The organism is Streptomyces crystallinus (assembly GCF_039521265.1).
Classification (GTDB): domain Bacteria; phylum Actinomycetota; class Actinomycetes; order Streptomycetales; family Streptomycetaceae; genus Streptomyces; species Streptomyces crystallinus.
The window spans coordinates 1-56,005 of the sequence record NZ_BAAACA010000007.1; the positions used below are offsets into that span (position 1 = coordinate 1).

Here is a 56,005-nt window from a genome sequence, read left to right on the forward strand (position 1 = left end):
GAGCCGGGCCCGGGCCGGTCCGTACCGCCGCGGGGCCCGGCCCGCGACGGGCTCGGCCGGGGTGGCGAGGGCGGGGGCACCGGCGGGCGGCGCAGACTGGTGATGTTCGCGGTCGGCGTCGTGGGCGCCCTGCTCGTCATCGCCGCGGCCGTGCTGCTCACCGATCTGGGGGGCGGCGGGGACGACAAGGCGGCCCCGGCCCTCTCCGCCACGCCCACCTCCGCGGCGCCCTCGCTGCCCGCGGGTGTCAAGTGCGCCCGCGACAGCTGCACCGGGCAGGACCCGGAAGTGATGGGGTGCGGCGGCGCGTTCGCCAGGACGGTCGCGTCCGCGAAGGTCGGCGCCGCCCTGGTCCAGGTCCGCTACAGCCAGACCTGCCAGGCCGCCTGGGCCCGCATCCAGCAGGCCGCGCCCGGTGACAAGGTGCAGATCAGCACGGGCAGCACGGCGGGCGGCACCGGGACGGTGGACGCGGACAAGGACGCGTACACCCAGATGCTCGCGGTCGACGGCCCGGCCTCGGCGAAGGCGTGCGCGACCCTCGTCAGCGGGAAGACGGGCTGCACGGTACGGCGGTGATGGCCCGGACGGGCCACCGGGTGAGGCGTCCCACAGGGGGGCGGGGGTTCGGGACGGCCGGGGTCGGATAGCCTGACCGCTGGATATCTCTTCACGTCAAGATTCAGTTCGGGACGCATCGGGACGGATCGGCCCCGAACCGGACCTTGACGTGAAGAGATAGCCGGAACTAGGGGCACAACCCCCACCACCTGCTGTTCTAAACGGAGATCGCCATGACCCGCACTCCCGTGAATGTCACCGTCACCGGCGCGGCCGGACAGATCGGCTACGCGCTGCTCTTCCGTATCGCCTCCGGTCACCTGCTCGGCGCGGATGTGCCGGTCAACCTCCGTCTCCTGGAGATCCCGCAGGGCCTGAAGGCCGCCGAGGGCACCGCCATGGAGCTCGACGACTGCGCCTTCCCGCTGCTGCGCGGCATCGAGATCACCGACGACCCGAACGTCGCGTTCGACGGTGCCAACGTGGCGCTGCTCGTCGGTGCCCGCCCGCGTACCAAGGGCATGGAGCGCGGCGACCTGCTCTCCGCCAACGGCGGCATCTTCAAGCCGCAGGGCAAGGCCATCAACGACAACGCGGCGGACGACATCAAGGTCCTCGTCGTCGGCAACCCGGCCAACACCAACGCCCTGATCGCCCAGGCGGCGGCCCCGGACGTACCGGCCGAGCGCTTCACCGCGATGACCCGGCTGGACCACAACCGGGCCATCTCGCAGCTCGCGAAGAAGACCGGCGCGGCCGTCTCGGACATCAAGCGCCTGACCATCTGGGGCAACCACTCGGCCACCCAGTACCCGGACATCTTCCACGCCGAGGTCGCCGGCAAGAACGCCGCCGAGCTGGTGAACGACGAGGCGTGGCTGGCCGACACCTTCATCCCGACCGTCGCCAAGCGCGGCGCCGCGATCATCGAGGCCCGTGGCGCCTCGTCGGCCGCCTCCGCCGCCAACGCCGCCATCGACCACGTGTACACCTGGGTCAACGGCACCGCCGAGGGCGACTGGACCTCCATGGGCATCCCGTCGGACGGCTCCTACGGCGTCCCCGAGGGCCTCATCTCGTCCTTCCCGGTCACCGTCAAGAACGGCACGTACGAGATCGTCCAGGGCCTGGAGATCAACGACTTCTCCCGCGCCCGCATCGACGCCTCGGTCCAGGAGCTCAAGGAAGAGCGCGACGCGGTACGCGAGCTCGGCCTCATCTGAGCCCCGCGCTCGCCGGTCGGAGGCCGGCCGGCTCCACGAAGCCTGTGAGGCCCCCCGGGGCCGAGCAGTGCGAGCGGAGCCATCGAGGACCGGCGCGCGACGCGGTCCGCGAGCTCGGCCTCATCTAGTACCACCTGAGCCCCGGCTCACCCGCCACCCCCGGCAGCCTCACCAGGCTGTCGGGGGTGGTCTTTTTGGCGTACGACACGGACGGCGCGCCTCCTCTACGCTGTGGCCTCCGTCACAGGCAACTCGTCTGTGGGTGTGGGGAGTTCGCTCATCGGGGGGACCGTTGACGCAGACCTACCTGCCGCAGCAGCCGGGGCGTCCCGGGCCGGGCGGTCCGGTGGGCCCCAGGGTGCCCGGCGCGAGCGAGGCCACCCGGCTGCTGTGCGCCGGCGCGTATCTGGACGGGGCCTTCCGCGACGCCGTCATCGACGAGCTGTACGTCCACGAGGAGCGCATCGCCGCCCCCTCGCTGGGCATCGACGCGGCGCGTGTGCTCGCGCACGCCCTGCGCGCCCGGCGCATGGAGCTCGGCTGGTCCGCCGCCATCGTGCTGCTGTGGATCGTGGCCGTCCCGCTCACCCAGTGGCTGATCCTGCTCTACCTCCCGGCGTTCGCGCTGTTCACCCTGGCCGGGCTGATCCGGGGGCCGCTGGAGCGGCCGCCGCTGGCCCGCCGGGTCATCGGCTGGTACGTGCGCTGGGCCGGATGGGGACTCTATCTGTGGGCCCTGGCCTTCCTGCTGGAGCCCGCCCTGCGCGGCGGCGCGGTGGAGCTGCCCGGGAGGTTCGGACACACCTCCGGCGACGCCCGCATCCAGGCCTGGTGCGCGCTGGTGCTGCCGCTGCTGCTGGCGTGGGCGGTCGCCGCGCAGCGCGGCCAGTTCGCCAAGTCGCTCACCGAGGAGCTCTCCAGACCCCGGTTCCCGGCCCTCCCCGAGGACCCGGCCGAGGCCGCCGACGGCCTCCGCTTCCAGCGCCTGTCCCGCCGCATCCGCGCCGAGCAGCACGCGCCGCTGGTGCTCTACCGGGTCGCCAACCCGTTCTGCGGGGCCGGTCGGCCGTACGAGCCGTGGTCCCTCTCGGTCGAGCTGCGCCCCGGCAAGGACCACGAGCCCGACCCGCTCGACAACAGCGCGATCCTGCGCCGGATCGTGCCGCTCCTGGAATCCCTGCGCGTCCCGTCCCCGCACGGCTCGCCGCAGCGCGCCGACGCGGTCCGCGACCGGCTGCGCGAGCTGGAGCTCGACGAGATCGTGTTCCTGCCGGTGGTCGGACTGCCGACCCGCGCGGACGCCCCGTACACCGCCCGCGCCTTCGAGGAGCACCGCGCGCACTCGATCGAGGAGGGCGGCGAGACCCGGCGGCACTTCCTGCGGATCCGGGTCGGCGGCTGGGACGAGGAGATCGTCACCACGGTCTTCGTTCGGGTGCACACCCAGGGCGGGATGCTGATGCTGGAGGTCGCCCCGCATGTGCTGCGGCCGGTGAAGCAGCTGTACCAGGACGCCGACCGGGCCGCCCACCGCTACCGGCACAACAACCGCTTCGGCAAGGCCGCCTGGGCGATGGGGAACACCCCGGCCGCCGCCGGGCGCGCGGTGGTCACGCTGTGGCGCGGGCTCGTCTCACTGTGGCGGCTCGCCACCGGCGGGCACGGCCGGGCGCTGCCGGAGGGGCCGGTGCGGGCGGTGCGCGAGCTCGGCTCCGACGACGACGCCTCGCTCTTCCAGGAGATGGACGTCAGCCGCTATCTGAAGTCGATCCAGGACCGGGTGGCCAACGGAGTGCGGCTCGCGCTCCAGGAGGCGGGATACGAGACGGACGAGTTCGTCCAGAAGATCGTCAACGTCGCCGAGGGGGCGACGTTCATCGAGACCGCCAAGGGAGCCATCGCGATCGGCGACCGCAACACGGTGATCAACCGAACGGGCAGAGGAAGAACGGGAGACGGGCGTGGCGAGGGATGACGGGCAGGGCAAGCAGCGCGGCGGCATCAGCATCGGCAGTGTGGTGGGCGCGATGGCCATCGGTGACCACAACACCGTGACCAACCAGCAGGGCGGGGCGCCGGCCGACCCGGCGCAGGCGGAACTGCTGCAAGCGATCAGGGAGTTGCGCGCCGACCTCGCGCGGGCGGTCGCGGGCGAGCGCATCCGGGCGCTGGACGGCGCGGCGGCCGACGCGGAGGACGAGATCGCCTCGGCGGGCGCCGCGAGCCCGGGGCGCCTCGCCCGACTGCGCCGGGCGCTCGCCGACGCGGAGGGCCTCACCGGCGTCCTCGCCTCGGCCGCCGCCGTCGGCAGGACGCTCACCACGCTCCTGGGCGGCTGAGGCCATGAGCGCACGACGCGGTGGCGGGGGCGCCCGCTGGAACGACGAGACGCAGAGCTGGGAGCAGGGCGAACCGCCGCCGCGCGGAGCCCCCTGGCCACCGGCCCCGCCCGCCGCCCCGCCCGCCGCCCCGCCCTCGTACGGGCCCTCGTCGGGGGCGCTGTTCGGGCAGCCGCCGCCCTTGCCGCCGGAGCCGCCACCGGTCGCGCCGCGTCGGCCCGTCCCGGAGCCGGGCGTGTATCACGACGCGGAGACTCAAGGGGCGTACGAGCTGCCGCGCGATCCGGCGTACCCGCCCCCGTACGCGCCGGTGGAGCCGGGGAAGCGGCGACAGCGGGCGGTCGTGGCCGGGGTCGTGGCGGCGGTCCTCGCGGGCGGTCTGGTGGGCGGTTGGCTGCTGTGGGGCAGGGACGACGGCTCCGGGAGCGGGGGAGTGGCCACAACCTCCTCCTCGGCCTCGGTGAGCACGCCGAGCGACAGCCCGGGCGAGAGCGCCACGGACACCCCCACGGACACCCCCACCGGCGAGGCGACCACCGCCACGCCGACGCAGGGGGCCACGGACACCGCCACGCCCGACACCGGGGGCGCGCCCGTGCCGGACGGCTACCGCCGGGTGGAGGACCCGCTCGGCTGGAGCGTGGCCGTGCCGGCCGCCTGGAGCCGCACCGAGGAGCGCAGCAGCGCCCTCTACCGCTCGCCCGACCAGCGGTACCTGCTCCAGATGTTCCGGCTGACCGAACCCGGCATCACCCCGTACGAGGCGCTGCGCATCACCTCGAAGAACCTCGCCTACAACCGCGGTTACGAGGAGATCTCGCTGCGCCGGATGACCGAGGTGACCACCACCGACGCGGCCGAGCTGGTGTACGCGTACAACCGCACCTTCCAGACCGACCGCATCCAGGGGATCGCCCGCGCCTTCGTCGCGGGGAACGGGGTGCCGTACACGGTCCTCGTGTACGGCCCGGACGAGGACTGGCCCGCGCAGCGCGGGATTCTCAGCCAGGTGCTGGGCACCTTCTCACCCAAGTGAGAAGGGGCCCGGGGCTCACCCCGCGCGCAGGTGCTCCGCGGCCTCCCGTACGGACTTCATCGCGCGGCGCTGGAGGAGCGGGCCGAACGTGACGCGGGAGGCGCCGAGTTCGCCGAGGCGGCGCGGGGTGGGGCCGTCCGCGAGCGCGACCTGGTTGACCGGGGCCGGCACGGCGGCGGCGATCTTCGGCAGGTGCTCGGCGGGGGCGCCGTACGGGTAGACGCAGTCGGCGCCCGCCGCCACGTACGCGCGCGCCCGCGCGATCGTGGCGTCCAGGTCGTTCACGCCCTCGATGTAGGTGTCCACGCGCGCGTTGACGAAGAGCTGGTCCCCGGCCTCCGCGCGGATCTCCGCCAGCCAGTCGGCGTGGCGGGCCGGGTCCTTGAGGGCGCCGTCGGCGGAGTCCTCCAGGTTGCAGCCGACCGCGCCGGTCTCCAGGAGCCGGGCCACCAGCTCCTTGGGGGAGAGGCCGTAGCCGCCCTCGACGTCCGCCGAGACGGGCACGGAGACGGCCCGCACGATCCTCGCGACCGCCGCGAACATCTCGTCCCCGGGCGTCTCGCCGTCCGCGTAGCCGAGCGAGGCGGCGACCCCCGCGCTCGGCGTGGCGAGTGCCGGGAAGCCCGCCTCCTCGTAGACCCGTGCGCTGGCCGCGTCCCACGGGCCGGGCAGGATCAGGGGGTCGCCGGGGCCGCGCCCGTGGTGCAGGGCGCGGAAGGCGGCGACGGGGGTCAGCTGTGCCATTCGGTCTCTCCGGGTGCGGTGCGCCGGGCCACCATCAGCCGGTTCCAGCTGTTGATGGCGATGATCGCGGCGATGAGATGGGCGAGTTCGGTCTCGTCGAAGTGCTTGCCCGCGAGCGCGTACAGCTCGTCGGGAACGAATCCGTCGGTCAGGACCGTTATCCCTTCGGTGAGGGCGAGGGCCGCACGCTCGCGCTCACTGAAGCGGTCGCCCGCTTCGTGCCAGGCCGCGACGAGATCGAGCCGTCCCTCGGTCTCGCCGTGCTCGCGCGCGAGGTCGAGATGCATGTCCAGGCAGAAAGCGCAGTGGTTGAGCTGCGAGGCGCGGACCATGACCAGCTCCGTCAGGGTCGGGTCGAGCGCCTTCTTGGCCGCCGCGCTCACGCCCGCCAGGGCCCGGTAGACCTCCTGGGGGACCTGCCAGGCCCGGGCGGTCACTTGTACATCCCCGGGGTGTAGTGGCCCGGGACCATCCGGGTGCTGACACCGAAGCGGTTCCAGGCGTTGATCACCGTGATCGCCGCGATCAGATGGCCCAGCTCGGTCGCGTCGAACTGCGCGGCCGCCTTGGCGTACACCTCGTCCGGCACGAACCCGTCGGTCAGGACGGTGATCGCCTCGGTCAGCTCGATCGCGGCCAGCTCCCGCTCGGTGTAGAAGTGCTGGGACTCCTCCCAGGCGCTGAGCTGCACGATCCGCTCCACCGACTCGCCCGCCGCGAGGGCGTCCTTGGTGTGCATGTCGAGGCAGAAGGCGCAGTGGTTGAGCTGCGAGGCACGGATCTTGACCAGCTCGTGGATCACCGGATCCACCCCGCGCCCGGCCGCCGCCTCCAGCTTGACCATGGCCTTGTAGACGTCCGGGGCGGCCTTGGCCCAGTGCAGCCGGGGGGTGTGCTCGGCCACGTAGGGAGCGGCTCCCTTCTCGCCGTTCGCAGTCACTGCGCCCCCAGTGGTCCCTGTCTTCTCTGTGTTCCCGTGCGGCGTCGTCATGGAAGTGACGGTACGCGGCACATGGCACACGGGTATGGTCCATTTTCATGGTGGAATCCTGGGCCACTTCCGCGGGAACCCTGGCCGAAGTCTTCGGTGTCGACTTCCATGTGGAGGTGGGCGCCGGCGGGCTGCGCGCCGGCCTCATGGACGCGCTGCGCGAGGCCGTACGCAGCGGCAGGCTCGCGCCGGGCGCCCGGCTGCCCTCGTCGCGCTCGCTCGCCGCCGACCTGGGCGTCGCGCGCAACACGGTGGCCGACGCGTACGCCGAACTCGTCGCCGAGGGTTGGCTCACCGCCCGTCAGGGCTCCGGGACCCGGGTGGCCCAGCGGACCGCGCCGCGCCGCCCCCAGCCGTCCGGCCCCCGCCATGCGGCGCGCCGCACCCCCGCGTACAGCCTGATCGCGGGCAGCCCCGACCTGGCGTCCTTTCCGCGCGCCGAGTGGCTGAAGGCGTCCCGGCGGGCGCTGACGGCCGCGCCCCACGAGGCCTTCGGCTACGGCGACCCGCGCGGCCGCGTGGAGCTGCGCACGGTCCTGGCCGAGTATCTGGCGCGGGCGCGCGGGGTCCACGCGGACCCCGAACGCATCGTCGTCTGCGCGGGTTTCGTACACGGGCTGATGCTGCTCGGGCGCGTGCTGCGGGCGCGCCGGGTGCGCGAGATCGGCGTCGAGTCGTACGGCCTCGACGTCCACCGGGACCTGCTGGTACGGGCCGGGCTGCGCACCCCGCCGCTGCCCTTCGACGAACACGGCTCGCTGACGGGCGAGTTGGGCGCGCTGAAGGGGCTGGGGGCGGTGCTGCTGACGCCCGCGCACCAGTTCCCGGTCGGGGTCGCGCTGCCGTCGGACCGGCGCGCGGCGGTGGTGGACTGGGCGCGGGCCACGGACGGGCTGATCCTGGAGGACGACTACGACGGCGAGTTCCGCTACGACCGCCAGCCGGTGGGGGCGTTGCAGGGCCTCGACCCCGAGCACGTCGTCTACCTCGGCACGGCCAGCAAGTCGCTGGCGCCCGGGCTGCGGCTGGCCTGGATGGTGCTGCCGGAGCGGCTGGCGGGGGAGGTGGCCGAGGCGAAGGGCGACGTCGACTGGTCCTGCGGCGCGCTCGACCAGCTGACGCTGGCGGAGTTCATCGCGTCCGGCGCGTACGACCGCCATGTGCGGGGGATGCGGCTGCGCTACCGGCGTCGGCGCGACCAGCTGGTGGCGGCGCTGGCGGCGCGGGCGCCGGAGGTCAGGGTGAGCGGGATCGCGGCGGGCCTGCACGCGGTCCTGGAGCTTCCGGCGGGCACGGAGCGCGCGGTGATCCAGGCCGCGGCCTGGCAGGGCCTGGCCCTCCAGGGCCTCTCGGCCTTCCGCCACCCGGCGACACGGTCTGCGCGGGACGCGCTGGTGGTGGGGTACGGCGCGCCACCGGATTCGGGGTGGGCGGGGGCCCTGGACGCGCTGTGCAGGGTGCTGCCGTAGGAGACGCCCGGACTTTGTCTGCGGGCCGGTGGCGGGTTGCTCGCGCAGTTCCCCGCGCCCCTGTTTGGGCCCGGTCTTTGTCTGCGGGTGGTGGTGGGTTGCTCGCGCCGTTCCCCGCGCCCCTGAAGGGCCGCGTTCGTCTGCGGGTCGTGGCCGCTTCTCGCGCCGTTCCCCGCGCCCCTAGGGGGTCGGGATGCTCCGGGGTTGCGGGGAGCGGTGGGGACAGGGGCCGCAGGCCCCGTGTCTTCAGGGGCGCGGGGAACTGCGCGAGCAACCGGCCACGGTCTGCGGACGAAGGCGGGGTCAGGGGCGCGGGGAACGGCGCGAGCAACCGGCCACGGTCTGCGGACGAAGGCGGGGTCAGGGAGCCGCCCACCCACCCCCGGAGGGTTCAGGGAAGGGGCGGGGTGGGGGATTCCGGCGCCTCACCGAACCGCGCCAACGCCAACGCCCCCAAAACCCCCACCCCGAACCCCAAAACCGCCAACCACCCCAACCCCTCCCGCGTACGGTCCCCCAACCACCCCACCCCCACCAGCGCCGGCCCCACCGTCTCCCCCAGCACCATCCCCGCCGTAGCCGTCGTCACCGACCCCCGCTGGAGCGCCGACGTGAGCAGCAGGAACGCCGCACCCCCACCCACCAGCAGCGCGTACACCGCCGGGTTCGTCAGGTCGACGGAGTCGATGAGCCGCACCGCGACCTCGACCACCCCGAACCCGCACCCCGCCCCGAGGCCCAGCACGAGCGCCCGCGCCCGCCCGGGCAACCGTCCGGCGACCGCCCCGGCCAGCAGGATCGCCACCGCGACCCCGAGCAGCGCCCAGGGCAGCGCGGCGGGCCCGTGCTCGTGGCCCTCCGAGCCGGACGCCAGCCCCAGCATCGCCAGCCCGGCGCAGACGACCCCGACCGCCGCCCACTCCGTACCGGAGAGCCGCACCGCGAGCACCCGCGCCGCGACCACCGCCGTCACGGCGAGCGACGCGGCCAGCGCCGCCCCGACCGCGTAGATCGGCACGGCTCGCAGCGCCACGATCTGGAGCACGAACCCGAGCCCGTCGAGCCCGAGCCCGGCGATATAGCGCCACTGCCGCACCGCCCGCAGCAACAGCGCGGGATCGACCCCGGCCTCCGCCGCCCCGGACCCGGCCCCGGCCTCGGCCCCCGGCTCGGACCCCGCCGCCGACGCGGACGCGGCCCGCGCCGCCACCGCCTGAAGAACCGTCGCGGTGCCGTAGCAGACCGCCGACCCCAGCGCGCAGATCATCCCAAAGAGCACAGACGGACTGTAATGGAAGGGAGTTCAAGGGGTATGAGCGAACGGATTCTCCTCCCGAGATGGGCGGGAACTAGGGTGTGGCCGGATCACGTCCCAGACATACGTACGAGATCGCGAGGGAGAGGCCCGCACATGCGCAGATTCCGGTCCACGACGGTGGTACTCGGCGGCATGGGGGTGCTCGCCGCCACGCTGGCGGCGTGCTCCCACGAGCCGGACCGCCGCTGTGTCGACCCCGTCTCGCGCCAGGAGCTCCCCAAGTACGAGTGCAAGAGCGGCGGCAACGGCTCGTACTACTACGGCGGCTACACCCGCAACGGCATCGTCTACGGCGGCTCCTTCAACCGCTCCGGCTCCGGCTCCGGCTCCGGCTCGTCCACCTCCTCCGGAAGCACCTCCTCCGGAAGCACTTCCTCCGGCACCTCGGGCTCCTCCACCTCCTCCGGCTCCTCCGGCGGCGTGGACCGGGGCGGCTTCGGCGGCCACTCCGGCTCGGTCGGCGGCTGACCGATGCAGCGGCACCGCATCGACCCGCGCCCGGGCTGGCAGCAGACCGTCGAGGCCCAGGGCCTGATCTACCCCCTCACCCGCTACCCGGACGGTTCACTGCGCCCGTACTGGGACGAGAGCGCGTACTACTCGTTCACCCTCCCCGAGGTCGAGGCCCTGGAGGAGGTCGTCGAGGAGCTGCACACGATGTGTCTGGCGGCGGCCGCGCACATCGTCGAGCGGAACCGTTTCGCGGACCTCGGGATCACCGACCCGGCGCTCGTCGCCCGGGTCGCCGAGTCCTGGCACCGCCGCGCCGAACTCCCCTCCCTGTACGGCCGCTTCGACCTGCGCTACGACGGCACCGGCCCGGCCAAGATGCTGGAGTACAACGCCGACACCCCCACCTCACTCGTCGAGGCGGCCAGCCCTCAGTGGTTCTGGATGGAGGAGCGCTTCCCCGGCGCCGACCAGTGGAACTCGCTCCACGAGCGGCTGATCGCCGCCTGGAAGCGGCAGGCGCCGCTGCTCCCGCCCGGCCCGCTCCACTTCGCCCACTCGGACGACGACGAGCTCGGCGAGGACCTGATGACCGTCGCGTATCTGCGCGAGACGGCCGAGCAGGCGGGCATCGAGACGGAGGCGCTGTCGGTCGAGCGCATCGGCTGGGACGCGCTGACCGGCCGCTTCGTCGACGACCGCCTCCGGTTCATCCGCAGCTGCTTCAAGCTCTACCCGTGGGAGTGGCTGACCACGGACCGGTTCGCCCCGCACGTCCTGGAGACGCTCGACAACGGCGGCGGCACCGGCAGCACCTGCTGGATCGAGCCCGCCTGGAAGATGCTGCTCTCCAACAAGGCGCTGCTCGCGATCCTGTGGGAGCTCTACCCCGGCCACCCGAACCTGCTTCCCGCCTATCTGGACGGTCCGCGCGAGCTGGCCGGCTCCGGCGGATACGTCTCCAAGCCGCTGCTCGGCCGGGAGGGCGCCGGGGTCGAGATCCACGCCCCCGGCGCGCCGCCCGTCCTGCGCGACGAGCCCGCCTGCTACCAGGCCCTCTCCCCGCTCCCCGACTTCGACGGGAACCGGGTCGTCCTCGGCGCCTGGGTCGTCGAGGACGAGGCGGCGGGTCTGGGCATCCGCGAGTCCTCGGGCCCGATCACGGACGAGTACGCGCGGTTCGTCCCCCATGTGATCCGCTAGCGGGCCGGGCGGCGCGCCTACTCGGCGATGTAGTCCCGCAGCGGCGCGGGCCTCAGCCCCGCCGCGTCGGCCGCCGCCAGCACCCGTGCCAGATCGGTCGCCACCGTGTCGTTGAAGTGCAGCAGCACGATGTCCCCGGACCTCAGCCGCGGCACGGCGGGCGTCCACTGCCCCCAGGTCGTCAGGTCGTACGTCCACGTCACCAGCGCCTTCGCCCCGCACGCCCGGGCCGTGGTGCGCGTGGTGGCGTCGTACGCCCCGTACGGCGGACGCGCCAGCCGGGGCTCCGCCCCGAACCGGGCGAGGTGCGCGTCCCGCGCCCCGCACAGCTGCGCCCGCTGGCCCGCCGCGTCGAGCGTCGTCAGATCCGGGTGGTCGACCGTGTGGTTCTCCACCCGCGAGGGCCCGTGGTCGAGGAGCGTACGGAAGTAGTCCGGGTCGTACGCGTACGCCCCCGGCAGCAGGAACAGCGAGGCGGGCACCTGCCGTTCGAGCAGCAGCCGCTGCGCGGCCGGGTCATGGTTCCAGCCGTCGTCGATCGTGATGAAGACGACCGGCTTGTCCGTCTCGACGTGCGACACGACGGGCACCGGATCGGGCCAGTCCGCCCGCGCGGGCCCGGACAGCCCGACGAGCAGCAGCAGGGGGACGAGCAGGGCGGACGCGGCGCGGGCCACGGAGACGGCGCGCGCGGTACGGGGTCTCGGCATGGCCGCATCATTGGTCTGGACCATCGACCTTGTCAACGGTCCTGCCGCGGAAGCCGGTTGCCCGGCCCGGCCCCGCCCCGCCCGCCCCGCCCGCCCCGCTGGTGGCTACTCCTGCGCCAGCACCGCCCTCAGCTGGTCGAGCCCCCAGTCCAGGTCCTCCTTGCTGATCACCAGCGGCGGGGCGATCCGGATCGTCGAGCCATGGGTGTCCTTGACCAGCACGCCCCGGTCCATCAGCCGCTCGGAGATCTGCCGTCCCGTCCCGAACGCCGGGTCGATGTCGACGCCCGCCCACAGCCCGCGCCCGCGCACCGACTCCACCGCCCCGGTGCCGGCCAACAGGCCCAACTCGTGGTGGAGGTGCTCGCCGAGCTCGGTCGCCCGCTGCTGGTACTCGCCGGTGCGCAGCATCGCGATGACCTCCAGACCGACCGCGCACGCCAGCGGGTTGCCGCCGAAGGTCGAGCCGTGCTCACCGGGGCGGAAGACCCCGAGCACCTCCGCCGAGCCCACCACCGCCGAGACCGGCACCACCCCACCGCCCAGCGCCTTGCCCAGCACATACAGATCGGGCACCACGTCCTCGTGCTCACACGCGAACGTCTTCCCGGTCCGGCCCAGGCCCGACTGGATCTCGTCCGCGATGAACAGCACGTTTCGCTCGGCCGTCAACTTCCGTACGCCCGGCAGATATCCGGCCGGCGGAACCAGCACCCCGGCCTCGCCCTGGATCGGCTCCAGCAGCACCGCCACGGTGTTCTCGGTGACGGCCGCCGACAGCGCGGTCAGATCCCCGTACGGCACGATCTCGAACCCCGGGGTGTACGGCCCGTAGTCCGCGCGGGCCTCCGGGTCCGTGGAGAAGCTGACGATCGTGGTCGTCCGCCCGTGGAAGTTGTTGGCGGCGACCACGATCTTCGCCATCCCGTCGGGCACCCCCTTGACCCGGTACCCCCACTTCCGGGCGGTCTTCACGGCCGTCTCCACCGCCTCCGCCCCCGTGTTCATGGGCAGCACCATCTCCTTGCCGCACAACTGCGCCAACTGCCCGCAGAACTCGGCGAACCGGTCGTGGTGGAACGCCCTCGACGTGAGCGTCACTCTCTCCAGCTGCGCCTTGGCCGCGTCGATCAGCCGGCGGTTGCCGTGGCCGAAGTTGAGCGCCGAGTACCCGGCGAGCATGTCGAGGAAGCGGCGCCCCTCGACATCCGTCATCCACGCGCCCTCGGCCGAGGCGACGACGACGGGCAGCGGATGGTAGTTGTGCGCACTGTGAGCCTCGGCAGAGCGGATGGCGTCCGATGTAGTCGACACGGGGTCTCCGTTTCATCGTGCGGCGTGGGACGGGGGTAGCGCCCAGTTTCTATCGTCGCTCGGATGCTGGACGGGGAAACCTTGATTCCCGGCGCGCCCATTAGGGTGGGTGGTACGTACGGCGACTGGCGCACGGGGAAGCGACCCCGGGGAAGCCGTGCGTGCCACGCGCACGAGGTGCCGCCCGCCTGGGCACCCGGGACCACGACGGACCCCGGAGGACGCCATGAGCCTGCCCCTTTCCCACCCGGCCCTTTCCGCCACCGACCCCGAACTCGCCGCGCTCGTCGCCGCCGAGGAGCGGTTGCAGTCGGACACCCTGCGGCTGATCCCCAGCGAGAACTACGTCTCGCAGGCCGTCCTCGAAGCCTCCGGCACGGTGCTCCAGAACAAGTACAGCGAGGGCTACTCGGGCCGCCGCTACTACGAGGGCCAGCAGAACATCGACCAGGTCGAGACCCTCGCCGTGGAGCGGGCCAAGGCGCTCTTCGGCGTCGAGCACGCCAACGTCCAGCCCTACTCCGGCTCGCCCGCCAACCTCGCCGTCTACCTCGCCTTCGCCGAGCCCGGCGACACCGTGATGGGCATGGCCCTGCCGATGGGCGGCCACCTCACCCACGGCTGGGGCGTCTCCGCCACCGGCCGCTGGTTCCGCGGCGTCCAGTACGGCGTACGCCACGACACCGGCCTGATCGACTTCGACGAGGTGCGCGAACTCGCCCTCAAGGAACGCCCGAAGATCATTTTCTGTGGTGGCACCGCCCTTCCCCGCACCATCGACTTCGCCGCCTTCGCGGAGATCGCCCGGGAGGCGGGCTCCGTCCTGGTCGCCGACGTCGCCCACATCGCGGGTCTGATCGCCGGTGGCGCCCACCCGTCCCCGGCCCCGTACGCGGACGTGATCTCCACGACCACCCACAAGACCCTGCGCGGCCCGCGCGGCGCGATGCTCATGTCCCGCGAGGAGCACGCCAAGGCCATCGACAAGGCCGTCTTCCCCGGCCTCCAGGGCGGCCCGCACAACCAGACCACCGCGGCCATCGCCGTCGCCCTGCGCGAGGCGGCCCAGCCCTCCTTCCGTGACTACGCCCGGTCCGTCGTCGCCAACGCCCGGGCCCTCGCCGAGCAGCTCCTCGCGCGCGGCTTCGACCTGGTCTCCGGCGGCACCGACAACCATCTGATCCTGATGGACCTCACCCCCAAGGACGTCCCGGGCAAGGTCGCCGCCAAGGCCCTCGACCGGGCCGGGATCGTCGTCAACTACAACACCGTCCCCTACGACCCGAGGAAGCCGTTCGACCCCTCGGGCATCCGGATCGGCACGCCCTCCCTCACCTCCCGTGGTCTGGGCACCCAGCACATGGCGGCCGTGGCCGACTGGATCGACCGCGGCGTCACCGCGGCCCGCACCGGCGACGAGGACGCCCTCGCGGTCATCCGCGCCGAGGTGGCCGAGCTGATGGCCGCGTTCCCGGCACCGGGCCTGCCGACGGACTAGGCCGGACTGGCCGGGCCGGACTGCCCGGACCGGGCTCGGCCGGACCGGAACGAATCGGGCCGGGCTAGGTGCCACCGCTCGGGCGGTCCGGGTCGTCCCGGTCGGGCATGTCCCGCAGCTCCTGGCGCGGCCCGTCGTCGCGGGCCCGCCAGGAGGCCGTGACGGTCGCGGGGAGCCGGGTCGCCCACGGCCGTATGAGCAGGGCCAGTGCGGCTCCCACGATCAGGCCCGGCAGGGCCCACCACCAGCCGGCCGACGTCGAGTCGGTGGAGGCGGACAGACCGGTCCGGGCTGCCTCCTCGGCTCGCCCGCCCTCGGCTTCGGGCGCGGGCGTGTCCTCCGGTTCGGCCGGCGGGGTGGTCCACTGCTGGGGCGCGACGCCGGGCGAGCCCTGCCCGGTGACGGGGCCCGTCACCCCCAGCTTCCTCAGCAGGGCCCGCAGCTCGGCGGGGCGCTTGGCGCGGTGCCAGCAGCCGTTGAAGGTGCGGGGGAGGTCGGCCGCCGTGTGTATCCAGACGGTGTTGCTGTCGTCGCTGGTGAAAACCCGGTCCAGCCGCCAGGGGCTCATGTCGTGGACCATCCACGTCACATTGGTCTGGCGGGAGTGCATCGCCGCGTCCAGCGACGGCGGGCGCTCCTTCACGCCCTGGCCCGGCTCGCCGAGCAGGGTCATCAGGGCCGAGTAGTCCGCGTCCGAGTGGTAGCGCGCGGCCGTCTGCTCGCTCTCCGGGGACACGATCAGCACGCTGGTCGGGCCACCCGCGTGGGCGGCCGGGACGAGCATCAGGCCCAGGGTCATCGCCATGGCGAGGGACAGGAACCCGCGCACCGCGGATCCGCCACGCCTTCGCCCGGCAGGGCCCGGGCACCGAACGGCCACGCCGGGGCGGCCACTGCCCCGGACCGCCACGCCGGCCCGGCCCCTGCCCCTGCCCCTGCCTGGGGCCACCACGCCGTGGCCGCCCCCGCCCTCGCCCGGGACCGCCGAGCCCGCGCTGCCCCAGCCCCGGCCCCGGCCCCGGACCGCAATCCCCGGGCGGCCCCCGCCCCGACCCCGGACCACAGCGCCCACTCGCGCCGCTGCTCTCGCCACCAGCCCCATCCCCGTCACCAGCTCCACCCCCGTCGCCGTCGTTCTCCTCGTCGTCCCCGTCCGTGCTCCTCGCCACCGCATGGGATCCCCCAGCCGACCCCGGTACGGGCCCTCCGTACCGCGTCACTTCTGATACACCGGCCGAGGCGCCGGGGTTCCCCTTTGCCGGGTGCCGGTTTTCAGGGCGTGGAGTCCGCGATCTCCCGCGCCCGGGACTGCGACGGCACGCCCTCCAGGCGCAGGGTCAGCTCGGCGTGCTCCTGCCAGACCAGGGTCGGGCCGGCCGTCCGCACCACCGGTTCGTACGGCTTTCCTTCCGGGTCGGTCAGCAGCATCCGCAGTTCATGGGGCTCGCTGAACCACACCGCCGAGCCCTGGCCGTGCACCGGAACCGATTCCCAGGGCACGCGGATCGTCTTGTAGAAGAGCGGGGCGGGCGTCGCCCGGAACTCGTCGATCCGGATCGTCCGGCCGCCGTCCGGGCGCCAGCAGACTGACAGGATCCGGCGGTCCGCCGAGACCGTGGCCCCTACCGGCTCGCCCAGGGCCGACGGCAGCAGCGGAGCGAACCCGGCCCGCGCCGCCGCCTCCCGTACCGACAGCGGCCCCGTTCCGTCCGTGCACCCCGGCGCCCCGCCGTCCGGCGGCCCGGCGCGCGACGCCGAGGGGTCGACCCGGGCGGCCACTCCGCCGAAGCCGAACCAGTCGGCCACCGCCGCCCGGACCGGGGGAGTGAGGACGGCTATCACCAGCAGGCCCGAGAGCGCGGCCGCGAGGGCGCGCCGGCGGCGCCGGGCCCAGGCGCGGGCCCGCGCCCACCGCCCCGGCGGCTCGGCCACCGGCACCGGCACGTGTTCCGCGAGAATCCTGGCCAGCACCCGCTCGGCCATCGACTCGCCGTCCACCTCGGGCACGCGGATGCCCCGGCCCAGCGCCCGCAGCTCCTTCGGCAGCGACACGCCACCGGCGGCGGCGCCGGTCTCGCGGGGACCGTCTTGGCGGCGGCCGTCGTCCCCCTCACCCATGCTCCTCCTCACCTCCTCCCAGGACGTCCGGCGGCAGGATCCGGCCCAGCTTCCGCAGCGCCCGGTTGAGCCGGGACTTCACCGTGCCGCGCGCCCAGCCCAGCGCGGCCGCCGTCTCCGCCTCGTCCATCTCCAGGAGATAGCGGCAGGTCACCACCTGGCGGTGCTCCTCGCTCAGCTCGTCGAGCGCGGCCGTCAGCCGCGTCCGGCGCTCCTCCTCCACCGCGGCCACGGCCGGGTCGGCCGAGTCCGGTATCAGCGGCTCGGCCTCCGTCAGCGCCGCCTCCCGGCCCGTGGCGGCGCGGTGGCGGGCCGAGGAGCGCACTGTGTTCCTCGTCTCATTCACCACGATCCGTATCAGCCAGGGGCGGAACGGGGAGCCGTCCTTGAAGCGGCCCAGGGAGCAGTACGCCTTGAAGAACGCGGACTGCACCACGTCCTCCGCGTCCGCCCCCGCGCCGAACGCGGCCGCGACCCGTAACGCCCCGGCTGTGTGGGCGCGCACCAGGTCGGCGTACGCCTCCGCCTCCCCGGCGCGTACGCGTGCGATCACCGCGGCCTCGTCGACGTCGATCCGGCCCCCCTCCCGCGTCCTCACACCTCAGATACACCGGCCGGGGTGGATCGGTTCCCATGTGATCCGGACAGGTTCGCGGATCCGGCCGGACCCGTCCGTGCGGTGTCGGTGACGCCTTCGTCGCTTCGTCCCAGGGCCGGTTCACCGGGTCGTGCCCACAGCCATTTCCGACCTGTCGGCGGTACCTGAGAGAATGATGAGCATGGCCTCTGATCGCCCGCCCGTCGCCCACCACCACCCTCAGGGGAATGGCTCCGCCATGCAGCATCGTCCGCGAGTGCTCTCCGGAATCCAGCCCACAGCAGGCTCGTTCCACCTCGGCAACTACCTCGGCGCGGTCCGCCAGTGGGTGGCGCTGCAGGAGTCCCACGACGCGTTCTACATGGTCGTGGACCTGCATGCGATCACCGTGCCGCAGGACCCGAAGGAGCTGCGCGCCAATACGCGGCTCGCCGCCGCCCAGCTGCTCGCCGCCGGGCTCGACCCGGAGCGCTGCACGCTCTTCGTGCAGAGCCATGTGCCCGAGCACGCCCAGCTCGCCTGGGTGATGAACTGCCTGGCGGGCTTCGGCGAGGCGTCCCGTATGACGCAGTTCAAGGACAAGTCGGCGAAGCAGGGTGCCGACCGCGCCACGGTCGGCCTCTTCACGTACCCGATCCTCCAGGTCGCGGACATCCTGCTCTACCAGGCCAACGAGGTCCCGGTCGGCGAGGACCAGCGCCAGCACGTCGAGCTCACCCGTGACCTGGCCGAGCGCTTCAACGGCCGGTTCGGCGAGACGTTCAGGATCCCGGCGCCGTACATCCTCAAGGAGACGGCGAAGATCTACGACCTCCAGGACCCGTCGATCAAGATGAGCAAGTCGGCGTCCACGCCGAAGGGTCTGATCAACCTGCTCGACGAGCCGAAGACGACGGCCAAGAAGGTCAAGAGCGCGGTCACCGACACGGACACGGTGATCAAGTACGACGCCGTGAACAAGCCGGGCGTCTCGAACCTGCTGAGCATCTACTCCACCCTCACCGGGCGGACGATCACCGAGCTGGAGACGGCGTACGAGGGCAAGATGTACGGGGCGCTGAAGACGGACCTGGCCGAGGTGATGGTGGACTTCGTCACGCCGTTCCGGGACCGGACGCAGGAATATCTGGACGACCCCGAGACGCTGGACTCCATCCTGGCCAAGGGTGCGGAGAAGGCCCGGGCGGTGGCGGCCGAGACGCTGGCCACGGCGTATGAGCGGGTCGGGTTCCTGCCCGCCAAGCACTGAGCCGCGCTTCGGCGCGGGGCGTGCGGGCGCGCTGGTACGCGGGCGTGGCCCGTGGGCCGGGCCGCGCCCCCGGCCGTGTGACCCGGGGCCCGGTGGAGGGCTCTGGTCAGAACGGCGGAGCGCCCGCCACACTGCACACTGACGGACACAGAACACTGACGGACACAGACGTACCCGGACAACGACGGAGGAGAACGACGTGGGGACCGTAACGCTCGGCGTTTCGATCGCGGTCCCGGAGCCGTACGGCAGCCTGCTCCAGGAGCGGCGCGCGGGCTTCGGGGATCCCGCCGCGTACGGGATTCCCACGCATGTCACCCTCCTGCCGCCGACCGAGGTCGACGCGGCGTGTCTGCCCGCGATCCGGACGCACCTCGCCGAGGTCGCCGCGGCCGGGCGGGCCTTTCCGATGCGGCTGTCGGGGACCGGGACCTTCCGGCCGCTGTCGCCGGTGGTGTTCGTGCAGGTCGTCGAGGGCGGGGCGGATTGCGCGTGGTTGCAGCAGCGGGTACGGGACGAGGCCGGGCCGCTGGTGCGGGAGCTGCACTTTCCGTACCACCCGCATGTGACGGTGGCGCACGGGATCTCCGAGGAGGGGATGGACCGGGCGTTCGCCGAGCTGGCGGGGTTCGAGGCGGAGTGGACGTGTGGGGGGTTCGCTCTGTACGAGCAGGGTGGGGATGGGGTGTGGCGGAAGCTGTACGAGTACGGGTTTGGGTTGAGTGGGGTGCCGGTGCAGGGGGGGTCTCGGGATGAGCCGTCCGTTCGGGCTTGAGGGTTGCCCCTCCCCGCCCCTTCCCTAGACCCTCCGGGGGTGGGTGGGGGTGAAGGTGGTTTCCCGGGGGCTTCGCCCCCGGACCCCGTCTGCGGGGGCTCCGCCCCCTGCACCCCTGGCGGGGCTGCGCCCCTGCACCCCGCTGCGCGCTTGTCTGCCGGCCGGTGGCCTCTTCCCGCGCCGTTCCCCGCGCCCCTGGAAACCCTCGTTCGTCTGCGGGCCGGTGGCCTCTTCCCGCGCCGTTCCCCGCGCCCCTTCAGGCCCGTGGCGGAGCTGGGTTCTCCGGCCGACCCTTCCCCCCCTAGGGGCGCGGGGAACTGCGCGGCCAGCCGCCCACCGGGCCGCAGACGACGACCGGGCACCCATACGTCGCTCATACCGGCAACCGCCGGAAAATCGGTCGCGGTACATGCCGCAGTGCCGACATCACCACCCTCAGTGATCCCGGTACCCACACCACCTCCGAGTGGCGTCGCAGGCCCGTCTCGATGGCTTCTGCCACGGCCTCGGGGGTCGTGGCCAGAGGGGCCTCCGGGATGCCGGTGGTCATCTTGGTGCGGACGTAGCCGGGGCGGATCAGCATCACGTGGACTCCTGAGCCGTGCAGCGCGTCGCCCAGGCCCTGGGTGAAGGCGTCCAGGCCCGCCTTGCTGGAGCCGTAGATGAAGTTGGCGCGGCGGGCGCGTTCGGCCGCCACCGAGGAGAGGACCACCAGGGAGCCGTGGCCCTGGGTCTGGAGGGCCTTCGCGCAGATCAGGGACGCCGAGACCGCGCCCGTGTAGTTCGTCTGGGCGACCCGTACCGCCGCCAGGGGCGAGCCCTCGTCCCGTACCTGGTCGCCCAGGATGCCGAAGGCCAGCAGGACCATGTCGATGTCGCCCTGGGCGAAGACCCTGGCCAGGGCAGGCTCGTGGGACTCCGCGTCCAGCGCGTCGAAGGCGAGGGTGTGCACGTCCGCGCCCAGCTCCCGCAGCTCGGAGGCGGCGGCGTCCAGCGCGGGGGAGGGGCGGCCCGCCAGCCACACCGTACGGGTGCGGCGCGCCACCAGACGGCGGGCCGTGGCCAGGGCGATCTCGGACGTGCCGCCCAGGACCAGCAGGGACTGGGGGGTGCCGAAGGCGTCCTTCATCTCGTAACTCCTGTCATAACTCCTGGGACGTGGGCGTTCGTCAGAGGTTCAGGCGGCGGGAGAGATCCGAGACGAAGACCCCGTCCGGGTCCAGCTCTCGGCGCAGGCCGCGGAAGTCGGCCAGGCGCGGGTACATGGACTCCAGTACCTCCGGGCGTACGCGGGCGTCCTTCGCCAGGTAGACGCGGCCGCCCGCGCCCGCCACCTCCTCGTCCAGCTCGTCCAGGAAGCCGCCCAGGCCCGGCAGGCCCGCCGGGATGTCCAGGGCCAGGGTCCAGCCGGGCAGCGGGAAGGAGAGCCAGCCGGGGTCGGCCTCGCCGAAGCGCTTGAGGACCGCGAGGAAGGACGGGCAGCCCCGGCGTGCGATCCGGTGCACCACCCGGCGCAGGGCCTCCTCCTGGCCGTGGCCGACCACGAACTGGTACTGGACGAAGCCGCCCCGGCCGTAGATGCGGTTCCAGTGCGGGACGCCGTCCAGCGGGTGGAAGAACTTCGCGATCGACTGGAGTTCCCCCGTCCGGTGCCGGGGCGCCTTGCGGTACCAGAGCTCGTTGAAGGCCGATACCGAGGCGCGGGTCAGGGTGCCGCCCGGGAAGTGGGGTGGTGGGGGCGGGAGTTGGGGCGGGTTGAAGCGCAGGGGGGCTCGGAGCGCGCGCCCGCGCAGGGCCTCGCGCCCCGCGTGGTCGCCCCTCGTCAGGACCGCGCGGCCCGTCCTCGCGCCCTTGGCGAGCAGGTCGATCCACGCAACCGAGTACCGGTAGCGGTGGTCCGTCGCCGTCAGCCTCGCCATCAAGTCGTCCAGGTCCGCCGCCCGTTCCGTGTCCACCGTCATCAGTGACGTCTGTACGGGGTGGAGCTGGATCTCGGCCGCGAGGATCAGCCCCGTCAGGCCCATGCCGCCCGCCGTCGCCCGGAACAGGTCGTCCGTGGGGGTGAGCCGGTGGACCGTGCCGTCCGCCGTGAGGAGGTCGAGCGCGCGGACGTGGCGGCAGAACGCGCCCGAGCCGTGGTGGTTCTTGCCGTGGATGTCCGCGCCGATCGCCCCGCCGACCGTGACGTACCGCGTCCCGGGCGTCACCGGCACGAACCAGCCCAGTGGCAGCAGGACTTCCATCAGGCGGTGCAGGCTCACCCCCGCCTCGCAGACCACCACGCCCGCCTCGGCGTCGATGGTGCGGACGCGGTCGAGGCCGGTCATGTCCAGGACGGTGCCGCCCGCGTTCTGTGCCGCGTCGCCGTACGCCCGGCCCAGGCCACGGGCGATGGACCCGCGCGCCCCGCCCGCGCGGACGGCCGCCATCGCCTCCTCGTACGTACGCGGTCGGACCAGCCGGGCGGCCGTCGGGGCGGTGCGGCCCCAGCCGGTCACGGGGGTCGGAGCGGTGGTGGCGGGCATGGCAGTGACCGTAGCGGCGGTTCTCCGCACTGCGTAGTGATATGCCCTATTCATTGCGATACTCACCGAAATGGGTGATTGAGTGAGTGTCAAGCGGCATTGACGCGGATCCGGCCCCGCCGCCAGGGAGAGTCGCGTACGGCGGACGGCCGATCGGTGGGGCCGTCCCACGGAATCGGGGTGGCAGATGCGGTACTGCGACGCGGACCACCGGCTGCTGTCGGCGCTGCGCGACTGCGGCGCGCGGCCACGGGTGGCCGCCGCCGCCCGCGCGCTCTCGTTCGCCGGGGAGCACGGGGCGGTGTGGCTGGCGGGCGGGGCACTCGCCGCGGCGGTCGACCGGGAGCGGCGCGCGGGCTGGCTGCGCGGTGCGGCGCTGGTCGCGGGCGCGCATCTGGTCAGCATGGGGGTGAAGCGGGTGGTGCGACGGCCCCGGCCGGCCGTCCGGGAGCCGCTGGTGCGCACCGCCGGGCGGCACTCCTTCCCGAGCTCGCACGCCACTTCGGCGACCGCGGCGGCCGTCGCCTACGGCGCCCTGCGGCCCGCCGGGGCGCGGCTCGTACCGCCGCTGGCCGCCGCGATGTGCGTGTCGCGGCTGGTGGTCGGCGTCCACTACCCCTCGGACGTGCTGGCCGGCGCGCTCCTCGGCGGGGTCACCGCCCGGCTGGGTGCGGGGTGGGTGACCCGCTCGCCCGCTCCCGGCCCCACGCCTGCCCCCGGCGCCCCGCCCGCCCCCGGTCGCGCCTTCGCCCTCGGCCGCACGCCCCCTCCCGCCCCCGGCCGCACACCCGCCCCCGCCCCCGGCCGCCCCGTCACCCGCGTCGGAGCCGCCTCATGACCCGTCCCGGTCTCGCCGTCCTCGACGAACCAGCCGTCCGGCCGGCCGGGCGGCGCGCGCTCGGCGTACCCGCCGGAGTGCTGAAGACCGCGCGCCCCCGGCAGTGGATCAAGAACGTCCTGGTGGTCGCCGCGCCCGCCGCCGCCGGGCAGCTCGACTCACGCCACACCCTGCGCCAACTCGCCCTCGTCTTCCTGCTGTTCACGGCCGCGGCCTCCGCCGTGTACCTGGTCAACGACGCGCGCGACGCCGTCGCCGACCGCGCGCACCCGCAAAAACGCCACCGGCCGGTCGCCACCGGCCAGGTGCCGGTGCCGGTCGCGTACGCCGTCGGGGGACTGCTCGCGCTGCTCGCCCCGCTCGGCGCGGCCCTCACCTGCAACGCCATGACGGCGACCCTGCTCACCGGCTACGTGGTGATGCAGCTCGCCTACTGCGTCAAGCTCAAGCACGTCCTCGTCGTCGACCTCGTCGTGGTCACCGCCGGGTTCCTGATGCGGGCCATGATCGGCGGGGTCGCGCTCGCCATCCCGCTCTCGCGCTGGTTCCTGATCACCGCCGGGTTCGGCGCGCTGTTCATGGTCGCGGCCAAGCGGTACTCGGAAGCCGTCCAGATGGAGGGGCGCGGCGGCGCCACCCGCGCGCTGCTGGACGCGTACACCACCGGCTATCTGCGGTTCGTCTGGCAGCTCGCGGCCGGGGTCGCGGTCCTCGCGTACTGCATGTGGGCGCTGGAGAGCGACGGCATGGCGGGCGGCTCGCTGCTGCCGTGGCGGCAGTTGTCGATGGTCCCGTTCATCGGGGGGATCCTGCGGTACGCCGTGTTCGCCGACCGGGGGAGCGCGGGCGCCCCCGAGGACGTCGTCCTGCGCGACCGGGCGCTGGTGGTCATCGGGCTGGTGTGGGTGGCGCTGTACGGGCTCGCGGTGGCCGACCTGTGAGGGGCGTGCGCCGGAGCGAGCTGGTCGGCTTCGCGCTGGCCGGGATCTGCGCGTACGCCGTCGACCTCGGTCTGTTCGTCTGGCTGCGGTCGGGCCTGGCCTGGGACCCGGTCACCGCCAAGTGCCTCTCCTTCGTGGCGGGGTGCACCGTCGCCTACCTCGGCAACGCGTTCGGTACGTACCGGGGCAGCCGGGCCGGGGGCCGCGGGTACGCCGTGTTCTTCGCGGTGAACATCGTGGGCGCGCTGGTGCAGTTGCTCTGTCTGGCGGTCAGCCACTACGGCCTCGGCTTCACCTCGCCGCGCGCCGACACGCTCTCGGGCGCCGTGTTCGGCATGGCGCTCGCCACCATGCTCCGATTCTGGGGAACGAGGACCCTGGTGTTCGGCCGCGGGGCCGGGGGCCGGCCCCCGGTGGTGCACAGCCGGGGAGAAGAGGGTAACCGCACGTCATGGACTGGCTGAAGAATCTTCCCGGCGTCGGGCCGTGGGTCGTCCGGCTGATGCGGACGCACGCCTGGCGGTCGTACGAGCGGCTCGACCGGGTGCGCTGGTCCCGACTGGCCGCAGCGATCACCTTCATCAGCTTCCTCGCGCTCTTCCCGCTGCTGACGGTGAGCGCGGCCGTGGCCGCCGCCGTGCTGACCCCGGGCCGGGTGGAGAAGCTCCAGAAGACGCTGGCCGAGCAGGTGCCCGGCATCTCCGACCAGCTCGACCTCCAGGACCTGACCCGCAACGCGGGCACGGTCGGCGTCGTCGCGGGCGCGCTGCTGCTGTTCACCGGCATCGGCTGGATCGGCCAGATGCGCGGCTGTCTGCGGGTGGTGTGGGACCGGGACGACGAGGAGGAGAACCCGTTCCTGCGCAAGCTCAAGGACGGCGGGGTACTGGTCGGACTCGGCGGCGCCGGGCTCGCCTCCTTCGCCGCGTCCTCGATCGGCTCGACGGCGGTCGGCTGGACCGCCGACCAGCTGGGCATCGCGGAGAACGGCGTCGGCCGGGTCTTCCTGCGGATCGTGGCGATCGCGGTGGCCGCCGCCGCCGACTACCTGGTCCTGATGTACGTACTGACCCTGCTGCCCGGGGTCTCCCCGCCGCGCCGTCATCTGCTGACCGCCGGGGCGATCGGCGCGGTGGGCTTCGAGCTGCTGAAGCTGCTGCTCGGCGGCTATATGCAGGGAGTCGCCACCAAGAGCATGTACGGGGCGTTCGGGGTGCCCATCGCGCTGCTGCTGTGGATCAATTTCACGGCGAAGCTGCTGCTCTTCTGCGCCGCGTGGACGGCCACCCCGGCCAAGGAGGACGACCCGGACCTCACTTCTTCCGGCGAACCAGCTCAGGAAGAGGCCAGCGCCGGTTGAGCAGGAACACCCCGGCGGCGACGACCAGCAGGGCGCCGGCCGCGATGCCGAGCGCGGTGCCGACGCCGCCGGGGCCGGGCCCCTTGTGGGTGGTGACGGCCGCCTTGGCGGGGTCCTGCGCGGCGCCGCTCGCCGAGGGCTGCGAGCCCTGCGGGGCGCCGGAGGGCACCGCGGACTTCGGCGGGACCAGCTCGCCGACCGGGGTGACCTTGCCGGCCGCGGCGAAGCCCCAGTCCAGCAGGCGCGCGGCCTCCTTGTAGACGGCCTGGCCCTCGGAGGGGTCCGGGTTCATCACGGTGACGAGCAGCACCCGGCCGTCGCGCTCGGCGACACCGGTGAAGGTCGCGCCCGCGTTGGTGGTGTTGCCGTTCTTGACGCCGGCGATGCCCTTGTAGGGGGTGAGGCCGTTGTCGCCGGTGAGCAGCCGGTTGGTGTTCTGGATCTCGAAGTAGTCCCGCTCGTTGTTCTTGCCCGCGGCGCCGGGGAACTTGGCGGAGGCCGTCGAGCAGTACTCGCGGAAGTCCTTCTTCTGCAGCCCCGAGCGGGCGAAGAGCGTCAGGTCGTACGCGCTGGAGACCTGGCCGGGCGCGTCGTAGCCGTCCGGCGAGACCACATGGGTGTCGAGCGCCTGGAGGTCCTCGGCGTGCGCCTGCATGTCCTGGACGGTCTTGGGCACACCGCCGTTCATCGCCGACAGCACGTGCACGGCGTCGTTCCCGGAGCGCAGGAAGACGCCGAGCCACAGGTCGTGCACGGTGTACGAGAGGTTCTCGTGGAGGGGGACGATGCTGCTGCCCTCGCCCATGCCCTCCAGCTCGGCCGGGGCGACCGTGTGCACCTCGGACTTGGGGAACTTGGGCAGCACGGTGTCCGCGAAGAGCATCTTCATGGTGGAGGCGGGGGGCAGCCGCCAGTGCGCGTTGTGCGAGGCGAGCACCTGGCCGCTCTCCGCGTCCGCGACGATCCACGAGCGGCCGGTCAGCTGCATCGGCAGCACCGGCGCGCCGGGGCCGAGCTTCACCTGTGTGTCGGGCCTGCCGAGCAGCTCGCCGCCGACCTTCGACATGCCGGCCGGCGGCGGGTCCGGGTCCTTGCGGGCCTTGCCCGGCGTGGCGGACCGGCCCTGGTCCTGAGTGCCCGGTTTGTCATCGTTCGGCAGCGCCGAGGCGGGCGCGGCGGCGAGCGCGGGCAGCAGCGCGGCGACGGCCACCGCCAGCGCGATTCTCGCGGGCTTCTTCACAGCAGACACGGACGAGAACGTACAGGCCGTAGCCGGCGTTCCGAACACCGGAGGGGTGACCCGCCGGGAGCCGCCACCCGCCCGGCTGCTCCCGCTTCGCCCCGGTGATACTGATTCCATGAAGCTCAGCAGCCGCGTCTCCTGGTTCCTGCTCGCGTTCGGAGTGTGGAGCTGGATCATCTGGATCACTTTCGTCAAAAACCTGTGGAAGGACGGCAGCGGGCTGGCCTTCGACGACTCGGGCGACCCGACGGCGTACTTCTGGGTGCACCTCACCCTCGCCGTCGTGTCCTTTCTCCTGGGGACGGGTGTCGGCCTCATCGGGTTCCGTTCCGTACGGCAGCTGCGTGGCGAAAGTGCCGGGGCCGTCGGGTCACGGACCGCTAACGACTAGGCGCGGCCCCCTTGTCACGCGCGGCTAACGAGTAGCTGTGTAGTGAAGATTTCCTCTTCCGAATGTGAAACCCGTGTGATTGGGTGAGCGCCATCACAGGGGTGCGCGAGGGGGTTCGGCACGCCTGAAGGGTGGGGCGTTCCGAGGAGAGCACGGCGATGCGGTCGATCCGTATGCGGATTCTGGCGTTTTGTGCGGTACTGGTGGTCGTCGGGGTGGGGGGATGGCAGCTGCTGCCGTCCGACGGCAAGAAGACGGACGCGATCACGGTCGGAACGACCGACGCGATCACGTCCCTGGACCCGGCCGGCGCCTATGACGCGGGTTCCTGGGCGCTCTACAGCAACGTCTACCAGACGCTGCTGACGTTCAAGCCGGGCTCGGCGGTGCCGGTGCCGGACGCGGCCCGCGGCTGCAAGTTCATCGGGCTGAAGCTGATGACGTACCAGTGCGAGCTGCGCGAGGGGCTGTCCTTCTCGTCCGGGCGCAAGGTCACCGCGGCGGACGTCAAGTTCTCCTTCGACCGGGTGATGAAGATCAAGAGCGATGTGGGCCCGGCCTCGCTGCTCTCCTCGCTCGGTTCGGTGCAGGCGGACGGCGACACCGTCACCTTCAACCTGAAGGCCAAGGACGCGACCTTCCCGTCCAAGCTCGCCACCGGCGCCGGGTCGATCGTCGACAGCAGCGCGTACCCGGAGAAGTCGCTGCGCAAGGACAACAGCGTGGTCGGCTCCGGCCCGTATCTGCTGAAGTCGTACAAGCAGGGCCAGAGCGCGCGGCTGGAGCCGAACCCCGACTACCGGGGGGCGATCAGCAGGACGGGCCTGCCGATCGACATCCGCTACTACGCCGAGTCGGACCAGCTCAACGCGGCGTGGAAGGGCGGGCAGGTCGAGGTCGCGCACCGGCAGATGCCGCCGAAGGTGCTGGCCAAGCTGTCGCCCGGCGACCCCGACATCCGTATCAGCGAGACGCCCGGGGCCGAGACCCGCAATCTGAACATCAACGTCCGCTCCGGCCACCCGCTGGCCAAGACCAAGGTCCGCCAGGCGCTGGCCGCGCTGATCGACCGGCCCGCGCTGGCCACCGCCGTCTACGACGGCACGGTCGAGCCGCTGTTCTCGCTGATCCCGCAGGGCTTCACCGGCCACAGCACGGCCTTCTTCGACGCCTACCCCAAGGTGGACGTGGCGAAGGCGAAGGGGCTGCTGAAGTCGGCGGACGTGCGCACCCCGGTGAAGTTCACGCTTGCCTACCGCAAGCTCGGGGCCAACGGCGCCGAGGCGGAGCTGCTCAAGGCGCAGCTGGAGAAGGGCGGCCTGTTCGAGGTCGACCTGCTCGCCGAGGCCGACTGGACCAAGATGCAGAAGAACTACGCGGCCGGTGTCTACGACGCGTACACCGCGGGCTGGGTCGCCGACTTCCCCGACCCGGACAACTTCAGCCAGCCGCTCGTCGGCACCGGCAACAGCCTGCACACCGGCTACTCGGACAAGGCCGTCGACGAGATCATCCAGCGCACCCAGCAGTACAGCGACCGGGGCCGCACCGCCGACGACTTCAAGGCGCTCCAGGACAAGGTCGCCGAGGACGTGCCGCTGGTCCCGCTGTGGCAGGGCAAGGACTACGTGGTCAGCAGCCGCAGCGTGGGCGGGCTCCAGTACCTGTCGGACGGCACGGGTGTGTGGCGGCTGTGGGAGCTGAGCTGGATCTGAGCCGCCGCGTTCACGTGGTTCAGGACTTCTTGCGGGCGGTGGCTGCCTGGGCCATGCCCGGCAGGAAGTCCGTGAACAGCTCGTGGACCTCGTGGACCAGCGGGCGCAGCACCCGGAAGCGGGCGAGCGCGACGCCGCGGGTGGTGAGTTTGGCGCCGCGTGCGGCGAGGCGGTAGCTGCGCTCGCGGTCTTCGGAGCGGTCGAAGACCCAGTACAGGACCAGGCCCATCTGGGAGAGCCACATCAATTCGGGGAGCACGTCGACGAGTTCGGCGGGAACCTTGGTCTTGGTTCCGGCCAGTACTTCGCGGTGTACGTCGATCGCTGTCTCGCGGGCGTGCTCGGACTCCGCCGAGAACGGGCTGAGCGGGCTGTCCGGGTCCGCCGCGTTCTTGAAGAACTGCGCGGCGAACTCGTGGTACGGGGCCGCGATGTCCAGCCACGCGCTCAGCACCCCCGCCAGCCGTGCCTCCAGATCGGTCTCCCGGTCCAGTACGTCCCGGACCGCCGCCTGGTGTTCGGCGGCGATCCGGTCGTAGAAGCCCTGGATCAGGTGCTCCTTGCCGGCGAAGTAGTAGTACGCGTTGCCGACGGAGACGCCGGCCTCCTTGGCGATGGCCCGCATCGTCGTCTTGTCGTAACCGAGCTCCTGGAACAGCCGCATGGCGGTCTCCAGGATCAGGGTGCGGGTCTGCTCGCCCTTGGCGGGACTCTGCTCGCTCCGGGGGACCTCGTTCTCTGCTGGCACGCTCTGAGCCTAATAGGGCGTCCGCCGTGTTCAGACCGCGGCTTCGGTGAACGCGTCCGCGTCCGCCTCCGCCTTCGCCGCCGCGGGCGCGCGCCCGAACCGGCGCACCCCCGGCACCGCCGCCGTGGCCAGGCAGGCGCCGCCCACCACGGCCGCGGCGACGAGCAGGGGCGTCGCCGTGCCCCAGGCGTCGGCGGCCAGCGGGGCCAGCGCGTACCCGACGGGCATCGCCGCCAGCGAGAGCAGCCAGTCGTACGAGGTGACGCGGGCCAGCGCATGGGCGGGGACGGCCGACTGCACGGCGGTCTCCCAGACGGGTGAGAGGAAGCCGAGGCCCGCCATCGCGATCCCGTACGCGGCGATGGCCAGGGGCGCCGGGGCGGAGAGGGCGAGCAGGGTGAGCGGGAGGGCGTAGGTGGCGAGGCTCAGGTTGGCCACGAGGATCGGCCGCTTCGGCCGGGCGCGCCCGGCGGCCAGCGAGCCGAGCAGCAGGCCCACCGCGCCCGTCTGGAGGAAGACCACCCAGAACGCCTTGCCGTCGAACTGCTCGAAGGCGACGGCCGGTCCGAGCGTCATCAGGACGGCGGCGGCGCCGTTCCAGGCGGAGTGGGCGAACAGGCTGGTCCAGTACCAGTCCCGCGAGCGCACCTCGCTCCAGCCCTCCTTGAGGTCGGCGGCGAGCGAGCTGCGGGGGAGCGGCACATGGCGGACCCTGATCGCGCTCAGCAGGGCCGCGCTCACCGCGAAGGAGGCGGAGTCCAGGACGAAGGCCCAGCCGGGGCCCGCGGTGAGGATGAGGACGCCCGCGAGCGCCGGGCCGCCCACCCGGGCGGCGCTGGCGACCACACCGATCAGGGCGTTGGCGCGCCGCCGGTTCTCCTCCTCGACCGTCCCGGTGAGCAGCGGCGCCGTCACGGGCATCGCGAACGCGGAGGCGGCGCCACCGAGGGCCTCGGCGAGCGCGATCTGCCACAGCCGGGGCTCGCCGCCGAGCAGTTCGACGCCCACGAAGAGCTGGGTGGCGCAGCGGACGAGGTCGGTGGTGAGCGCGACCGTACGGGCGTTGAGGCGGTCGCCGATGACACCGCCGACCGGCAGGAGCAGCAGCTTGGGGACGATGGAGCAGCCGAGCACGAGGGCCAGGTCGGCGGTGGAGCCGGTGGCCAGATAAACGGCGAGGGCGAGCGCGGCCGGGATCATCGCGTCGCCCAGCAGGGACAGGGAGCGGCCGATGAAGAGCAGCCGGAACGCTCGGGTGCGCAGGGGGTGCGGCAGGGACGGCGGCATGGGTGGCGGCGTGGGTGGCATGCCGAGAATCTATTTCGGTTCCGAATGATTCGTCAACGAAATATTTGCTACCGAAGGAGTTGAGGGAGCGGTTCCTGTACGTACGATCAGGTCATGGAGCACGCAGAGGAGGCCGAGGCGCGGCGGGACTGGACCGACGGGCACGTGGAGCAGTGGCTGCCCGTCCTGCCCGGGCTCGACCCGGTCATCGAGGGCGCGGTGACCCGGATGAAGCTGCTCTCCGGCCATCTTCGGCGGGTACGGGAGCGGTCCCTGGTCGACTTCGCGCTGGACCGGCCGGAGTTCGACACGCTGCACAAGCTGGCGGGGCGGGGCGGTACGGCGACGCCGTCGCAGCTCGCCACGGATCTGGACCTGGCGCCCGCGTCGGTCACGGGCCGTCTGGACGCCCTGGAGCGGCGGGGGTTCGTCCGGCGCAGGCCCTCCACGACGGACCGGCGGCGGGTCCACGTCGAGCTGACGGAGTCCGGGCGGGCGACGTGGGCGGGGGCGATGGATGTGCTGGGGGATGAGGAGTCGCGCGTGCTGGGCGCGCTGTCGCGCGAGGAGCGCGAGCTGTTCAACGACATGTTGCGCCGGATCATGCTCGTCGCCGAGGCGGGTTGAGCTTCGTCCGCGGCCCGGTGGCCGCTTCTCGCGCAGTTCCCCGCGCCCCTAAATGCCTAGGGGCGCGGGGAACTGCGCGGCCAGCCCACCACGGTCCGCAGGCGGAGGGAAATCGCGCGGTACGCGAAAGGCCCCGGCTCCCGGGAGGGGAGCGGGGCCTCTCGCGCTTACCGCGCCAGAATCAGAAGCGGCGCGTGATCAGCGCGCGCTTGACTTCCTGGATCGCCTTGGTGACCTCGATGCCACGCGGGCACGCGTCCGTGCAGTTGAACGTGGTGCGGCAGCGCCACACGCCGTCCTTGTCGTTCAGGATCTCCAGGCGCTGCTCCCCGGCCTCGTCACGCGAGTCGAAGATGAAGCGGTGCGCGTTGACGATCGCCGCCGGGCCGAAGTACTGGCCGTCGTTCCAGAACACCGGGCAGGACGAGGTGCAGGCCGCGCAGAGGATGCACTTCGTCGTGTCGTCGAAGCGCTCGCGGTCCTCGGCCGACTGGAGCCGCTCGCGCGTCGGCTCGTTGGTGTCCTTGGTGATGAGGAACGGCATCACGTCGCGGTACGCCTGGAAGAACGGGTCCATGTCCACGACCAGGTCCTTCAGGACCGTCAGGCCCTTGATGGCCTCGACCGTGATCGGCTTCTCCGGGTTGATGTCCTTGATCAGCGTCTTGCAGGCGAGCCGGTTCTTGCCGTTGATCCGCATCGCGTCCGAGCCGCAGATGCCGTGGGCGCAGGAGCGGCGGAAGGTGAGCGAGCCGTCCAGGTCCCACTTGATCTTGTGGAGACCGTCGAGCACGCGCTCCTTCGGGTCGATCTCCAGCTGGAAGTCCTGCCACGTCGCCTCGGCCGAGACCTCCGGGTTGAACCGGCGGATCCGGAAGGTGACCGTGATGTAGGGCGAGTCGGCGAAGCCGGGCTCCGGCGCGCCGGCCTTGTCGGCCTTGTCCAGGGTCGGGGTTGCCATCAGTACTTACGCTCCATCGGCTGGTAGCGGGTCTGGACGACGGGCTTGTAGTCGAGTCGGATCGAGTCCTTGCCGCCGTCCGCGACCTCGCGGTACGCCATGGTGTGGCGCATGAAGTTGACGTCGTCGCGGTTGGGGTAGTCCTCGCGGTAGTGACCGCCGCGGGACTCCTTGCGGGCCAGGGCGGAGACGGCCATGACCTCGGCCAGGTCGAGCAGGTTACCCAGCTCGATGGCCTCCAGGAGGTCGGTGTTGAACCGCTTGCCCTTGTCCTGGATCGAGACGTTCTTGTAGCGCTCGCGGAGCTCCGCGATCTTCTCCACGGCCGTCTTGATCGTCTGCTCGGTGCGGAAGACCATGACGTTGGCGTCCATGGTCTCCTGGAGCTCCTTGCGCAGCACCGCGACCCGCTCGGTGCCGGTCGACGACAGCAGGTTCTTGACCTGCGTCTCCACCAGCTCCGCCGGGTTCTCCGGAAGCTCGACGTAGTCGGCCTTCGCCGAGTACTCGGCGGCGGCGATGCCCGCGCGGCGCCCGAACACGTTGATGTCCAGGAGCGAGTTGGTGCCCAGGCGGTTGGCGCCGTGCACGGAGACACAGGCGACCTCGCCGGCCGCGTACAGACCCGGCACGACGGTGGTGTTGTCCGCCAGGACCTCACCCTCGACGTTGGTCGGGATGCCGCCCATGGCGTAGTGCGCGGTGGGCTGGATCGGGATCGGGTCCGTGTACGGCTCGATGCCGAGGTACGTACGGGCGAACTCGGTGATGTCCGGGAGCTTGGCGTCCAGCTGCTCCGGCGGGAGGTGCGTGAGGTCGAGGTAGACGTGGTCGCCCTCGGGACCGCAGCCGCGGCCCTCACGGATCTCGGTGTAGATGGAGCGCGAGACGACGTCACGGGACGCGAGGTCCTTCATGACCGGCGCGTACTTCTCCATGAAGCGCTCGCCGTCCTTGTTGCGCAGGATGCCGCCCTCACCGCGGGCGCCCTCCGTCAGCAGGATGCCCATGCGCCAGATGCCCGTCGGGTGGAACTGGAAGAACTCCATGTCCTCCAGCGGCAGACCGCGGCGGTAGCAGGCGGCCTGGCCGTCACCGGTCAGGGTGTGCGCGTTGGAGGTCACCTTGAAGAACTTGCCGGTGCCGCCGGACGCGTAGATCACGGACTTCGCCTGGAAGACGTGGATCTCGCCGGTCGCGAGCTCGTACGCCACCACACCGGCGGACGTCTTGACGCCGTCGACCTCGGTGATGAGCTGGTCGAGCACGTAGAACTCGTTGAAGAACTCCACGCCCTCCTTGACGCAGTTCTGGTACAGCGTCTGGAGGATCATGTGGCCGGTGCGGTCCGCGGCGTAGCAGGACCGGCGCACCGGGGCCTCGCCGTGGTTGCGCGAGTGGCCGCCGAAGCGGCGCTGGTCGATGGTGCCGTCCGGGGTGCGGTTGAACGGCAGGCCCATCTTCTCGAGGTCCAGGACCGCGTCGATGGCCTCCTTCGCCAGGATCTCGGCGGCGTCCTGGTCGACCAGGTAGTCACCGCCCTTGACCGTGTCGAAGGTGTGCCACTCCCAGTTGTCCTCCTCCACGTTGGCGAGCGCGGCGGCCATGCCGCCCTGCGCCGCGCCCGTGTGGGAGCGGGTGGGGTAGAGCTTCGTCAGCACGGCGGTGCGGCTGCGCTTCGTCGCCTCGATGGCGGCGCGCATACCGGCGCCACCGGCGCCGACGATGACGGTGTCGTACTTGTGGATCTTCATCAGAGAATTCCTCAGTCCCTCAGCCCGTGGCCTAGCGGATGTTCGGGTCGAAGGTGAAGATCACCAGCGTGCCCAGCAGGACGGTGAACACCGTGGCGGTGTAGAGCAGCATCTTCAGCCAGAAGCGGGTGTTGTCCCGCTGCGCGTAGTCGTTGATGACCGTGCGCAGGCCGTTGGCGCCGTGCAGCATCGCGAGCCACAGCATGGCCAGGTCCCAGACCTGCCAGAACGGGTTGGCCCAGCGGCCGGCCACGAAGGCGAAGCCGATCTTGGACACACCGCCGTCCAGCACCAGCTGGATGCACAGGTGGGTGACGACCAGGACGACCAGGACGACACCGGACAGCCGCATGAAGAGCCAGCCGTACAGCTCGAAGTTGGTGCGGGTCGACTTCGGCGTCTTCTTGGTCCGCTTGCGCGGGGCCTCGATGAGCGGCGCGGGGTTGTCGGCGTCGTACAGGCTCGCGCCCTCGACCTCGCCGATCGCGGAAGTGGTTTCGGCAGACATGTCAGTCCTCAGCTCCCGAACAGTTCACGGGCGGCGTGGCCGAGCACGGGGTACAGCGCGCCGACCATCAGAAGCAGCCAGATGATCACCACGGACCACAGCATCTGCTTCTGGTAGCGGGGGCCCTTGGCCCAGAAGTCGACCGCGATGATGCGGAGACCGTTGAGCGCGTGGAAGAGGATGGCGGCGACGAGGCCGTACTCCAGAAGCGCCACGATGGGCGTCTTGTAGGTAGCGACGACCTTGTCGTAGTCCTCGGGGGAGACACGCACGAGCGCGGTGTCGAGGACATGGACGAACAGGAAGAAGAAGATGAGGACACCGGTGACTCGATGAGCCACCCACGACCACATGCCTTCCCGGCCGCGGTACAGCGTTCCAGCCGGCACGGAAAAACCCTCCGGGAGCGGGGACTAGGGCCGGCCGGCTTGACTGTCGGTCTGACCCGGCCGGGTACGGTCCACCGGCCCCGGTCATCGTAGCGACGAGATGTCGGTTCGTTCGCGCGGGGTCCTCAGGTGTGATCAAACAGGCAATCAATCTGCCACGGACGGGCTACGGACGGGGCCGGACGGGCCGTCACGGGGCCGGTGTGCGGGACGGGTTCAGTGGGGTACGCCCGCTGTGTCCGGCTCTGGGTGATTCGTCACGAGAGAGGCGAGCCGGGCGCGGGCGAGTCGGCGCAGCTCGTCGGCGGCGATGGCCCGCTCCTCGTCCTGCTCGTTGGTCATCCGCACCCGGATGCCCCCGAGCATCTCGTTCAGGTGTTCGGTGGGGCGCCGTCCTGTCAGGCAGATCACGAAGGCGTGTCCGAACCGGCTCTCGTACGCGGCGTGCGCGGCCCGCAGCGCGGTGTGGGCCGCCTGCGGGGCGGTGGCGTCCAGGCCCGGCGAGCGCTCCTCGGCCAGCGCCTCGGTGAGGTCCTCGGGGGAGAGGTCGTAGCTGGCCTCGTCGGCCGCGGCGAGCAGGGCGTCCAGATCCGGGTAGGGGCGGTGGGCGGTCACCCGTTCGGCCCAGCGCAGGCTCGCGCAGCAGTCGAGCAGCGCGGCCTCGGCGGCGGCGCCGGACGCGCGGTTGAACCGGGTCAGCCCGTCCTCGCCCGGCTCGCGCGCCGGATCATAGGGGCCGGGGATGATGGGATCGGCCTGGGTCCGGCCCGGTATGGCCGGGCGCCCCGTGGTACGGGGAGTGTGATGAAGTGGCGGCGGTCGCTTCCGGGGGCCGGCGTGGGATTCGCTGGACAGCGTGGGCTCCTCGAACGAACGACAGAAGACCGCCGGCGAAAGCAGTGGTGCGCGCGCCGGCGTGGAGACAGCGGGACCGGAGACAGTGGAGAGGCGGGAGGTGAAGAAGAGGTGGGAGAGCCGCCACGCTATCGACGCCCGGTGGAGGAGGGCCGACGGTTGCGCGAATTTCACCCGGACGTGCGGGGTGAGCTACGCATGGTGGACGCCTCCCGGGTCCGCCGCCTCGCCTTCGCCGTGGTTGTTCCCGTATGGGAGGATTCTGAGTGATGTCGCAGTCCAGGAGTGCCGACGGCGCCGACGGCGCCCGCGGTGACCGGACGCCCCGGATGAGCCGGGGCGCCCTGGTGGCACGCGTCGCCGTCGCGGTCGTGGCCGCCCTCGCGCTCACCGTGCTGGTCTGGCCCGAGGACGACACCCACGGCGGCCACGGCGGCCGGGTCGACCCCAAGCCCGGCGCCTCCTCGTCGCCCGCCCAGATCTACCCGATCTCCTCGCCGCCCCGCACGATCCCCTCCGTACGGCAGCACGAGCCCGCCCGTGGCCCCGGCTTCCGGCCGGTCGCCGGCACCCGGGTCGTCGTCGCCACCGGCAGCGAGACGCTCGCGGACGAGGCCGAGCTGCTGGCGCAGGAGCTCGACAAGGAGTACGTGCAGGGCGCGGCGCCCCGGGCCGGGGACATCGAGCTGGCGCTGAGCCCGAAGGCCAAGGCCACCCCCGAGTCGTACACCCTGACCGCCCGCGAGCGGACCGTGCGGATCACCGGGCCCGACGAGGCCGGGGTCTTCTACGGCACCCGCACCCTCAAGCAGGCGCTGCGCGACGGCGGGGTGATGCCCGAGGGCGTCGTCGAGGACTGGCCCGACCGCCCGCAGCGCGGCCTCAACCTGGACATCGCGCGCAAGCCCTTCACGGCAGGCTGGATCGAGAGCCGGCTGCGCGAGATGGCCGACCTCAAGCTGAACCAGCTCGGGCTGCACTTCTCCGACGACCAGGGCTTCCGGATCGAGTCCACCGCGCACCCCGAGGTCGTCTCGCGCGACCACCTCAGCAAGCGCGAGGTCGAGCGGATCGTGGCGCTGGCCCGGCGGCTGCACATCGAGGTGGTCCCCGAGATCGACTCGCCGGGCCACCTGGGCGCGGTCATCAAGGCGCACCCCGCGCTCGGGCTGCGCAGCGCGAGCGGCCGGACGGTGCCGGGCGCGGTCGACATAGCGAACCCGGACGCCGCGCGGATCGTGGACGACCTGCTGCGCGAGTACGCGGACCTCTTCCCCGGCGCCTACTGGCACCTCGGCGGCGACGAGTACCTCGCCCTGACCGCCAAGGACCCGGAGGCCACCTACCCGGGCCTGGCCGCCGCCGCCCGCGCCAAGTACGGCGCCGAGGCCGGCATAGCGGACCTGGCGACCGGCTGGCTCAACGACCGGGCCGCGGTGCTGCGCCCGTACGGCAAGAAGTTCAAGGCCTGGAACGACGGCTACTTCAAGGGCACCTCGGTCGCCCCCGACCCGGCCCGCGAGGTCGAGTACTGGACCGGCAAGGAGCTCGGCGCCCGCGCGCCCGAGGAGTACCTGGCCGAGGGGCGCCGGACGGTCAACCTCAACGACGAGTACCTGTACTACGTGCTGGGCGAGCCCAACGCCTTCAAGTACCCCACCGGCCGGCGCATCTACCAGGAGTGGACGCCGCTGGTGCTGCGCGGCACCGGGCCCGTCCCCGCCCGCTACTCCGACCAGGTGCTCGGCGCCCGGTTCGCCGTCTGGTGCGACCGTGCCGACGCCCAGACCCAGGACCAGGTGGCCCGGGGCATCAGGATGCCGCTGCGCGCCCTCGCCCAGAAGCTGTGGGACCCGCGCACTCCGGCCCTGGAGTGGGAGGACTTCAAGGAGCTCGCCGACAAGCTGGGGTGAGGTCCGCGCGGGCCCGGCTGTGACAATTCCGGCCGCCCGCGCGCAGAACAGACCATGGGGGGTCGGGGCCGGAGCCATGGCCGGATACGGGGCGACGACGCGGAGCTCGGGGCGGCCGTCGCCGGGGCCCAGCAGGGGGACGAGCGGGCCTTCGCCGTGGTCTACCGGCTGGTGCACCCCGGGCTGCTCGCCCATATGCGGTCCCTGGTCGGGGCCGAGGCCGAGGACGTGGCGTCCGAGGCGTGGCTGGAGATCGCCCGTGACCTGGCGCGGTTCCGGGGCGACGGGGCGGGTTTCCGCGGCTGGGCCGCGACCATCGCGCGCCACCGCGCCCTGGACCATCTGCGCCGCCAGAAGCGAAGACCGCGCACGGTCGGGCTCGACCAGGAGGCGCTGGAGCTGCCGGGCGGCCAGGACACGGCCGAGGCGGCGCTGGAGTTCCTCTCCACCCGCTGGGCGCTCCAGCTGATCGCCACCCTGCCGCGCGAACAGGCGGAGGCGGTGCTGCTGAGGGTGGTGGCCGGGCTCGACGGAGTGGCGGCCGCCCGGGTGCTCGGCAAGCGCCCGGGGTCGGTGCGCACCTCGGCGCACCGGGGGCTGCGGCGGCTGGCACAGGGGATGGGGCCGGAGCGGGACCGGTCCTGACCGCGGCCGGGCCCGGGCGGGCGGCGGTGGCGCGGAAGGACGGCCGGGGCCGCCACCCCCCACAGGAGAGGCCCCGGCCGTCTTCCGTCGGGGCCGTGTGGCGACCCCGTACTCCTCTCAGCGCCACGGCTGCGTTTTCTGTCACACCGCGCTGGGTCAGCGAATTGTTGCGGGTTGTACAAGTAATGGACTTAACCGCCGCCGAGGCCGTAGCGTGCTCCTTCGCGCCGGTCGGCGCGGCAGCGATGACCGGCTGCGAGACCAGGGCAGGGTGCGGGGAGTGCAGGGGGAAGACGCGGAGCTGACTGCCGCGATACTCGCGGCACAGGGCGGCGACGAGAGCGCGTTCCGTGCTGTGTACCGCGCGGTGCACCCACGGCTGCTCGGCTACACCCGTACGCTCGTCGGCGAGGCCGACGCGGAGGACGTGGCGTCCGAGGCGTGGCTCCAGATAGCCCGGGACATCGAGCGCTTCAACGGCGACGCGGACCGCTTCCGCGGCTGGGCCGCCACCATCGCCCGCAACCGGGCCCTCGACCACATCCGGATGCGCGGGCGGCGCCCCGCGGTCGGCGGCGACGAGACCGAGCTGACCGGCCGTCCCGCCGACTCGGACACCGCGGGCGAGGCGATGGAGTCGCTGGCCACCGGACGTACGATGGCGCTCATCGCGCAGCTCCCGCAGGACCAGGCCGAGGCCGTGGTGTTGCGGGTGGTGGTCGGGCTCGACGCCAAGAGCGCGGCCGAGACCCTGGGCAAGCGGCCCGGCGCGGTGCGGACGGCCGCGCACCGCGGGCTCAAGCGGCTGGCCGAACTGCTGGGGACGGAGAACGCCCCGGCGGATCTCGGCGGGGTGCCGCCGCAACGGAATCGGTCGTGCGGTGTGACGCAATCGGGCGCGCCGACGCAGAAGGACATGTGATGGCCGACGAGCGCCACGAATGGCTGGACGAGGACGCCGCGGAGCGGTTGCTGCGCGGCGAGAACGTCGTCCCCGCCGACGACCGTGCCCGCGAGCAGGCCGAACGGCTCTCCGCGGTGCTGCGCGCGCTGGCCGGTCCGGACGTACGGCAGGCCATGGACGCCCCCGCCGCGGGTGAACTGCCGGGCGAGGCCGCCGCGCTGGCCGCGTTCCGCCGCGCCCGCGCCCAGGCCGGCGCGCCCTCGGGCGCGGTGGCCGACACCGTCGTACGGGTCGGGCGCGAGCCCCGTGCCGCCCGCGCGCGCCGACGGCTGCGGCCGGTCCGTTTCGGCCTGGCCGCGGCGCTCGCCGGGTGCGCCCTGGGCGGCGTCGCCATGGCCGCCGGGACCGGGGTGCTGCCGGGCCTGGGCACCGCCGACCCCGAGCCGGGCTCCTCCGTGTCCGCCGTGGCGACCCCGTCGCCGATCGACTCGACGTCCCCCTCGGGGCGTACCGGCGCCCCCGTCGCCCCGAAGTCGCCCACGCCGGGCCGCACTCCGTCGGGCGAGGCCAGTACACCGGGCGCCACCGCGTCGGACTCGGTCGAGACCCCGGGGACGACGCCCGCCCCGGCGCCCACAAGCGGGGGCAAGCAGGAGGACTGGGCCGCCAAGAAGGTCGAGTACTGCCGTGACTTCCGCTCCGGACGCCTCGACCAGACGCGTCGGCATCGGCTGGAAATCGCCGCTCTGGGCGCCGCCCGGATCAAGCAGTTCTGCGACAACGTGATCGAGGAGGCCGAGCGCGGCCACAAGGGCGGCTCCGGCGGCAAGGACGGCTCGGGCGGCAAGGGCGGCTCCGGCGACGACAAGGGGGACGGCCATGGCGGCCACGGCGGCGGCTCCGGAGGGCACGGCGGCCGTGACGGCTCGATCCTGAAGCTGCCCAACGTCAGCTGGTCCACGCCGCCCGCCGGCGGCTCACCCGCGCTGCCCGGGCTGCCGGGCGTCCCGGGCACGGGCGACGCCGACCGCAGCGGCGCGACCCGGCCGCCCGCCGTGCCGGTCGTCCCGCAGGCCTCCCGCGCGGTCCCGAACCCGCACCCGCTCGCGCTGCTCGGCGCGGCCGTGACCGGCGCGAACCAGGCGCTCGCACACCGGCTCGAACGACTGGTGTGACACTTTTCGGCCCGCCGACGCAGTAGGAAGTGAGCCGACTGGTCATCGGCGGCGCCCAGAGCCGGGGTTCCCCCCGTACCCAAGGCTCGGCGCGAACGGCGCGGGCGGGACACGTTCCCCCGGTCCCGCCCGCGCCCTCCCTCTTCCGACCGGCCCGCGCGGGCCCCGGCGTCGGATCACCGGTAACCGATGACTGGCGACCGATCACGATCACCAGTAGATGACGACCTTGTCGTTGACCTTCACCTGGTCGAAGAGCTTGGCGAGCTTCGCCTTGTCGCGCACGTTCACGCAGCCGTGCGAGGCACCCGCGTAACCGCGCTTGGCGAAGTCCGACGAGTAGTGCACGGCCTGGCCGCCGCTGAAGAACATCGCGTACGGCATGGGCGTGTGGTAGATCGACGAGACGTGGTTCTTGCTCTTCAGGAAGACCTTGAAGACGCCCTCGCGGGTCGGCGTGTACTGGGAGCCGAACCGCACGTCCATCGAGGACTGCACCTTGCCGTTGACCACCCAGTTGAGCGTGCGGGTGGTCTTGCTGATGCACAGCACCCGGCCGGTCATACAGCGCTTGTCCAGCTTGGTCTTCGGCTTGTTGACGGTCTTCCCGGCGATCTCGTCGCGGGTCGGCCTGGTCGTCATGTCCGCCAGCCGCTGCCAGGTGGCGGCGTCGGCCGACCCGGTGGCGGGCAGTCCGCGCTTGTCCTGGAAGCCCTTGACGGCGGCCGCGGTGACGCTGCCGTACGTACCCGTCGGCGTGTCGTCGAACCAGCCGACCTGGGCGAGCCGGGCCTGGAGCTCCTTGACCCGGTCGCCCTTGGCGCCCGCGGCCATCAGGATCTTCGGCTGCGGCCGGGCGGCCGTGGTGTTGGAGGCGGACGGCGCGACGGCGGCGTCGGCCTGGCCGGCCCCGTTGGCCTGGTTGTCGTTGGCGGAGTCCGCAGAGGGCGCCGAGGAGGGCGCCTGCGCGGCGGGCTTCTGGTCGGCGGCCCCCGACGCCTTGTCGGACTGAGCGCCGCACGCGGCGGTCACGGTCAGGACCGTGGCCGCGGCGAGCGTTCTGGCTATGACAGTGGTGAGATGGTTCCGGCGCATGGTCGCCCCCCTGATATTCCCTCTGGTGATCCCAGAGACTGTTTCCCGGGCCGAACGGTTGCAGAAAGCCGGCGAGGAAGCGAGGCGGAACACAATGGCGCGCGAGTCGGACGGTGCCCGGCGCACCGAGAGCGGTCTGCCCCTCGACCCGGTCTACGGACCGGACGCCCTCGACGGGTGGGACCCGGCCCGGCAGCTGGGTGAGCCGGGCGGGTATCCGTTCACCCGGGGCGTCTACCCGACGATGTACACGGCACGCCCCTGGACCATGCGCCAGTACGCCGGGTTCGGCACGGCGGCCGAGTCCAACGCCCGCTACCGGCAGCTGATCGCCAACGGCACCACCGGCCTGTCGGTCGCCTTCGACCTGCCGACCCAGATGGGCCACGACAGCGACGCGCCGCTCGCGCACGGCGAGGTCGGCAAGGTCGGGGTGGCCGTCGACTCCGTCGAGGACATGCGGGTCCTGTTCGACGGCATCCCGCTGGGCGAGGTCTCGACCTCGATGACGATCAACGCGCCCGCGGCGCTGCTGCTCCTGATGTACCAGCTGGTCGCCGAGGAGCAGGGGGTGCCGGCGCACCGGCTGACGGGCACGGTCCAGAACGACGTGCTCAAGGAGTACATCGCCCGCGGCACCTACATCTTCCCGCCCAAGCCGTCGCTGCGGCTGGTGGCGGACGTGTTCCGGTACTGCCGGGCGGAGCTGCCGAAGTGGAACACGATCTCGATCTCCGGCTACCACATGGCCGAGGCGGGGGCCACGCCCGCGCAGGAGATCGCGTTCACGCTGGCCGACGGCATCGAGTACGTCCGCACCGCGGTCGCGGCCGGGATGGCGGTGGACGACTTCGCGCCGCGGCTGTCGTTCTTCTTCGTCGCGCGTACGACGCTCCTGGAGGAGGTGGCCAAGTTCCGCGCCGCGCGGCGGATCTGGGCGCGGGTGATGCGGGAGGACTTCGGCGCGCAGGACCCCAGGTCGTGGATGCTGCGCTTCCACACCCAGACGGCCGGGGTGCAGCTCACCGCGCAGCAGCCCGAGGTGAACCTGGTCCGGGTCGCCGTGCAGGGCCTGGCGGCGGTGTTCGGCGGCACCCAGTCGCTGCACACCAACTCCTTCGACGAGGCGATCGCGCTCCCCACGGACAAGAGCGCGCGCCTGGCCCTGCGCACCCAGCAGGTCCTCGCGTACGAGACGGACGTGACGGCCACCGTCGACCCCTTCGCGGGTTCGTACGTCGTGGAGTCCATGACGGACGACCTGGAGGCGGCGACGCTGGCGCTGATGGAGCGGGTGGCGGACCTGGGCGGCGCGGTGGCCGCGATCGAGCACGGCTTCCAGAAGGACGAGATCGAGCGCTCGGCGTACCGGATCGCGCGGGAGACGGAGGCGGGCTCGCGGGTGGTGGTCGGGGTCAACCGGTTCCGCCTCGACGCGGAGGAGCCGTACGAGCCGCTTCGGGTGGACCCGGCGATCGAGGCGCGGCAGGCGGCCGCGCTGGCCCGGCTGCGGTCCGAACGCGACTCCGGGGCGGTCGCCTCGGCCCTGGCCGCGCTTCGGGCGGCCGCGTCGTCCTCGTCCCAGGACAACGTCCTGTACCCGATGAAGACGGCGCTTGCCGCGCGGGCGACGGTGGGGGAGGTGTGCGGGGCGCTGCGGGAGGTTTGGGGGGCGTATGAGCCGGCCGGCCCGCTCTGAATTGCGCCCGGCCTTTGTCTGCGGCTGGGTGGACGGTTGCTCGCGCCCCTGTGTTGCCCGGGCTTTGTCTGCGGGCCGGTGGTCTCTTCTCGCGCAGTTCCCCGCGCCCCTGAAGGCGCCCCTGCGGGGCGATCGGGGGCGTGTGCTTTGTCTGCGGGCCGGTGGCCGGTTGCTCGCGCAGTTCCCCGCGCCCCTAAAAGCGCCTGTGGCTGAGCTGAGTTTTCCGACTGCGGCCACCCCCTAGGGGCGCGGGGAACTGCGCGAGAAGCGGCCACGGTCCGCAGGCGAGAGCGGGTTTAGGGGCGCGGGGAACTGCGCGAGCAACCCACCACTCAGCCGCAGACAAAGACCGGGCCAAACAGGGGCGCGGGGAACTGCGCGAGCAACCCGCCACCGGGCCGCAGACAAAGGCCGGGCACGACAGGGGTCGGGGCGTGAGGTTACGTGGTCCGTCGCGTCCCGTACCGCGATTCGATTCCCGCGATCACCACCTCCAAACCCCCCTCGAACCTCCCCTCGTCGTCCTCGAAGAGGACAGACCCGACCGACGCCGCCAGGGGGTACTCGGACAGCCGTGCCGCCCGCGCCGCCACGTCGAACGGCTCCGCCGACATCCCCTGCTCCTCCGCCACGAACCCCATCGTGTACGCGTACGCCGTCGCCCCGGCCAGCGCCGCGTCCCGGGGCGCGATCCCGGCCGCGCGCATCGCGGCCAGCAACTGCTCCAGCGGCGCCGCGTGGTCCGTGCCGGTGAAGCGCGCGCCGCCGTAGACCTTCGCGCCGTCGCGGTAGCTCAGCAGCATGGCGCGCAACGCCCGGTTGAAGGCGGCCAGTTGCTCCTGCCAGGGCGCGTCGGGGGAGACGCCGGGGACGCCGTCCGCCGCCATCCGCCGGTGCATCACCGTCGCCATCTCGTCGAGCAGTGCCTGCTTGTTCTTGAAGTGCCAGTACAGCGCCGGCGCCTGGACCTTCAGCTCCTTGGCGATCGCCCGGAGGGTGAGCCCGTCCAGGCCCACCTCGTTCAGCAGCCGCAGCGCGGTGTCGGCGACCTGCGCCCGGTCGATTCTCGTCGTAGCCACCTTGACAACTTAACACCGTTAAGCGCATGCTCGCGGCATGGAACTTAACGGTGTTAAGGAACCGCACGCGGCGAATGCCGAGATCGACGTGCTGATCTGCGGAGCAGGCCCCACCGGCCTGGTCCTCGCCATGGACCTCGCCCGCCGCGGCGTCCCCGCGCTGCTCGTCGAGAAGTCCGACCGGCTCTTCCCCGGGTCCCGCGGCAAGGGCCTCCAGCCCCGCACCCAGGAGGTGCTGCATGACCTCGGGGTCCTGGAGGCGGCCCGCGCGGCCGGAGGCGCGTACCCCCGGATGCTCGCCTGGGAGGGCCCGGACGGCACCACCCGGGGGCGCGAGTGGGACATGATGGAGATCTCGGAGCCGACCGAGCAGACCCCGTACGCGAACGGTCTGCTCATCGCGCAGTCGCGGCTTCAGGCGCTGCTCCACGACCGGCTGCGCGCCCTCGGCGGCGAGGTCGTGTTCGATGCCGAGCTGACCGGGTTCGACCAGGACGCGGACGGCGTCACGGCCCGTTTCGCGGACGGCCGCGAGGTCCGCGCCCGCTATCTGGTCGCCGCCGACGGCGGCCGGTCGACCGTGCGCCGGCTGCTGGGCGTGGCCATGGAGGGCGAGTCGGTCGACCCCAAGCCGATGCTGGTGGCCGACGTGGTGATCGCAAAGGACGCGTTCGTCGACGGGAACAACTGGCACGCCTGGGCGGGCGCGAGCGGCGGCGCCGTGGTGCTCTGCCCGCTGCCGGGCACCCCCCGGCTGTTCCAGCTGGTCGCCCAGTACGAGGACGTGGAAGCGGTGCCGGACGCGACGCCCGAGGGGGTGCGCAAGCTGGTGGCCACGCGGACGCCGGTGGCCGCCGACGAGATCACCGAGGTCGTCTGGGCCTCCGAGTTCCGCCCCCGGGCCGCGCTGGCCGAGCGGTTCCGGACGGGCCGGGTCTTCCTCGCGGGGGACGCCGCCCATGTGCACTCACCGGCCGGCGCCCAGGGGCTGAACACCAGCGTCCAGGACGCCTACAACCTGGGCTGGAAGCTCGGCCAGGTGCTGCGGCACGGCGCCCCGGCCGAGCTGCTCGACACGTACGAGCAGGAGCGGCGGCCGGTCGCCGCCCAGGTCCTCGGCATCAGCACCCGGCTGCACCGCCAGGCCCTGCTCGGCGGCGACAGCCAGCGCGGCAACGTGGTCAAGCAGCTCGGCATCGGCTACCGCGGCGGCCCGCTCTCCACGGGCCGCGCCGGAAACCTGGAAGCGGGCGACCGCGCCCCCGACGGCACCCTCCCCGAGGGCCGCCTCTTCGACCTGTTCAGCGGCCCCCACTTCACCCTCCTGGCCATCGGCACCCAGCCCCCGAAGGCGGAGAGCCCCCAGGTCCACGTACACACCCTGAAGGCATACGAGCCGTACGGCCAGGGCCTGTTCCTCATCCGCCCGGACGGCTACGTCGGCTGGGCGGGGGAGACGGACCGGGGGCTGGGGGAGTATCTGGCGCGGTGCGGCGCCGGTCGTTAGAGCGGCCGCCCAGGAGGCAGCGGCCGCCTACGACGCCCGCGCCCGCCGAGCCGCCGACCGGGCCCGCCGCGCCAGCTTCCGTACCGTCGCGTTGCGGGGGATGAAGGCGAGCTGGCTGGGGATGGCGCCGGGGAGGGCCAGGGTGGTGAGGCGGCGGCGTTTGAAGTAGCGCCAGGTGTGGGGGGTCAGGTGGTGGGTGAGGTAGTGCTCGGCCGCGGGGCGCAGGTCGGGGCGGATCTCGGACTGCATCGCGTAGCCGACCGCCGCCACCAGGGCCGTCAGGTCGTGCGGTGGGTCGGGGGCCTCGCCCTCCAGGGGCGGCAGCAGCGCGTCCACCAGGGTCACCGGGATCCGGTTGCTGTTCTGGTAGGGGGTGAGGCGGTCGAGCAGCAGCTCCGTGCCGGTGCGGGCGACGGGGATGTCGTAGAACGCGGACGCGGTGAGGAGCGCGGTGGAGAAGCAGCCGACCACCAGGGCCGGGGCGATGCGGTCGTAGAGCACCTCGGCCAGCAACGGGCTCTCCAGGACCGTCAGTTCGACGCCCAGCCCCTCCGCCTCCGTGCGCAGCGACCGCGACCAGGCGGGCGGCGCCGAGGGGTGCGGCTTGAAGACGATCTCGCGGTGGCCGCGCGCGGCCGCGCCCCGCACCATGGCGAGGTGCAGCTCCTCCTCCTCGGCCTCGGTGAGGATCGAGAGCGCCGCCAGGTACTGACCGAGCAGCAGCGCCGCCCCCCGGGGCACCTCGGGCTCCTCGCCGTCGGCGGACAGCTCGCCCACCACCTTGGTGAACGCCGCCGTCGGGATCACCTCCGCGCGCACCCCGAACTCGCCGAGCAGCAGCGGCTCCAGCTCCGGCACCAGATCCAGGTGCAGCACCCGCCGCACCCGCGAACCCACCAGCGGGTCCAGCTTGTTGCGGGTGGGCCCGTAGCTCATCAGCCCGTCCGCGTACACGTGCAGCGGCGCGTCCGGGAAGAGCTGGGCGACCGCCCCCGCCGGGTTGACCTGGATGGACTCGACGGCCAGCTCGATCCGGTCGTCACCGAGGTCCCAGGCGCGCCGCAGCTGGCGCTCCCACAGCGGGACGTCGTCCGCGCGCGGCGCCCAGCCGCCCGGGTGCATCGGCGCGATGGTCTCGTTCCACGACAGCACCCCGTCGAAGCGCCCGCGCAGCGACGCGAAGCCCGGCATGGTGTCCAGCGAGGGCGAGGTCTCCGGGATCGGGGCGTTGTTGCTGACCAGGAGGAGGCGCCGGTCGGCCGGGCCGAAGCAGTCGCTGTCGATCGCGGCGGCCAGCGTCGCCACCCCGTACAGCGTCGTGGCCAGGAAGATCTGAGTCGTACGCATCAGGCCGCGGCCCCCGCCGAGGTGAGGGCGTGCGTACGCCCGCGCAGCCGCCGCAGCCGGGAGGCGCGGGCCGAGTCCATGGAGTCCAGCGCCTCCCTGAGAATGTCCTGCGGCATCCTTTTCAGCGCTCCCGCACTCATTGTCCGCAGTCTGCGAGCCACGGCCGGTTCGAACCTTTCACTGTTTCCCAGGTGATGGGAAATGATGGCGCAGTACGTCCGTACCGCCTTCGGCAGCAGTTCCGCGGAATGTGGATCTTGAGCGGTTTCCTCGATTACCTGGTCGAATGCCCGGATGAAATCGAGCTGGCGTACGTCGCCGATCTGCGTCAGTGAAGTCGCCACTCCGCGCCGGTAGTAGACGCCGAGCAGACCCAGTACCGCGAAGGATTCCGCCTCCCGGTGCAGCCGCCAGATCCACGGCCGGTCCTCGGCCGTGCGCAGCCCGTCCGTGAAGTGCAGCAGCCCCCGCTCCACCAGCCGCCGGTGGTAGATCCCGGCCCAGGCGAACGCGTAGTCCACCGAGGTCGAGCGGGTGGTAGGCAGGATCGCCGCGCGCGGGTCAAGGACCTCGCCGCGCCGCCCGTGCGGCACCCGCTGCACCGAGCGCTGGTTCCCGGTGCACTGCACGTGGTCGGTGCGCAGGAAGTCACAGCCCAACTCCTCGATGGCGGCCACCAGTCGGGAGTAGTAGCCGGGCGCCAGCCAGTCGTCCCCGTCGAGGAAGGTGACGTACTCGCCGCGCGCCGCGTCGATGCCGGTGTTGCGGGCGGTGGCGAGACCGCCGTTCTTCTCGTGTCTGAGGACCACCGCCCCGGGCAGCTCGCGCTCGGCGCGGGCGAGCAGCGCGGCCGTACCGTCCGATGAGCAGTCGTCGACCAGAAGGAACTCGAAGTCCTCACGCGCGTTGTCGCGCAGACTTCTCAGGGTGTCGGGGGCATAGGTGCGCACGTTGTAGAACGGCACGACCACGGAGAGCTTGACCACCCGGGTGACGCTAAGCGGCCCCGCGTCATTCGCCCTGTCCGTGCGAGGGATGTCGGGTGAACACTGGGCGACCGGGTTGTTAACCGGTTCGCTTTCCGGGCTCTTTCCCCTTTCGTAGAGACGCTGTTAACCATCTGTTGCGGTCCAGTTGGGCCGCCAAACGGAATGGATTCCTAGCTTCTTCGACGTGCCATCCGTTACGAACCCCACCGACACCGCACCGAGGATCGCCGTTCTCGCCGATTCCGACACCCGGTGGAAATGGGGTGCCCTCACCGCCCGCCGGCTCGCCGAGCGCACCCCCGCGCTCAGCGGCTTCCTGCTGCGCGGCCGGGCCACCCCCACCCCGCGCCAGCTCGCCGAGGTCGGCGTCGACGCCGGCGCCCTGCGCGAGGTGACGATGGCCGCGTTCCTGAAGGCCGTCGAGCGCGAGCCGTACGACGTGGTGGTCCTCGCGCTGGTCGGCGGCGCCGCCCAGGCCGCCCTGCACGGCCTCGCCCGGCTGTGGCCGGCCGGCGCCCGCAGGCCCGTCCTGGTCACCGGCTACGTCGGCGTCGTCTACGAGAAGCTCGCCGACGGCCTGCTGCTGCGCCACGGCGCCGATGTGGTCCTCGCCAACTCCCGGCACGACGCCGAGCGGTTCCGCGCGGTGTACGAGGGCGTGGGCGCCGACGCCTCGGCGGTCACCGAGGCCGCCCTGCCCTTCCTCGGCGGCGCGCCCTACACGCCCGAGCCGGGCCGCGACACGGTCGTCTTCGCCGCCCAGCCGTCGGTGCCCGAGAGCCGCGCCGACCGGCTCTACCTGCTGCGGCGCCTCACCGAACACGCCCGCCGCCAGCCGGGCCGCGAAGTGCTGCTCAAGCTGCGCTCCAAGCCCGGCGAGCACACCACGCACATCGAGGAGCAGCCCTACCAGCGGCTCGTCCGCTCCCTGGACCCGCCGCCCAACTTCCGGCTGGTGTACGGGAACATGGGCGAGGTCCTGGACCGCACCGACCTGCTGGTCACGGTCTCCTCGACGGCGGCCCTGGAGTCGCTGCACCGCTCGGTGCCCACCGCCGTCCTGACCGACCTGGGCGTGCGCGAGAACCTCGGCAACCACCACTTCGTCGGCTCCGGCTGCCTGGCCTCCTGGGACGAGCTCGACGCCGGCCACCGCCCGAGCCCCGACCCGGACTGGCTCGCGGCCCAGGGGGTCGCGCCCGGCGACGCGTACGCCACCGCCTTCGACGCGGCCCGCGCGCGCATCGCCGGCCTGCTGGCCCGCCCGGGCCTGCCGCCCGTACGCCCGTACTACACACCCACCACCGCGCCCGGCTATCTGCCCGGCCTCCTCGCCCGCCACCACCTCGCCCCCGACGGCACCCCGCTGCCGGGCGCCGCGCCCCAGACGGAGGCCACCGGCGTACGCCGCCTGGTGCGCGACGCCGTACGGGACGCGGCCCGCGGGGCCTACCGCCACGGAGTGCAGCGCGTGGCCCCGGTCATCCGCCGGATGGGAGAACTCTGATGAACGCGCAGCCCGCGACGACCGCCCGGCCCAGGAAGGTGCTGGCGGTCATCCCGGCCCGGGGCGGCTCCAAGGGCGTCCCCGGCAAGAACCTCGCCGCGGTCGGCGGCGTCCCGCTGGTCGTCCGGGCCGTCCGGGCCTGCCTCGCCGCCCGCCACGTCACCGATGTCGCCGTCTCCACCGACGACCCGGCGATCGCGGCCGCCGCCGCCGCGGCCGGAGCGCACGTCGTGGTGCGCCCCGCCGCCCTCGCGGGGGACACCGCGACCAGCGAGGCGGCCGTGCTGCACGCGCTCGAAGGGCACGCGGACACCGACGTCGTCCTGCTGGTGCAGTGCACCAGCCCGTTCCTGACCCACGAGGACGTGGCCGGGGTCGCCGCCGCCGTCGTCGTGGACGGCGCCGACACGGCCGTCACCGTCGCCCCCTTCCACGGCTTCGTGTGGCGCGAGGCGGACGGCGGCGGCGAGGGCATGGGCCACGACAAGTCCTTCCGCCCGCGCCGCCAGGACCGCCCCCAGGACTTCCTGGAGACCGGCGCCGCGTACGCCATGGACGCCGCCGGCTTCCGCACCCACCGACACCGCTTCTTCGGCCGCACCGCGCTGGTGCGCACCGACCCGGCCCGGGTCCTGGAGATCGACGACCCGCACGACCTGGCCCGTGCCCGCGCGCTGGCGCCGCTGCTCGACCCGGCCCGCACCCCGGCCCGCGACGACGTCGACGCGGTCGTCCTCGACTTCGACGGCACCCAGACCGACGACCGGGTCCTCATCGACTCCGAGGGCCGCGAACTGGTCGCCGTGCACCGGGGCGACGGGCTCGGTGTCGCGGCCCTGCGCCGCGCCGGGCTGAAGCTGCTGATCCTCTCCACCGAGCAGAACCCGGTGGTCGCCGCCCGCGCCCGCAAGCTCCGGATCCCCGTACTGCACGGCGTGGACCGCAAGGACCTCGCCCTCAAGCAGTGGTGCGAGGAGAACGCCGTCGACCCGGCACGGGTGCTCTACGCGGGCAACGACGTCAACGACCTGCCCTGCTTCTCCCTCGTCGGCTGGCCGGTCGCGGTCGCCGACGCCCATGACTCCGTGCGCGCCTCCGCGCGCGCGGTCACCGCCACCCCCGGCGGCGAGGGCGCGATCCGCGAGATCGCCGCCTGGCTCCTCGGACCCGAGCTCCACCACACCCCTTCGCTGAACCCCCCGCTCCACAACTCCCCCGCCCAGTAAGGACACCCCTTCATGAGCAACCGTCTGCGCACCTTCGGCAGCCGTACCGCCGGACCGGGTCAGCCGGTGTACGTCACCGGTGAGATCGGCATCAACCACAACGGTGACCTGGGCAACGCCCTCGCCCTGATCGACGCCGCCGCCGACGCCGGCTGCGACGCCGTCAAGTTCCAGAAGCGCACTCCGGAGATCTGCACCCCGCGCGACCAGTGGGACATCGAGCGCGACACCCCGTGGGGCCGAATGACGTACATCGACTACCGCCACCGGGTGGAGTTCGGCGAGTCGGAGTACCGCGCCATCGACGAGCACTGCAAGAAGCGCGGGATCGACTGGTTCGCCTCCCCGTGGGACACCGAGGCCGTCGCCTTCCTGGAGAAGTTCGACCTGCCGGCCCACAAGGTCGCCTCCGCCTCGCTCACCGACGACGAGCTGCTGCGCGCCCTGCGCGCCACCGGCCGCACGGTGATCCTTTCCACCGGCATGTCCACCCCGAAGCAGATCCGGCACGCCGTCGAGGTGCTCGGCAGCGACAACATCCTGCTCTGCCACGCCACCTCCACGTACCCGGCCAAGGCCGAGGAGCTCAACCTGCGGGTCATCAACAGCCTGATGGCCGAGTACCCCAACGTGCCGATCGGCTACAGCGGCCACGAGACGGGCCTGCAGACCACGCTGGCCGCCGTCGCCCTCGGCGCCGCCTTCGTGGAGCGCCACATCACCCTGGACCGCGCGATGTGGGGCTCCGACCAGGCCGCCTCCGTCGAGCCGGGGGGCCTTCAGCGCCTGGTCCGCGACATCCGCACCATCGAGGCGGCGCTCGGCGACGGCGTCAAGAAGGTCTACGAGTCGGAGCTCGCCCCGATGAAGAAGCTGCGCCGGGTCACCGGCGTCGTCGCCGAGGCCGAGGCGTCCGACGCCGACCGCGCGCCGGTCGCGGTCTGAGCCGGGCCGGCCGCCGTGCCTCGGGACACCTCCGCCACGATCGCCTTCGTGGAGAGCCCGGTCCAGCTGCTCAACGTGCTGGAGTGGGCCCATTCCACGCGCCCGCTCCTGAACGGCGTGCCGGCCCAGCGGTCCGGGCCCCAGGACGCGGCGGCCGCCCACGACGACCTCACCGTCGTCGTCCTGTCGCCCACCGACCCGATGTCGCGCGGCCAGCTGCGCCGGATGGCGGAGCTGGCCCGCGAGGAGGGCATGCGGGTGCGCTGGGAGGAGGCCCGGGGCGGCCCCACCGCCCCGCTGCGCACCATCGGCGGGCTCTCCTCGCTGCTGCGCCGCGCCGACCGGATCGTCATCGGCGACCCGTTCTCGCGCTATGTCCAGCTGCTGCTCACCGTGGCGCGCGCCCGTGACCTGGTCGTCGTCGACGACGGCACGGCCACCATGGAGTTCGTCGCCCAGCTGGGCAGCGGCGAGCGGCTGGTCCGCTGGCACCGGCGGGGCAGCCGGCCGGGGGCGCGCGATCTGATCTTCGCCCCCTTCGCCGCCTCGGCGCGCCGTCGTCTCACCCCGGCCCGGGGCCGTACGGTCGAGGTGTTCAGCGCCATGCCCGTACAGGCGCCGGAGGCGGTCACGGTCACCCCGAACACCTTCGGCTGGACCCGGGCCCGGTTCGGTCCGCCGCGCCTCACCAAGGGCGCGGACATGGTGGGCACCTCGCTGGTGGAGACGGGCGTGGTGGACCCCGAGCGCTATCTGGAGGCGGTCGCGGCGCTGGCCCGCACCCACGGCGTCACCCGGTACTTCGCCCACCGCCGCGAGTCCCCGGAGAAGCTGCGCACCCTGCATCTGCGGACCGGTCTGGAGATCGTCCGGCCGGACCTGCCGCTGGAGCTCATCGCCCGGCGCGGCCCCGTCGGGCGGACCGTCCTCAGCTTTCCCTCGACCGTGGTGCACACCCTGCCGCCCGCCCTCGCGGGCACCGGGGTACGGGTCCTGGCCTGCGACATCGACCCCGGCTGGCTCACCGAGAAGGCGTCCCCGCGCGCCCGGGGCTTCCTCGCGGACGTCACCGGAACGGCCCGGGACGCCCATGGGCTGCGCATGGTCGCGGCCTGAGCGGGCACCCGAGGCCCTGGGCGCCCTCCGCCGCGGCGGGAGCCCCGGGCCCGGGCCGGGTCGGCCTGAGACGGCGGGCCGGCCTGAGACGGCGCTGAGACCGTCCTGAGAGCGCGCTGGGAAACCTCTGCGACACTTCTGAGAAACGGGCGGCGAGTTTACCCAGCCCACTGGGCCCACAACCGTCCGCCGGTCAGAAATCTTTCCCCTATCGGGCTGAACTTTTGTTGATCGACGGTTAGTTGGCCCTTGAAGGGGCCTACTCTTCAACAGGTGAACCAGTTGATGTCGCGCGCCTCCGACGAACCCGAAGCCGATCTGCCCGGGGAAACCCCGCTGCCCGGGTTGCTCCCCGAGCCCCTGGGCGCCGAACTCATCGCCTTCCGCCGGGACTTGCACATGCACCCCGAGCTGGGAAACCAGGAGTTCCGCACCACCGCGGCGATCAAGAAGCGCTTGGAGGCGGCCGGGCTGAAGCCCCGGGTCCTCGACAGTGGGACCGGACTCCTGTGCGATGTCGGCACCCGGAAGGGGGAACGGCCCATCCTGGCGATCAGGGCGGACATCGACGCCCTGCCGATCCCGGACGCCAAGGTAAACGTGCCGTACCGCTCGACCGTGCCCGATCGGGCGCACGCCTGCGGCCACGACATCCACACCACCACCGTGCTCGGCACCGGCCTGGTCCTCGCCGAGCTGGACCGCCAGGGCCTGCTGCCCCACCCGGTCCGGCTGGTCTTTCAGCCCGCCGAGGAGGTGCTGCCGGGCGGCGCCACCGACGCGATCCGCTCCGGCGCGCTGGACGGGGTGGGCAGGATCATCGCGGTGCACTGCGACCCCCGGGTGGACGCGGGCCGCATCGGGCTGCGGGCCGGGCCGATCACCTCGGCCTGCGACCGTCTGGAGATCACCCTGGACGGGCCCGGCGGCCACACCGCCCGCCCCCATCTGACCACCGATCTGGTGACCGCCGCCGCCCGGGTGGTGACCGATGTGCCCGCGCTGCTGGCCCGCCGGATCGACGCCCGCGCCGGGCTCGCCGTCACCTGGGGCCGGATCGGCTCCGGGCACGCCTGCAATGTGATCCCGATGCGCGCGGAGCTGGCCGGAACCGTGCGCTGTCTGGACCTGGAGGCGTGGCGCGACGCGCCCGAGAAGGTGCAGACCGCGATCTACGAGGTCGCCACTCTGCACGGCGCCAAGCCGGAGATCAACTATGTCCGCGGCGTGCCGCCGGTGGTCAACGATCCGGCCGTCGCCGAACTGCTGCGCGAGGCTCAGACGGCGCGCCGAGGGGCGTTCGCGATCGAGGACACCGAGCAGAGTCTGGGTGGCGAGGACTTTTCCTGGTACCTGGAGCACGTGCCGGGCGCGATGGCCCGCCTCGGGGTGCGCACTCCGGGGTCCAACGCCCGGCTTGACCTGCATCGGGGTGATTTCGACGCCGACGAGGCGGCCATCAAGGTCGGGGTGGAGCTCTTTACTGCCGCTGCGCTGCTGGAAGGACACCGTTCGTAACCAGACACTTCATCGTCTGTTCGCGGCGATTCGATAACGGCTTCCGAACAGGTCTTTACGCGACATCTACGCGCGTTACGATCCGACGCGAAACCAGCGCCGGTAGGGGCGCTCTCGGTTCGTTTTGAAGGGACCTCCTCGTGCGCCGGGTATCCAAGATCGCTGCGGCCGGTATCGCCACCGCCGCCCTCGCGCTTTCCGCCACCGCGTGTGGCAGCACGTCCTCCGAGAAGGACAAGGACTCCTCCGCGTCGTCCAGCGCGGGCGGCAAGGGCGTCAAGGTCGGTGTCGCGTACGACGTCGGCGGCCGTGGCGACCACTCGTTCAACGACTCCGCCGCGCGCGGCATCGACAAGGCCAAGGCCGAGTTCGGCGGTGAGATCAAGGAGCTCACCGCCAAGACCACGGACACCGAGGCCGACCGCGTCGAGCGCCTCACCCAGCTGGCCCAGGCGGGCTACAACCCGGTCGTCGGCATCGGCTACGCCTACGCCAACTCGATGAAGCAGGTCGCCGCCAAGTTCCCGAAGACCACCTTCGGCATCGTCGACTCCGTCGTCGAGGGCGCGCCCAACGTCGACAACATCGTCTTCACCGAGGAGCAGGGCTCCTACCTCGCCGGTGTCGCGGCGGCGCTGAAGTCCAAGACCGGCCACATCGGCTTCATCGGCGGCGTGGACGTTCCGCTGATCAAGAAGTTCGAGGCGGGCTTCGTCCAGGGCGTCAAGGACACCAAGCCCTCGGCCGACGTCAAGCCGCAGTACCTGTCGCACGGCTCGGACACCTCCGGCTTCGCCAGCCCCGACAAGGGCAAGGCCGCCGCGCAGGGCATGCTCGACGACGGCATCGACGTCATCTACACCGCCGCCGGCTCCTCCGGCAACGGCGCCATCGAGGCCGTCGCGGGCAAGAAGGGCACCTGGGCGATCGGCGTCGACTCCGACCAGTACAACCAGGCCTCGCTGGCCAAGTACAAGTCCTCGATCCTGACCTCGGTCGTCAAGAACGTCGACATCGGCGTCTACGACCTGGTCAAGTCGGTCAAGGACGGCAAGCCGCTGACCGGCACCAACAGCTACCCGCTGGCCAAGGACGGCGTCTCGCTGGCCACCAGCGGCGGCTTCATCGACGACATCAAGGCCCAGATCGACGCGGCCAAGAAGAAGATCGTCGACGGCTCGATCAAGGTCAAGACCACCCCGTGACCCCTGGCGGTCGCCGGTCGACCGCCCGCAGTCACCGCGTCCGGCTCCGGCCGGCGCACCTGCCCGGCGGGCAGAGCGTCCTCGCTCTGCCCGCCGGGCATAACGAAGTGTCAACTCTACGCGCGTAGGCCGGAGTTGGCGCGCTAGCTTCTGCGGAAGCCCCCCGCCCCCCGCTCCTGCTCCCGAGGAGAGTGCGCCATCAACGCGTCCAGCCCTCCCGCCGTCGAACTGCGCGGCATCACCAAACGGTTCCCCGGCGTCGTCGCCAACAAGGACATCGACATCACCGTCAAGAAGGGCACCGTCCATGCCCTCTGCGGTGAGAACGGTGCCGGCAAGTCGACCCTGATGAAGATCCTCTACGGCATGCAGAAGCCGGACGAGGGAACCATCACCA

General features: G+C 72.5%; 52 protein-coding genes, 2 pseudogenes and 1 riboswitch (1 of these 55 cut by a window edge). Of the genes and pseudogenes, 31 read left to right on the forward strand and 23 right to left on the reverse strand.

The window, feature by feature from the left end:
* The 5 genes from ABD236_RS06745 to ABD236_RS06765 all read left to right on the forward strand — a co-directional run.
* Window positions 1-579, forward strand: a 579-nt coding sequence (locus ABD236_RS06745; protein ID WP_344071259.1) for a DUF2690 domain-containing protein, incomplete at its 5' end; no start/stop codon positions are given.
* 215 nt (window positions 580-794) lie between these two features.
* The gene (locus tag ABD236_RS06750; protein ID WP_344071261.1) at window positions 795-1,784 is read left to right on the forward strand and encodes a malate dehydrogenase; all 990 of its coding nucleotides are present in this window, start codon (window positions 795-797) and stop codon (window positions 1,782-1,784) included.
* 292 nt (window positions 1,785-2,076) lie between these two features.
* The gene (locus ABD236_RS06755) at window positions 2,077-3,759 is read left to right on the forward strand and encodes a hypothetical protein (protein ID WP_344071263.1); all 1,683 of its coding nucleotides are present in this window, start codon (window positions 2,077-2,079) and stop codon (window positions 3,757-3,759) included.
* Complete coding sequence (locus ABD236_RS06760; RefSeq protein ID WP_344071265.1) at window positions 3,746-4,123, forward strand: hypothetical protein; 378 nt, start codon at window positions 3,746-3,748, stop codon at window positions 4,121-4,123. The genes ABD236_RS06755 and ABD236_RS06760 overlap by 14 nt, the downstream gene beginning before the upstream one ends.
* A 4-nt stretch (window positions 4,124-4,127) precedes the next feature.
* A complete protein-coding gene (locus tag ABD236_RS06765) occupies window positions 4,128-5,159 on the forward strand; it encodes a hypothetical protein (RefSeq protein WP_344071267.1) in 1,032 nt (343 codons plus the stop codon).
* A 15-nt stretch (window positions 5,160-5,174) separates the two neighbouring features.
* Here ABD236_RS06765 and ABD236_RS06770 read toward each other — a convergent pair whose 3' ends face one another.
* From ABD236_RS06770 to ABD236_RS06780, 3 genes are read right to left on the reverse strand one after another with little or no spacing between them, the layout of a single operon-like run.
* Complete coding sequence (locus tag ABD236_RS06770; RefSeq protein WP_344071429.1) at window positions 5,175-5,894, reverse strand: isocitrate lyase/PEP mutase family protein; 720 nt, start codon at window positions 5,892-5,894, stop codon at window positions 5,175-5,177.
* A complete protein-coding gene (locus tag ABD236_RS06775; protein ID WP_344071269.1) occupies window positions 5,891-6,340 on the reverse strand; it encodes a carboxymuconolactone decarboxylase family protein in 450 nt (149 codons plus the stop codon). Before ABD236_RS06775 ends, ABD236_RS06770 begins: the two co-directional genes overlap by 4 nt.
* The gene (locus ABD236_RS06780; protein ID WP_344071271.1) at window positions 6,337-6,894 is read right to left on the reverse strand and encodes a carboxymuconolactone decarboxylase family protein; all 558 of its coding nucleotides are present in this window, start codon (window positions 6,892-6,894) and stop codon (window positions 6,337-6,339) included. The genes ABD236_RS06775 and ABD236_RS06780 overlap by 4 nt, the downstream gene beginning before the upstream one ends.
* Before the next feature lie 47 nt (window positions 6,895-6,941).
* Here ABD236_RS06780 and pdxR point away from each other — a divergent pair, with 47 nt between their 5' ends.
* Window positions 6,942-8,363: a MocR-like pyridoxine biosynthesis transcription factor PdxR gene (gene pdxR, locus ABD236_RS06785; RefSeq protein ID WP_344071272.1), complete on the forward strand. Its 1,422-nt coding sequence runs from the start codon at window positions 6,942-6,944 to the stop codon at window positions 8,361-8,363.
* Between the two features lie 391 nt (window positions 8,364-8,754).
* On the opposite strand, the gene ABD236_RS06790 is transcribed toward pdxR, so the two are convergent.
* Window positions 8,755-9,630, reverse strand: coding sequence for a DMT family protein (locus ABD236_RS06790; protein ID WP_344071430.1), 876 nt, complete (start codon window positions 9,628-9,630; stop codon window positions 8,755-8,757).
* A gap of 144 nt (window positions 9,631-9,774) precedes the next feature.
* Between ABD236_RS06790 and ABD236_RS06795 the strand changes: the two genes are divergently transcribed.
* On the forward strand, window positions 9,775-10,149 hold the full coding sequence (locus ABD236_RS06795; RefSeq protein WP_344071274.1) for a hypothetical protein: 375 nt from the start codon (window positions 9,775-9,777) through the stop codon (window positions 10,147-10,149).
* A gap of 3 nt (window positions 10,150-10,152) precedes the next feature.
* Entirely contained in the window at window positions 10,153-11,334 is a 1,182-nt protein-coding gene (locus tag ABD236_RS06800) for a glutathionylspermidine synthase family protein (protein ID WP_344071277.1), read from the forward strand.
* Between the two features lie 17 nt (window positions 11,335-11,351).
* Here ABD236_RS06800 and ABD236_RS06805 read toward each other — a convergent pair whose 3' ends face one another.
* Window positions 11,352-12,044, reverse strand: a complete 693-nt coding sequence (locus ABD236_RS06805) for a polysaccharide deacetylase family protein (RefSeq protein WP_344071280.1) — start codon at window positions 12,042-12,044, stop codon at window positions 11,352-11,354.
* A 105-nt stretch (window positions 12,045-12,149) separates the two neighbouring features.
* Complete coding sequence (gene rocD, locus ABD236_RS06810) at window positions 12,150-13,358, reverse strand: ornithine--oxo-acid transaminase (RefSeq protein ID WP_344071282.1); 1,209 nt, start codon at window positions 13,356-13,358, stop codon at window positions 12,150-12,152.
* 111 nt (window positions 13,359-13,469) lie between these two features.
* Window positions 13,470-13,559, forward strand: a riboswitch (ZMP/ZTP riboswitch).
* 25 nt (window positions 13,560-13,584) lie between these two features.
* Between rocD and ABD236_RS06815 the strand changes: the two genes are divergently transcribed.
* Window positions 13,585-14,856: a serine hydroxymethyltransferase gene (locus tag ABD236_RS06815; protein ID WP_344071284.1), complete on the forward strand. Its 1,272-nt coding sequence runs from the start codon at window positions 13,585-13,587 to the stop codon at window positions 14,854-14,856.
* Window positions 14,857-14,920: 64 nt separating this feature from the next.
* Here the strand turns inward: ABD236_RS06815 and ABD236_RS06820 are convergent, their stop codons facing one another.
* The 3 genes from ABD236_RS06820 to ABD236_RS06830 form a co-directional block, all read right to left on the reverse strand.
* A complete protein-coding gene (locus ABD236_RS06820; protein WP_344071286.1) occupies window positions 14,921-15,685 on the reverse strand; it encodes a hypothetical protein in 765 nt (254 codons plus the stop codon).
* A 443-nt stretch (window positions 15,686-16,128) separates the two neighbouring features.
* Window positions 16,129-16,974: a hypothetical protein gene (locus ABD236_RS06825; protein WP_344071289.1), complete on the reverse strand. Its 846-nt coding sequence runs from the start codon at window positions 16,972-16,974 to the stop codon at window positions 16,129-16,131.
* On the reverse strand, window positions 16,967-17,572 hold the full coding sequence (locus tag ABD236_RS06830) for an RNA polymerase sigma factor (protein ID WP_344071291.1): 606 nt from the start codon (window positions 17,570-17,572) through the stop codon (window positions 16,967-16,969). Before ABD236_RS06830 ends, ABD236_RS06825 begins: the two co-directional genes overlap by 8 nt.
* Window positions 17,573-17,810: 238 nt before the next feature.
* Between ABD236_RS06830 and trpS the strand changes: the two genes are divergently transcribed.
* Window positions 17,811-18,821, forward strand: coding sequence for a tryptophan--tRNA ligase (gene trpS, locus ABD236_RS06835; protein WP_344071293.1), 1,011 nt, complete (start codon window positions 17,811-17,813; stop codon window positions 18,819-18,821).
* 199 nt (window positions 18,822-19,020) lie between these two features.
* Window positions 19,021-19,596, forward strand: a complete 576-nt coding sequence (locus ABD236_RS06840; RefSeq protein ID WP_344071295.1) for a 2'-5' RNA ligase family protein — start codon at window positions 19,021-19,023, stop codon at window positions 19,594-19,596.
* A 373-nt stretch (window positions 19,597-19,969) separates the two neighbouring features.
* Here ABD236_RS06840 and dprE2 read toward each other — a convergent pair whose 3' ends face one another.
* A complete protein-coding gene (gene dprE2 / locus ABD236_RS06845; RefSeq protein ID WP_344071298.1) occupies window positions 19,970-20,725 on the reverse strand; it encodes a decaprenylphospho-beta-D-erythro-pentofuranosid-2-ulose 2-reductase in 756 nt (251 codons plus the stop codon).
* A 40-nt stretch (window positions 20,726-20,765) separates the two neighbouring features.
* Window positions 20,766-22,121, reverse strand: a complete 1,356-nt coding sequence (gene dprE1, locus ABD236_RS06850) for a decaprenylphosphoryl-beta-D-ribose oxidase (RefSeq protein WP_344071300.1) — start codon at window positions 22,119-22,121, stop codon at window positions 20,766-20,768.
* 187 nt (window positions 22,122-22,308) lie between these two features.
* Between dprE1 and ABD236_RS06855 the strand changes: the two are divergent.
* The 4 genes and pseudogenes from ABD236_RS06855 to ABD236_RS06870 all read left to right on the forward strand — a co-directional run.
* A pseudogene (locus tag ABD236_RS06855) lies at window positions 22,309-22,803 on the forward strand (phosphatase PAP2 family protein); the annotation flags it as partial.
* Between the two features lie 152 nt (window positions 22,804-22,955).
* The gene (locus ABD236_RS06860; protein ID WP_344071302.1) at window positions 22,956-23,900 is read left to right on the forward strand and encodes a decaprenyl-phosphate phosphoribosyltransferase; all 945 of its coding nucleotides are present in this window, start codon (window positions 22,956-22,958) and stop codon (window positions 23,898-23,900) included.
* Between the two features lie 5 nt (window positions 23,901-23,905).
* Complete coding sequence (locus ABD236_RS06865; RefSeq protein ID WP_344071304.1) at window positions 23,906-24,364, forward strand: GtrA family protein; 459 nt, start codon at window positions 23,906-23,908, stop codon at window positions 24,362-24,364.
* Window positions 24,352-25,260 (forward strand): YihY/virulence factor BrkB family protein, encoded by a 909-nt coding sequence (locus ABD236_RS06870; protein WP_344071307.1) that lies wholly within the window; start codon window positions 24,352-24,354, stop codon window positions 25,258-25,260. The genes ABD236_RS06865 and ABD236_RS06870 overlap by 13 nt, the downstream gene beginning before the upstream one ends.
* On the opposite strand, the gene ABD236_RS06875 is transcribed toward ABD236_RS06870, so the two are convergent.
* Complete coding sequence (locus ABD236_RS06875) at window positions 25,214-26,509, reverse strand: D-alanyl-D-alanine carboxypeptidase family protein (protein WP_344071310.1); 1,296 nt, start codon at window positions 26,507-26,509, stop codon at window positions 25,214-25,216. The genes ABD236_RS06870 and ABD236_RS06875 overlap by 47 nt on opposite strands.
* A 109-nt stretch (window positions 26,510-26,618) precedes the next feature.
* On the opposite strand from ABD236_RS06875, the gene ABD236_RS06880 reads away from it, so the two are divergent.
* A complete protein-coding gene (locus tag ABD236_RS06880) occupies window positions 26,619-26,894 on the forward strand; it encodes an SCO4848 family membrane protein (protein WP_344071312.1) in 276 nt (91 codons plus the stop codon).
* 158 nt (window positions 26,895-27,052) lie between these two features.
* Window positions 27,053-28,609 (forward strand): ABC transporter substrate-binding protein, encoded by a 1,557-nt coding sequence (locus tag ABD236_RS06885; RefSeq protein WP_344071314.1) that lies wholly within the window; start codon window positions 27,053-27,055, stop codon window positions 28,607-28,609.
* On the opposite strand, the pseudogene ABD236_RS06890 reads toward ABD236_RS06885, so the two are convergent.
* Together ABD236_RS06890 and ABD236_RS06895 are read right to left on the reverse strand one after the other, a co-directional pair.
* Window positions 28,610-29,357, reverse strand: a pseudogene (locus ABD236_RS06890) (TetR/AcrR family transcriptional regulator); the annotation flags it as partial.
* A 30-nt stretch (window positions 29,358-29,387) separates the two neighbouring features.
* Entirely contained in the window at window positions 29,388-30,665 is a 1,278-nt protein-coding gene (locus ABD236_RS06895; RefSeq protein ID WP_344071318.1) for an MFS transporter, read from the reverse strand.
* Window positions 30,666-30,758: 93 nt separating this feature from the next.
* Between ABD236_RS06895 and ABD236_RS06900 the strand changes: the two genes are divergently transcribed.
* On the forward strand, window positions 30,759-31,271 hold the full coding sequence (locus tag ABD236_RS06900) for a MarR family winged helix-turn-helix transcriptional regulator (RefSeq protein WP_344071320.1): 513 nt from the start codon (window positions 30,759-30,761) through the stop codon (window positions 31,269-31,271).
* Window positions 31,272-31,452: 181 nt separating this feature from the next.
* Here ABD236_RS06900 and ABD236_RS06905 read toward each other — a convergent pair whose 3' ends face one another.
* The 5 genes from ABD236_RS06905 to ABD236_RS06925 all read right to left on the reverse strand — a co-directional run bounded on the left by ABD236_RS06905 (window position 31,453) and on the right by ABD236_RS06925 (window position 35,912).
* Window positions 31,453-32,232: a succinate dehydrogenase iron-sulfur subunit gene (locus tag ABD236_RS06905; RefSeq protein WP_344071322.1), complete on the reverse strand. Its 780-nt coding sequence runs from the start codon at window positions 32,230-32,232 to the stop codon at window positions 31,453-31,455.
* Window positions 32,232-33,986, reverse strand: a complete 1,755-nt coding sequence (gene sdhA, locus ABD236_RS06910) for a succinate dehydrogenase flavoprotein subunit (protein WP_344071324.1) — start codon at window positions 33,984-33,986, stop codon at window positions 32,232-32,234. The genes ABD236_RS06905 and sdhA overlap by 1 nt, the downstream gene beginning before the upstream one ends.
* A 31-nt stretch (window positions 33,987-34,017) precedes the next feature.
* Window positions 34,018-34,494 carry a succinate dehydrogenase hydrophobic membrane anchor subunit gene (locus ABD236_RS06915; RefSeq protein WP_067163339.1) on the reverse strand — a complete coding sequence of 159 codons (477 nt, stop codon included), beginning with the start codon at window positions 34,492-34,494 and terminating at the stop codon, window positions 34,018-34,020.
* An 8-nt stretch (window positions 34,495-34,502) separates the two neighbouring features.
* The gene (gene sdhC / locus ABD236_RS06920) at window positions 34,503-34,883 is read right to left on the reverse strand and encodes a succinate dehydrogenase, cytochrome b556 subunit (RefSeq protein ID WP_344071327.1); all 381 of its coding nucleotides are present in this window, start codon (window positions 34,881-34,883) and stop codon (window positions 34,503-34,505) included.
* Between the two features lie 216 nt (window positions 34,884-35,099).
* Complete coding sequence (locus ABD236_RS06925; protein ID WP_425543827.1) at window positions 35,100-35,912, reverse strand: 2-oxo-4-hydroxy-4-carboxy-5-ureidoimidazoline decarboxylase; 813 nt, start codon at window positions 35,910-35,912, stop codon at window positions 35,100-35,102.
* A gap of 155 nt (window positions 35,913-36,067) precedes the next feature.
* Between ABD236_RS06925 and ABD236_RS06930 the strand changes: the two genes are divergently transcribed.
* From ABD236_RS06930 to ABD236_RS06945, 4 genes are all read left to right on the forward strand, one after another.
* Complete coding sequence (locus tag ABD236_RS06930; protein WP_344071432.1) at window positions 36,068-37,651, forward strand: family 20 glycosylhydrolase; 1,584 nt, start codon at window positions 36,068-36,070, stop codon at window positions 37,649-37,651.
* A 54-nt stretch (window positions 37,652-37,705) separates the two neighbouring features.
* Window positions 37,706-38,296 (forward strand): RNA polymerase sigma factor, encoded by a 591-nt coding sequence (locus ABD236_RS06935; protein ID WP_344071329.1) that lies wholly within the window; start codon window positions 37,706-37,708, stop codon window positions 38,294-38,296.
* 280 nt (window positions 38,297-38,576) lie between these two features.
* On the forward strand, window positions 38,577-39,218 hold the full coding sequence (locus ABD236_RS06940; RefSeq protein ID WP_344071331.1) for an RNA polymerase sigma factor: 642 nt from the start codon (window positions 38,577-38,579) through the stop codon (window positions 39,216-39,218).
* The gene (locus ABD236_RS06945) at window positions 39,218-40,375 is read left to right on the forward strand and encodes a hypothetical protein (protein WP_344071333.1); all 1,158 of its coding nucleotides are present in this window, start codon (window positions 39,218-39,220) and stop codon (window positions 40,373-40,375) included. Before ABD236_RS06940 ends, ABD236_RS06945 begins: the two co-directional genes overlap by 1 nt.
* Window positions 40,376-40,585: 210 nt before the next feature.
* Here ABD236_RS06945 and ABD236_RS06950 read toward each other — a convergent pair whose 3' ends face one another.
* Complete coding sequence (locus ABD236_RS06950) at window positions 40,586-41,470, reverse strand: L,D-transpeptidase family protein (protein ID WP_344071335.1); 885 nt, start codon at window positions 41,468-41,470, stop codon at window positions 40,586-40,588.
* Window positions 41,471-41,564: 94 nt separating this feature from the next.
* Here ABD236_RS06950 and ABD236_RS06955 point away from each other — a divergent pair, with 94 nt between their 5' ends.
* A complete protein-coding gene (locus tag ABD236_RS06955; protein WP_344071337.1) occupies window positions 41,565-43,169 on the forward strand; it encodes an acyl-CoA mutase large subunit family protein in 1,605 nt (534 codons plus the stop codon).
* Between the two features lie 440 nt (window positions 43,170-43,609).
* Here the strand turns inward: ABD236_RS06955 and ABD236_RS06960 are convergent, their stop codons facing one another.
* Complete coding sequence (locus ABD236_RS06960; protein ID WP_344071339.1) at window positions 43,610-44,248, reverse strand: TetR/AcrR family transcriptional regulator C-terminal domain-containing protein; 639 nt, start codon at window positions 44,246-44,248, stop codon at window positions 43,610-43,612.
* Window positions 44,249-44,285: 37 nt separating this feature from the next.
* Between ABD236_RS06960 and ABD236_RS06965 the strand changes: the two genes are divergently transcribed.
* Window positions 44,286-45,755 (forward strand): FAD-dependent monooxygenase, encoded by a 1,470-nt coding sequence (locus ABD236_RS06965; RefSeq protein ID WP_344071341.1) that lies wholly within the window; start codon window positions 44,286-44,288, stop codon window positions 45,753-45,755.
* 27 nt (window positions 45,756-45,782) lie between these two features.
* Here ABD236_RS06965 and ABD236_RS06970 read toward each other — a convergent pair whose 3' ends face one another.
* Window positions 45,783-47,102 carry a polysialyltransferase family glycosyltransferase gene (locus ABD236_RS06970; RefSeq protein WP_344071344.1) on the reverse strand — a complete coding sequence of 440 codons (1,320 nt, stop codon included), beginning with the start codon at window positions 47,100-47,102 and terminating at the stop codon, window positions 45,783-45,785.
* Entirely contained in the window at window positions 47,102-48,088 is a 987-nt protein-coding gene (locus ABD236_RS06975; RefSeq protein ID WP_344071346.1) for a glycosyltransferase family 2 protein, read from the reverse strand. Before ABD236_RS06975 ends, ABD236_RS06970 begins: the two co-directional genes overlap by 1 nt.
* 187 nt (window positions 48,089-48,275) lie before the next feature.
* On the opposite strand from ABD236_RS06975, the gene ABD236_RS06980 reads away from it, so the two are divergent.
* From ABD236_RS06980 to ABD236_RS07010, 7 genes are all read left to right on the forward strand, one after another.
* Window positions 48,276-49,598: a DUF6716 putative glycosyltransferase gene (locus tag ABD236_RS06980; RefSeq protein WP_344071348.1), complete on the forward strand. Its 1,323-nt coding sequence runs from the start codon at window positions 48,276-48,278 to the stop codon at window positions 49,596-49,598.
* Window positions 49,598-50,824, forward strand: a complete 1,227-nt coding sequence (locus tag ABD236_RS06985; protein WP_344071350.1) for a cytidylyltransferase domain-containing protein — start codon at window positions 49,598-49,600, stop codon at window positions 50,822-50,824. Before ABD236_RS06980 ends, ABD236_RS06985 begins: the two co-directional genes overlap by 1 nt.
* Window positions 50,825-50,836: 12 nt before the next feature.
* On the forward strand, window positions 50,837-51,769 hold the full coding sequence (locus tag ABD236_RS06990) for an N-acetylneuraminate synthase family protein (protein ID WP_344071353.1): 933 nt from the start codon (window positions 50,837-50,839) through the stop codon (window positions 51,767-51,769).
* A gap of 108 nt (window positions 51,770-51,877) precedes the next feature.
* A complete protein-coding gene (locus ABD236_RS06995) occupies window positions 51,878-52,885 on the forward strand; it encodes a hypothetical protein (protein ID WP_425543829.1) in 1,008 nt (335 codons plus the stop codon).
* 285 nt (window positions 52,886-53,170) lie between these two features.
* Window positions 53,171-54,403: an amidohydrolase gene (locus ABD236_RS07000; RefSeq protein ID WP_344071433.1), complete on the forward strand. Its 1,233-nt coding sequence runs from the start codon at window positions 53,171-53,173 to the stop codon at window positions 54,401-54,403.
* Window positions 54,404-54,543: 140 nt separating this feature from the next.
* On the forward strand, window positions 54,544-55,608 hold the full coding sequence (locus tag ABD236_RS07005) for a BMP family lipoprotein (RefSeq protein WP_344071357.1): 1,065 nt from the start codon (window positions 54,544-54,546) through the stop codon (window positions 55,606-55,608).
* A 228-nt stretch (window positions 55,609-55,836) separates the two neighbouring features.
* Window positions 55,837-56,005: the 5' portion of an ABC transporter ATP-binding protein gene (locus tag ABD236_RS07010; RefSeq protein WP_344071435.1), read on the forward strand. 1,367 nt of this gene lie beyond the right edge of the window; 169 of the gene's 1,536 nt are visible here — the first part of the coding sequence; the start codon lies at window positions 55,837-55,839; its stop codon lies off the right edge, out of view.

What these genes read in the sequence shown, in the direction of transcription:
- ABD236_RS06750 (WP_344071261.1), top strand. Translation starts at nt 795, where the DNA reads ATGACCCGCACTCCCGTGAATGTCACCGTCACCGGCGCGGCCGGACAG.
- ABD236_RS06765 (WP_344071267.1), top strand. Translation starts at nt 4,128, where the DNA reads ATGAGCGCACGACGCGGTGGCGGGGGCGCCCGCTGGAACGACGAGACG.
- ABD236_RS06780 (WP_344071271.1), bottom strand. Translation starts at nt 6,894, where the DNA reads ATGACGACGCCGCACGGGAACACAGAGAAGACAGGGACCACTGGGGGC.
- pdxR (WP_344071272.1), top strand. Translation starts at nt 6,942, where the DNA reads ATGGTGGAATCCTGGGCCACTTCCGCGGGAACCCTGGCCGAAGTCTTC.
- ABD236_RS06790 (WP_344071430.1), bottom strand. Translation starts at nt 9,630, where the DNA reads ATGATCTGCGCGCTGGGGTCGGCGGTCTGCTACGGCACCGCGACGGTT.
- ABD236_RS06795 (WP_344071274.1), top strand. Translation starts at nt 9,775, where the DNA reads ATGCGCAGATTCCGGTCCACGACGGTGGTACTCGGCGGCATGGGGGTG.
- ABD236_RS06800 (WP_344071277.1), top strand. Translation starts at nt 10,153, where the DNA reads ATGCAGCGGCACCGCATCGACCCGCGCCCGGGCTGGCAGCAGACCGTC.
- ABD236_RS06805 (WP_344071280.1), bottom strand. Translation starts at nt 12,044, where the DNA reads ATGCCGAGACCCCGTACCGCGCGCGCCGTCTCCGTGGCCCGCGCCGCG.
- ABD236_RS06815 (WP_344071284.1), top strand. Translation starts at nt 13,585, where the DNA reads ATGAGCCTGCCCCTTTCCCACCCGGCCCTTTCCGCCACCGACCCCGAA.
- ABD236_RS06825 (WP_344071289.1), bottom strand. Translation starts at nt 16,974, where the DNA reads ATGGGTGAGGGGGACGACGGCCGCCGCCAAGACGGTCCCCGCGAGACC.
- trpS (WP_344071293.1), top strand. Translation starts at nt 17,811, where the DNA reads ATGCAGCATCGTCCGCGAGTGCTCTCCGGAATCCAGCCCACAGCAGGC.
- dprE2 (WP_344071298.1), bottom strand. Translation starts at nt 20,725, where the DNA reads ATGAAGGACGCCTTCGGCACCCCCCAGTCCCTGCTGGTCCTGGGCGGC.
- dprE1 (WP_344071300.1), bottom strand. Translation starts at nt 22,121, where the DNA reads ATGCCCGCCACCACCGCTCCGACCCCCGTGACCGGCTGGGGCCGCACC.
- ABD236_RS06860 (WP_344071302.1), top strand. Translation starts at nt 22,956, where the DNA reads ATGACCCGTCCCGGTCTCGCCGTCCTCGACGAACCAGCCGTCCGGCCG.
- ABD236_RS06870 (WP_344071307.1), top strand. Translation starts at nt 24,352, where the DNA reads ATGGACTGGCTGAAGAATCTTCCCGGCGTCGGGCCGTGGGTCGTCCGG.
- ABD236_RS06880 (WP_344071312.1), top strand. Translation starts at nt 26,619, where the DNA reads ATGAAGCTCAGCAGCCGCGTCTCCTGGTTCCTGCTCGCGTTCGGAGTG.
- ABD236_RS06885 (WP_344071314.1), top strand. Translation starts at nt 27,053, where the DNA reads ATGCGGTCGATCCGTATGCGGATTCTGGCGTTTTGTGCGGTACTGGTG.
- ABD236_RS06895 (WP_344071318.1), bottom strand. Translation starts at nt 30,665, where the DNA reads ATGCCACCCACGCCGCCACCCATGCCGCCGTCCCTGCCGCACCCCCTG.
- ABD236_RS06900 (WP_344071320.1), top strand. Translation starts at nt 30,759, where the DNA reads ATGGAGCACGCAGAGGAGGCCGAGGCGCGGCGGGACTGGACCGACGGG.
- ABD236_RS06905 (WP_344071322.1), bottom strand. Translation starts at nt 32,232, where the DNA reads ATGGCAACCCCGACCCTGGACAAGGCCGACAAGGCCGGCGCGCCGGAG.
- sdhA (WP_344071324.1), bottom strand. Translation starts at nt 33,986, where the DNA reads ATGAAGATCCACAAGTACGACACCGTCATCGTCGGCGCCGGTGGCGCC.
- ABD236_RS06915 (WP_067163339.1), bottom strand. Translation starts at nt 34,494, where the DNA reads ATGTCTGCCGAAACCACTTCCGCGATCGGCGAGGTCGAGGGCGCGAGC.
- ABD236_RS06930 (WP_344071432.1), top strand. Translation starts at nt 36,068, where the DNA reads ATGAGCCGGGGCGCCCTGGTGGCACGCGTCGCCGTCGCGGTCGTGGCC.
- ABD236_RS06935 (WP_344071329.1), top strand. Translation starts at nt 37,706, where the DNA reads ATGGGGGGTCGGGGCCGGAGCCATGGCCGGATACGGGGCGACGACGCG.
- ABD236_RS06945 (WP_344071333.1), top strand. Translation starts at nt 39,218, where the DNA reads ATGGCCGACGAGCGCCACGAATGGCTGGACGAGGACGCCGCGGAGCGG.
- ABD236_RS06950 (WP_344071335.1), bottom strand. Translation starts at nt 41,470, where the DNA reads ATGCGCCGGAACCATCTCACCACTGTCATAGCCAGAACGCTCGCCGCG.
- ABD236_RS06955 (WP_344071337.1), top strand. Translation starts at nt 41,565, where the DNA reads ATGGCGCGCGAGTCGGACGGTGCCCGGCGCACCGAGAGCGGTCTGCCC.
- ABD236_RS06965 (WP_344071341.1), top strand. Translation starts at nt 44,286, where the DNA reads ATGGAACTTAACGGTGTTAAGGAACCGCACGCGGCGAATGCCGAGATC.
- ABD236_RS06970 (WP_344071344.1), bottom strand. Translation starts at nt 47,102, where the DNA reads ATGCGTACGACTCAGATCTTCCTGGCCACGACGCTGTACGGGGTGGCG.
- ABD236_RS06985 (WP_344071350.1), top strand. Translation starts at nt 49,598, where the DNA reads ATGAACGCGCAGCCCGCGACGACCGCCCGGCCCAGGAAGGTGCTGGCG.
- ABD236_RS06990 (WP_344071353.1), top strand. Translation starts at nt 50,837, where the DNA reads ATGAGCAACCGTCTGCGCACCTTCGGCAGCCGTACCGCCGGACCGGGT.
- ABD236_RS07000 (WP_344071433.1), top strand. Translation starts at nt 53,171, where the DNA reads ATGTCGCGCGCCTCCGACGAACCCGAAGCCGATCTGCCCGGGGAAACC.